At 52.9% G+C, this 41609-nt stretch carries 40 protein-coding genes and 1 tRNA gene (1 of these 41 cut by a window edge); 12 read left to right on the forward strand and 29 right to left on the reverse strand.

Annotated features, from left to right (window positions below):
• A protein-coding gene (locus OGX81_RS21830; protein WP_080750339.1) for a methyl-accepting chemotaxis protein crosses the window boundary here: on the forward strand, positions 1-748 show its final stretch. Its footprint begins 1151 nt before the window's first position; only the last 748 of its 1899 coding nucleotides appear in the window; its start codon lies off the left edge, out of view; the stop codon is at positions 746-748.
• 128 nt (positions 749-876) lie between these two features.
• Here the strand turns inward: OGX81_RS21830 and OGX81_RS21835 are convergent, their stop codons facing one another.
• From OGX81_RS21835 to aspA, 17 genes are all read right to left on the reverse strand, one after another.
• On the reverse strand, positions 877-2259 hold the full coding sequence (locus OGX81_RS21835; RefSeq protein WP_232103855.1) for an EAL domain-containing protein: 1383 nt from the start codon (positions 2257-2259) through the stop codon (positions 877-879).
• Between the two features lie 79 nt (positions 2260-2338).
• Complete coding sequence (locus OGX81_RS21840; RefSeq protein ID WP_058668445.1) at positions 2339-3241, reverse strand: fimbrial protein; 903 nt, start codon at positions 3239-3241, stop codon at positions 2339-2341.
• Between the two features lie 16 nt (positions 3242-3257).
• Positions 3258-3761 carry a type 1 fimbrial minor subunit FimG gene (fimG, locus tag OGX81_RS21845; RefSeq protein WP_058668446.1) on the reverse strand — a complete coding sequence of 168 codons (504 nt, stop codon included), beginning with the start codon at positions 3759-3761 and terminating at the stop codon, positions 3258-3260.
• 12 nt (positions 3762-3773) lie between these two features.
• On the reverse strand, positions 3774-4304 hold the full coding sequence (gene fimF, locus OGX81_RS21850; protein ID WP_049008429.1) for a type 1 fimbrial adaptor subunit FimF: 531 nt from the start codon (positions 4302-4304) through the stop codon (positions 3774-3776).
• 10 nt (positions 4305-4314) lie between these two features.
• A complete protein-coding gene (locus tag OGX81_RS21855) occupies positions 4315-6939 on the reverse strand; it encodes a fimbrial biogenesis usher protein (protein WP_104867869.1) in 2625 nt (874 codons plus the stop codon).
• Between the two features lie 82 nt (positions 6940-7021).
• Positions 7022-7726 (reverse strand): fimbria/pilus periplasmic chaperone, encoded by a 705-nt coding sequence (locus OGX81_RS21860; RefSeq protein WP_161799976.1) that lies wholly within the window; start codon positions 7724-7726, stop codon positions 7022-7024.
• A gap of 56 nt (positions 7727-7782) precedes the next feature.
• Positions 7783-8322 carry a type 1 fimbrial minor subunit FimI gene (gene fimI, locus OGX81_RS21865; protein ID WP_058668448.1) on the reverse strand — a complete coding sequence of 180 codons (540 nt, stop codon included), beginning with the start codon at positions 8320-8322 and terminating at the stop codon, positions 7783-7785.
• Positions 8323-8394: 72 nt separating this feature from the next.
• Positions 8395-8943 (reverse strand): type 1 fimbrial major subunit FimA, encoded by a 549-nt coding sequence (fimA, locus tag OGX81_RS21870; RefSeq protein ID WP_012134480.1) that lies wholly within the window; start codon positions 8941-8943, stop codon positions 8395-8397.
• 473 nt (positions 8944-9416) lie between these two features.
• A complete protein-coding gene (locus OGX81_RS21875) occupies positions 9417-10055 on the reverse strand; it encodes a tyrosine-type DNA invertase (protein WP_012134479.1) in 639 nt (212 codons plus the stop codon).
• A gap of 404 nt (positions 10056-10459) precedes the next feature.
• Positions 10460-11062 carry a tyrosine-type DNA invertase gene (locus OGX81_RS21880; RefSeq protein ID WP_012134478.1) on the reverse strand — a complete coding sequence of 201 codons (603 nt, stop codon included), beginning with the start codon at positions 11060-11062 and terminating at the stop codon, positions 10460-10462.
• 673 nt (positions 11063-11735) lie between these two features.
• A complete protein-coding gene (locus tag OGX81_RS21885; RefSeq protein ID WP_071257308.1) occupies positions 11736-12110 on the reverse strand; it encodes a CDI toxin immunity protein in 375 nt (124 codons plus the stop codon).
• Between the two features lie 519 nt (positions 12111-12629).
• Positions 12630-12705 (reverse strand) — tRNA-Phe (locus OGX81_RS21890).
• Between the two features lie 115 nt (positions 12706-12820).
• Entirely contained in the window at positions 12821-13396 is a 576-nt protein-coding gene (locus OGX81_RS21895) for a transcriptional regulator (protein ID WP_024130805.1), read from the reverse strand.
• 36 nt (positions 13397-13432) lie between these two features.
• Entirely contained in the window at positions 13433-15142 is a 1710-nt protein-coding gene (locus OGX81_RS21900) for a protein-disulfide reductase DsbD (RefSeq protein WP_104867868.1), read from the reverse strand.
• Positions 15118-15465 carry a divalent cation tolerance protein CutA gene (gene cutA, locus OGX81_RS21905; RefSeq protein WP_012134473.1) on the reverse strand — a complete coding sequence of 116 codons (348 nt, stop codon included), beginning with the start codon at positions 15463-15465 and terminating at the stop codon, positions 15118-15120. The genes OGX81_RS21900 and cutA overlap by 25 nt, the downstream gene beginning before the upstream one ends.
• 121 nt (positions 15466-15586) lie before the next feature.
• Positions 15587-16888, reverse strand: coding sequence for an anaerobic C4-dicarboxylate transporter DcuA (gene dcuA, locus OGX81_RS21910; protein ID WP_012134471.1), 1302 nt, complete (start codon positions 16886-16888; stop codon positions 15587-15589).
• 114 nt (positions 16889-17002) lie between these two features.
• On the reverse strand, positions 17003-18439 hold the full coding sequence (gene aspA / locus OGX81_RS21915; RefSeq protein WP_024130804.1) for an aspartate ammonia-lyase: 1437 nt from the start codon (positions 18437-18439) through the stop codon (positions 17003-17005).
• A 338-nt stretch (positions 18440-18777) separates the two neighbouring features.
• Between aspA and OGX81_RS21920 the strand changes: the two genes are divergently transcribed.
• Positions 18778-19254: an FxsA family protein gene (locus OGX81_RS21920; RefSeq protein ID WP_012134469.1), complete on the forward strand. Its 477-nt coding sequence runs from the start codon at positions 18778-18780 to the stop codon at positions 19252-19254.
• Between the two features lie 84 nt (positions 19255-19338).
• Here the strand turns inward: OGX81_RS21920 and yjeH are convergent, their stop codons facing one another.
• Positions 19339-20589, reverse strand: a complete 1251-nt coding sequence (gene yjeH / locus OGX81_RS21925) for an L-methionine/branched-chain amino acid transporter (protein ID WP_104867867.1) — start codon at positions 20587-20589, stop codon at positions 19339-19341.
• Positions 20590-20864: 275 nt separating this feature from the next.
• Between yjeH and OGX81_RS21930 the strand changes: the two genes are divergently transcribed.
• From OGX81_RS21930 to OGX81_RS21940, 3 genes are all read left to right on the forward strand, one after another.
• Complete coding sequence (locus tag OGX81_RS21930) at positions 20865-21158, forward strand: co-chaperone GroES (protein ID WP_000027827.1); 294 nt, start codon at positions 20865-20867, stop codon at positions 21156-21158.
• Between the two features lie 43 nt (positions 21159-21201).
• Positions 21202-22848 carry a chaperonin GroEL gene (gene groL / locus OGX81_RS21935; RefSeq protein WP_012134466.1) on the forward strand — a complete coding sequence of 549 codons (1647 nt, stop codon included), beginning with the start codon at positions 21202-21204 and terminating at the stop codon, positions 22846-22848.
• A 259-nt stretch (positions 22849-23107) separates the two neighbouring features.
• Positions 23108-23461, forward strand: a complete 354-nt coding sequence (locus OGX81_RS21940; protein WP_024130803.1) for a DUF4156 domain-containing protein — start codon at positions 23108-23110, stop codon at positions 23459-23461.
• Between the two features lie 179 nt (positions 23462-23640).
• On the opposite strand, the gene OGX81_RS21945 is transcribed toward OGX81_RS21940, so the two are convergent.
• Positions 23641-24504: a YjeJ family protein gene (locus OGX81_RS21945; protein WP_071257322.1), complete on the reverse strand. Its 864-nt coding sequence runs from the start codon at positions 24502-24504 to the stop codon at positions 23641-23643.
• Between the two features lie 183 nt (positions 24505-24687).
• Positions 24688-25716 (reverse strand): EF-P beta-lysylation protein EpmB, encoded by a 1029-nt coding sequence (epmB, locus tag OGX81_RS21950; protein ID WP_104867866.1) that lies wholly within the window; start codon positions 25714-25716, stop codon positions 24688-24690.
• A 41-nt stretch (positions 25717-25757) separates the two neighbouring features.
• On the opposite strand from epmB, the gene efp reads away from it, so the two are divergent.
• From efp to ecnB, 3 genes are all read left to right on the forward strand, one after another.
• Positions 25758-26324, forward strand: a complete 567-nt coding sequence (gene efp / locus OGX81_RS21955) for an elongation factor P (protein ID WP_012134461.1) — start codon at positions 25758-25760, stop codon at positions 26322-26324.
• A gap of 189 nt (positions 26325-26513) precedes the next feature.
• Positions 26514-26648 (forward strand): lipoprotein antitoxin entericidin A, encoded by a 135-nt coding sequence (gene ecnA, locus OGX81_RS21960; RefSeq protein ID WP_024130802.1) that lies wholly within the window; start codon positions 26514-26516, stop codon positions 26646-26648.
• 108 nt (positions 26649-26756) lie between these two features.
• Positions 26757-26903, forward strand: a complete 147-nt coding sequence (gene ecnB, locus OGX81_RS21965; protein WP_024130801.1) for a lipoprotein toxin entericidin B — start codon at positions 26757-26759, stop codon at positions 26901-26903.
• 30 nt (positions 26904-26933) lie between these two features.
• On the opposite strand, the gene OGX81_RS21970 is transcribed toward ecnB, so the two are convergent.
• A complete protein-coding gene (locus OGX81_RS21970) occupies positions 26934-27521 on the reverse strand; it encodes a LuxR C-terminal-related transcriptional regulator (RefSeq protein ID WP_286487644.1) in 588 nt (195 codons plus the stop codon).
• 255 nt (positions 27522-27776) lie between these two features.
• On the opposite strand from OGX81_RS21970, the gene sugE reads away from it, so the two are divergent.
• Positions 27777-28094 (forward strand): quaternary ammonium compound efflux SMR transporter SugE, encoded by a 318-nt coding sequence (gene sugE / locus OGX81_RS21975; protein ID WP_012134457.1) that lies wholly within the window; start codon positions 27777-27779, stop codon positions 28092-28094.
• A 16-nt stretch (positions 28095-28110) separates the two neighbouring features.
• Here sugE and OGX81_RS21980 read toward each other — a convergent pair whose 3' ends face one another.
• The 5 genes from OGX81_RS21980 to frdA form a co-directional block, all read right to left on the reverse strand.
• Complete coding sequence (locus OGX81_RS21980) at positions 28111-28644, reverse strand: lipocalin family protein (protein ID WP_012134456.1); 534 nt, start codon at positions 28642-28644, stop codon at positions 28111-28113.
• A gap of 109 nt (positions 28645-28753) precedes the next feature.
• A complete protein-coding gene (gene frdD, locus OGX81_RS21985; RefSeq protein WP_012134455.1) occupies positions 28754-29113 on the reverse strand; it encodes a fumarate reductase subunit FrdD in 360 nt (119 codons plus the stop codon).
• Between the two features lie 10 nt (positions 29114-29123).
• Positions 29124-29519 carry a fumarate reductase subunit FrdC gene (frdC, locus tag OGX81_RS21990; protein WP_012134454.1) on the reverse strand — a complete coding sequence of 132 codons (396 nt, stop codon included), beginning with the start codon at positions 29517-29519 and terminating at the stop codon, positions 29124-29126.
• Positions 29520-29529: 10 nt separating this feature from the next.
• The gene (gene frdB, locus OGX81_RS21995; protein ID WP_104867865.1) at positions 29530-30264 is read right to left on the reverse strand and encodes a fumarate reductase iron-sulfur protein; all 735 of its coding nucleotides are present in this window, start codon (positions 30262-30264) and stop codon (positions 29530-29532) included.
• The gene (frdA, locus tag OGX81_RS22000; RefSeq protein WP_047459485.1) at positions 30264-32048 is read right to left on the reverse strand and encodes a fumarate reductase (quinol) flavoprotein subunit; all 1785 of its coding nucleotides are present in this window, start codon (positions 32046-32048) and stop codon (positions 30264-30266) included. Before frdA ends, frdB begins: the two co-directional genes overlap by 1 nt.
• Positions 32049-32372: 324 nt before the next feature.
• On the opposite strand from frdA, the gene epmA reads away from it, so the two are divergent.
• Together epmA and yjeM are read left to right on the forward strand one after the other, a co-directional pair.
• The gene (epmA, locus tag OGX81_RS22005; protein WP_012134451.1) at positions 32373-33350 is read left to right on the forward strand and encodes an elongation factor P--(R)-beta-lysine ligase; all 978 of its coding nucleotides are present in this window, start codon (positions 32373-32375) and stop codon (positions 33348-33350) included.
• 218 nt (positions 33351-33568) lie between these two features.
• Complete coding sequence (gene yjeM, locus OGX81_RS22010) at positions 33569-35071, forward strand: glutamate/gamma-aminobutyrate family transporter YjeM (RefSeq protein ID WP_049011512.1); 1503 nt, start codon at positions 33569-33571, stop codon at positions 35069-35071.
• An 84-nt stretch (positions 35072-35155) separates the two neighbouring features.
• Here the strand turns inward: yjeM and mscM are convergent, their stop codons facing one another.
• From mscM to rsgA, 3 genes are all read right to left on the reverse strand, one after another.
• Positions 35156-38482, reverse strand: a complete 3327-nt coding sequence (gene mscM, locus OGX81_RS22015; protein ID WP_024130797.1) for a miniconductance mechanosensitive channel MscM — start codon at positions 38480-38482, stop codon at positions 35156-35158.
• A 16-nt stretch (positions 38483-38498) separates the two neighbouring features.
• Positions 38499-39467 carry an archaetidylserine decarboxylase gene (gene asd / locus OGX81_RS22020; RefSeq protein ID WP_012134448.1) on the reverse strand — a complete coding sequence of 323 codons (969 nt, stop codon included), beginning with the start codon at positions 39465-39467 and terminating at the stop codon, positions 38499-38501.
• A gap of 91 nt (positions 39468-39558) precedes the next feature.
• Complete coding sequence (rsgA, locus tag OGX81_RS22025; protein ID WP_104867864.1) at positions 39559-40611, reverse strand: small ribosomal subunit biogenesis GTPase RsgA; 1053 nt, start codon at positions 40609-40611, stop codon at positions 39559-39561.
• 106 nt (positions 40612-40717) lie between these two features.
• Here rsgA and orn point away from each other — a divergent pair, with 106 nt between their 5' ends.
• Complete coding sequence (gene orn, locus OGX81_RS22030) at positions 40718-41263, forward strand: oligoribonuclease (protein WP_049011514.1); 546 nt, start codon at positions 40718-40720, stop codon at positions 41261-41263.
• Positions 41264-41609 lie beyond the last annotated feature (346 nt).

The following is a 41609-nucleotide window of genomic DNA, read 5'->3' on the forward strand; positions in this document are numbered from 1 at the left end:
GGTTGGGCACAGCTCCTCGGCAATTTCTTCCGCTTCGCGGCAGATCGCCGGAGGCAACCTGGATCTCTCCTCCCGTACGGAAGAACAGTCCGCTTCCATTGTTGAAACGGCGGCGTCGATGGAGCAGCTCACCAGCACCGTACGGCAAAATGCAGAGAATGCGTTGCAGGCGAACAGGCTGGCGACACAGGCTTCCGACGCGGCGAAAGCGGGGGCTTCAGTGGTCAATGACGTGGTTGCCACAATGAGCAACATCAATGATTCATCCTCAAAAGTGGTGGAAATCATCAGCGTAATTGATGGCATCGCGTTCCAGACCAATATTCTGGCGCTGAACGCGGCGGTTGAAGCGGCGCGGGCCGGTGAGAATGGCCGTGGTTTTGCCGTCGTTGCCGGTGAGGTGCGTTCTCTTGCGCAGCGAAGCGCCCAGTCCGCGCAGGAAATTAAGAAGCTCATTGAAGAATCGGTCAGCAGTATTGAGCAAGGTAGCGGTCTGGTTCGCCAGGCGGGTACGACAATGGACGGCTTAATGGAGAAGGTTGAAGACGTGAGCGTTTTAATCTCTGAGATCAGCTCCTCAAGCGATGAGCAAAGTCGCGGAATTGAGCAGATTAATATCGCCATTACTCAGCTTGATAGCGCGACCCAGCAGAATGCGGCGCTGGTAGAAGAGGTTGCCGCAGCGGCCCAGTCAATGGAATCGCAAACCGAGATGCTTGAAAAAGTGGTCGGCAGCTTCAAACTCTGAAAAGCGGTATAGCAAAACGCGCAGCATGATGGGGTTAGCCCTTCGCCGGACCGTGGAACACGTCGGTCTCAGAAAAGTTATCCCCTGTCATGCGGCGCTCTATGAAACCAGTAAGGCGCAGCGTGCGTTCAGCGAGGTGCGGGATGTTTCGGTAAAAATTGCTGGATTATCTCCGGCAGACGATCGTGAGTGATGGGCGGCGAGAAAAGATAGCCCTGAAAGCGGTCAACTCCCAGCGCTTTCAACTGATTGAATTTCTCCAGACTATCGACGCCTTCGGCAATACAGCGGCTCTGCGTCAGCTGGCAGTAATAGAGCAGGCTCTTTATCAGCGCCAGTGCATGTGGATCGCGTTGAAAATCATTCACGATACTCATATCCAGCTTGTAGCCGCTAAAGCGGATTGTCCTGACGGGAAACATTACGCTGCTGTGTGAAAAGCAGTCATCGAGGAAGATACGAAAGCCTTGCCGTTGGATTTTGTCCATATTTTCTGCTGTTCTTCCTTGCTGATGCAGATCGACCGTTTCTGCAAATTCCAGCACTAATCTACCCGACCATTGCGGCTGCTGTAGCTGCTGGCGCGCCGTTTCCATCATCCGCAGCAGGTTTTCGTGGTTGGCGATGCAGGGTGGAATATTTATTGAGAACCAGAACTTACCCTGGTGTTGGTTAATGTTCTGGATTGCTATTTGTAGCACAAAGGCCGTGAGCAGAAGCCAGGCGTATTCGGCGTGGATCTGCGGCAGAAATTCGCCGGGAAGCAATACGTTGTCGCCTCTTCTCCAGCGGGAAAGGATTTCAACCCCCTGCAACCGCAGGTGGCCGTCGGTTATGGGTTGAAATACCGGGAATACCTGTTGACTATGAATGGCATGGATAAATTCGCGCTCAAAGGGAGATAGCGCGGCGATGAGCTGCTTGTTGTGAGTCTTGCTCTGGCTTCCAGGAAAGCGGGTAATCAGATGCGGGTGAGACGCCACCATCTTTTTTAGTCCTGACGTTCTTTGATTATAAAGTGTTTTCTGGCTCACACCGCGGATCTTCGCCTGTGTGTTGATGCTGTACCCGTACAGAAGAGAGAGGGTGGCGCTCAATTCCGTTTTACTTAACCCCGCTGCCGGTTTGCCCTGTATCTGCGCGTCTAAAAAGGACAATTGCTGTAGTTTCGGGTATTGCAGGAAGTCACCCTGTAGCAGCGCTGCCAGTTGTTTCCCAGGAAGGTCGGAAGCGACCGCCCGGACGGCGGTAAGTTGCCGTTTATCAGGAACATGGTAGAGCAGCGTTTGCCATAGCCAGGCGGATGGACTACGGCTAAGGATCAGCATGGGCAGCGGTGTTTCTGCCTCAGCAAGCAGGAAGGCGGCTTCCCTAAGAATAAACAGCAGCCAGTAAGGATCGTCAGGGAGAAAAACGACAATCCTTCCGACCTCGGATGTTAGCTGTAGCGAAAGGCGCTCCTGCGTCTGGTGTTGCAGCAGCACCGGTCGCCGTTGACTACTGGTCATCATTCTGGCGAGTCCTTCCGCTGCCATTGAACAGGGAGACAGGATATAGTCCACCCTTGTTTTCTCCAGCGGGGAGGGAGGGTTACTGGTAAACAAATGTCACCCCGATGATCGACTGGACGTTGCCCGCCGTGACCTGGCCGCTGGTGCGCGCGTAGGTTGCGGTTAAGCCAAGATTTACCGGCGATGTGCCGACCGTGCCCAGTGCTACGGTGTTGTTAGCGGGAACAACACTACCGTATCGGGTCATCTGAACGCCGATACCCTGCGCCGCTGAGGAGGACGCGGTGTTGCTGAAGATAGAGTTGGCGGCATCGACGGTCGTACCTGAAAGGTAATAGCCGAGGTTCTGGTTTTGCGCACAGTGGACAGTGACCGGCACGGCCATTGAGCCGGGATAGTCTGGAAGCGTCACGGTGACATCACGCGCTGATACGTCGCATCCCCCAGTAGGGACAACAACATTATTGTTGGCGTAAATATTCCAGATGAAATTATTCGGGTTTCCGTCGCTGGCCACTTTATGCATATTCAATTGCGCGATGAGTTCGCCAGAGTTGATGACGACGCCTCCCGCTGCTCCGGTCGCGGTCAGATACATGCGCAGCGGCAATCCACGATAATCCGTATGAGTGATGGTATAGACGGATGAATTACCGTTCATCGGCAAAGGATACGTATTCCCCGCCCAGTAAACGCTCCCCGTAAACGCCGCAAGCGCGCCACCGAAGGCGGAACCGCTGGTTAAATTGATGTAGTCAATGATAGAGCCGCCGGAGGAGTCGTTTTTACAGGAAACTGAAGAGGATAAATCTACGACCAGGTTTTGACCCACTCCAACAGATGGCGTCAGGTTTACATAGACATTCGCTGACCCTGAGGTCATGGTCTGCCCGGTATCATTGACTTTACAGGTGAATGCCGCAGCATCCAGCGACCAACCCATCAGCAGCAGTGTGGTGAATAGCGCGATGATTTTTTTCATGACAAACTCTCCTGACTCAGGCGTAGGTATAGGTGACGCTAATCACCGCCTGAATAGTTCCCTGGGTGGCGCCGCCGTTGACCGTTAACGCTCTGACCTGTAACGGAAAGCGGGTGGACTGCGTTGAGTCATCCACCTGAACGGATTTCGTGGCGCCATTGTTTAACGTGGTGCCTGCGTCATCCTGCAATTCGAGCTGAATATTGCCGGCGGTCCCCTGGTTTTTGTAATAACCGGTGCTGTCTGCGGTTCCGCTAAAGGTTGCGATGACCCGGGAGGTGCCGATCGGACAGTTAGTGAGTTCCAGCGCGGTACTGTGCCAGGCGGAAGCCGAACCTGCGGTTACCAGGCTGAAGGTATACAGGTCTCCGAGGTCAACGGCGGCATTGGTGGTAGACACCGTGCACGGTTTCGCCACCACCTTCCCGTTGACGGTAATCGTGATATCAGCGGCCTGAAGCCCTGAAGAGGCCGCTGTCAGTACGCTTGCCAGAAGCCACCCTACATAGTTGCATTTCATCTCAGCCTCCGGTTACTGAAATTCAAGCGTGAATGTTGCTGTGGCATTGACGTGCCCGGCGGTGACCGGAATCTGCGTAGCCATCAGGCGTGCATAAAAGTTGAGGATGTTGGTCTGCCCAGGCGTGAGCGTGGTCCACGCGATGGATGATGACGCGGCGTTGAGCGGCAGCATCGTCTGTTGGTTATTGAGGATCTGCACGCCCATGCCTGCGGCTGCCGAGGCACCGCTATCGATCTTCAATAGACTGGTGTTGCTGCCATCCTCCGTGCCGGTAAAGCCGACTTTGACTGCCGTAACCGAGTTACCGCAGGGAGAGAGGACAATACGGAATGGGACGAGCGGGGTTGTCGCCCCCACCGCATTAAACTGTTTGGCAGCGTTATTCATCAGGTCAACGGTAAAATCCTTTGACTCTCCCGCGACAGCGCAGGCATTGTCGCGGACGTAGCCGCTAATCGTAATCGTGCTGTCGGCGGCGAAGACATTGACGCAGGCCAGCGTCAGCACAGCGCCGAGGAAATACAGTGGTTTTTTCATCATCATTCCTTCCTTAACGGCACTCTGCAAAGAGCTGGCTCAGCACATGTTTCTGGCTCTCTTCCGGCAGGCGATACCGGGCCATGCAGTTGGCCCCCGGGCCTTCACCCCATTTCACCTGAACGCTTCCCGCCAGCGGCATGCCACTCAGGTAGACCTGGCCGTTATCTGCCACGATGCTGCCGCTCTGGTTATCGCCGGAAGTGACCATAGCGCCGAATGGCACGGGTTTGCCGTTGTGCGTCAGCGTCATCAGGATTTTTACCCCGACGTGGGCTTTAAATTCGGCGCGGACGATGGCGCCGTGGGTCGGCACGACGCTGACCACCGCATCATCGAGATCGACGTTATCCGCCAGGGTGTTGGTATCCAGCGCGACGCGGTTTTCCCTGTACTCAGTGGCGTACGGCATGACGGCATAACCGCGCCAGTCGGTACGTACGCCGGTCTGGTTCTCGACTTTCACGTCTCCGGCGCCAGGCGCTTTAATCAGCACTACCGTGTCATTTAATGGCTGGCTTAAGGTGATGCCGTTGGCATGGGCGAGTACACCGCCGCTCATCCCGTAGTACAGCTGTTTAAATCCATCGCTGTGGCTGTAGCCCACGTTAGCGTTGCCGTAGCCGCCGCGATAGTTCATCGCCGCGTAGCCAGTTCCGCCATTGTTGCCTTCGCCACCGCTGGCATAACCGGTTTGCATGCTGTAGCTCAGGTTATTGTCTTCCAGCAGCGTGCCGTAAAGACCGGCCAGGTTAGTCATCCGGCCATCCAGGTCGTGCGACATGCTGTAGCTGGCGCTTGCGTGCCGCCAGACGGATTTGCTGTCGGAACGCAGCCAGTGGCTGAACGGAATATTGACGTTGAACGCTAACATCTGGTCGCGGCCCTGTTGCCAGGCGTTTTTGGTCAGGCTGTAGCTCAGCGTCCAGTTGATATCGTCAACGGCGGCATTTAACCCCAGCTGTAGCTGTTCGTCGGCCTTGTTGGTTGACCAGTAAGTTTGACGGCTGCCATTCACGTACAGTGTGGCAGTGCGCCCCAACTGCTGCGTTACGCTCATCTGAACCTTGCCCCGCTTGTTATAAGCAAGGTTGTAGTAGTCGGTGAATTTGGGTTTGACCTGAATCACGCCATCCTGGGTTTCAACGTCATAGCCACTCATCCTGCGGTAAGTGGTGTCGGCAAAGCTGTAATAGCCCTGGGTGGAATAACGGTATCCCACCAGTTGGACGTTGGTGCCGGTCTCATAGAGCGACTTGTTATAAAGGAAGCGTATCGATTGCCCTTGGTGAGAGCTGTCGTCAGGCAGGGTGGCGTTGGCCTGAGTTGCATCCAGCGAAACCGCGCCGAACTCGCCCATGTTCTTACCGACCCCTAAATTGAAGGCGCGATAGTTGTCGGCCAGTTGGGTGCCGCCATACAGCGTCCAGCCTGCCGGGAGCCCGTGCAGGAGGGTGCTCTGGAAGAACTTTGGTTTTTCCTGCTGGTCGTTGCCGCTGCGGTATTCACCAGCGGTCACTGCATAACGGGTGTGCCCTTCACGCTGTAACATTGGCACCGTAGACCACGGCACGCTGAAGACCTGGCTGGTGCCATCGGCCTCTTTGATGGTGACCTGGAGATCGCCGCCGTTGCCTGCGGCGTAGAGATCGTTAATTGTGAAGGGGCCCGGCGGCACCGTGCTCTGGTAGATTTCATAGCCGTTTTGTTTGATCGAGACCTGCGCCGTGCCGCGCGCAATGCCGTGGATGACCGGCGCAAAGCCTTTCTGGCTATCCGGCAGCATATTGTCATCAGAGGCTAACTGGGCGCCACGGAAGTTAATCCCGTCGAAGATATCGCCGTTGGTGTAGCTGTCGCCAAGCGTCAGGCGGGCGCGCAGGGGGGTAATATCGCGCTCCAGCCAGCTGTTCACATGCTGCCACTTATTCTCATTACTGGACGCGCTACCGCCACTGCTGTAGCTCCAGATGGTGTTATCACGCAGACGCCAGGCGCCAAGGTTGAGGCCGCTTTGCAGGTTTAAATACGCGTAATTGCTGCTGTCGCTGGCATCGTTATGTACGTTGTTGCCGGTAAAGTTATAGTTCAGCAAACCGGCGTTAATCCCGTCATCCCAGAGTTCCGGTGGAATATAACCGCGCGCGCGATTGCCCATGAAAGCTTGCGGGACACTCAGGTACAGGCGCTGTTGGCTGACATCGAAGCGGGTGGTGGCATCTTTGACCATTTCCGTCAACGGTACGCAGGCGTCGGACGCCAGCGTATCCATACCGGTGATGGCCGACGTGCTGACCCCCATGCCAGCGAGCTGGCTGCGGGTCAGGCACGGTTCCAGTCGATGACCGTTTGCGCCAGCGTTAAACGTGACGTCGCGGGTAGTTATAAAGCCATCGTTCAGATAGATATCCACGCGATAGGCGCCAGGCGGCACCTCTTGCCCGTTTTCAAATCCAGAGAGATCCGCAACGGCCGAGGGATCGTCGGCCAGGAAACGGGGGTTAAAATAGAGATCTGCCCGCGCGAAACCCGCGAGGCAAAGCGCCAATGGTATTTGCGCAAGGACAAAAATAGAGAATGCTTTGCGCCGGGCGCGTTGGGAACCCAAACGGTCCAGTCCGTATTTGAGATGTGACATAGTCCCTCCGGTCCGAAGTCGCCCGGCTGTCAGTTCTTAATTGTAATGTGCGGGGGAGTCCTGTTGGTGGACGGCCCCTGTGTTAACGCAGAACGCCCTTCATTTGCGGGGTCAGTGCGCCATAGTCATTAATCGTCCGGTAGGTAATGTTGCTACCGGCATCAGGTGGCAACTTGACCGAGGTTTTACCCATTGGCGGCACCAGCGCATTTTCCAGCACGCGCGTGCCGGCATTGAGTTCGGTCACCGTCAGGTAATACGGCGTCGGGTTGTTGAGCGTCAGCGATGAACCGTCACGGTTAAAGGTCAGTTTTTCCGCCGCCTGATCCGGTGGCAGAGCCAGTTTCGTTGGGCGGTAGTAGAGTTTGATGCGGCTGATAATCGCCAGTTGTAAGGTGTTATCGCTGAGCTTTGATTTATCCATCGAAGGAATGGCTTTTACGTTTACCCAGAACAGGCTTTCCCGGTCTTGCGGTAACTGGTTGTTGGTGGCATCAATAATGCGCAAGGTATTCTCTTTCTTACCTTGCATCGCAAACAGCGGAGGGGTGATGACAAAACGACCATCTTTGCCGCCATCGGCGTTTTCAACCCATGACTGAATCAGATAGGTACTGTTATTATCGTTATTGGTCACCGCCAGCTGAACCTGTTTTTGTCCAGCCGGATAGATAACCCGGGTTGCGCCCAGCGCCACGCCTGCTTCAGCGCTGGTGGAAAAACCGCTTGCGGCGAGCATCAAAAAGCCCGCCAGTAAGCCGCGTGTCATCTCCAGTGTTTTTTTCACATTTTCCCCTTTCGTACTCACCGTTGTTTCCTGTTTCCGGCATACCTGCTGGCTAATTACTGATAGGTCAGAGAGAACCAGATTTGAGCATTGGCGGCTCCCCCGGTGACCTGCTTCCCGGTCGCCCGATACTTCGCCACGAAATGAAGCGTGGTGGGGCCGCTATACAACTGCGTCCAGGCGCCCGGCGGGCTGTTGAGTGGAATCAATTGATTGTCTTTATCAAATAAAGCGATGCCTACGCCGGTTGCTATTCCCGGCCCTTCGCCAACTGAAAGCACCTCCGGGTTTTTGCCGTCGGCAACTCCGCGAAATGACACGCCTACGCGCTGACTCACGGCAGTGCTGCAATCCTGTAGATGAATATCGAATGGCACGGGGTTGGCATCTTCCCCTGACGAATGAAACCGATTACTGCTGATCTGCCCCATATTGACCGTCATCTGTTGATCTCCTGCTTCAACGCGGCAGGATTCGGCAATAATGACCCCCTGGAAACGCATGTTTCCCCCGGGCAACGTCACGTTCCAGTGATTGCCAGCCAGTGCCAGCGACGGAAACAGAAATATCAGCAGACCTGATCTCACTCCTTGCATCGTTATCACCCCTGTCCTGTTATGGATAACGGGCCATCCTGGCCCGGAATGCTTCCCTGTCAGACGTTTGAATTACTGGTATTGCACTTTGAAGGTTGCGTCTGCGTTCGCAGTACCGGCAGTTGCTGCGCCAGTTGCGTAGTAACGAGCCTGGAAAGGAATGATGTTAGTACCGTCATTCAGCGTGGTAGCGCTGCTGAAGGTCGCGCCATCCAGCCCCAGAGCGGTGCCAGTTTTGTCGAGGATCTGTACGCCGACGTTAGTCGCGCCGCCTGATGCGGAACTCTGTAGCGCCAGAACGGTAGGGTTGGCGCCATTAACAGCAGTACCTGTGAACGCAACGGAAGCTTGGGTCGCAACGGTCGTGTCGCAATCATCCAGTTGAATGTTGAAACCCACAGCGGAGCTGGTGTTGCCTTCAGCAGCGAGTTTGGCGGAACGAACCTGGCCTAACTGAACTGTCTGATCGATAGAACCGGCATCAACTGCACAAGCGGCGTTAACGATTTCCCCTTTAAAATGCACGGTGCCGCCGTTTACCGTGGTGGTGTCGGCCAGGGCTGCTGTGGAGCTCAGGGACAGTGCTGACAGAACAACGATTGCCAGTGTTTTGATTTTCATGCGGTTTTCCTTTAAACAATGTCGATATTACGAACCGAAACTGGCAGTCGTTGTACCTTCCTGGCATTTCAGGTTTAAGCCGAATAGTTCGACTGCCGATCTTGCGCAGTTTTTACCCAACTGATGAGTCAATTGGGACCATTTTGACTCGTCGCAATAAATTTCTTAATTTCGTTTTTTTATGCGTTGTTCTGGAATTTAATTCTTATTTTTTGGTTTTCTATAGATGAATATATCTGAGGTGATCGTGAGTTATATCAACAAGACAAGTGGAAAGCAGAACTCGACGTGCGGAGAAAAGGTGCGGAAAAAAGGTGAGGATGTATGAAACGTAAAAAAATGTGAGTAAAAAAACAATTTTAAATCAGTTGGATATTTTTTTTTCGCAAAAAAAATGGACTTACAGGTTGCAGAAAATTACAAAATTCCTCTACGATATAGACAGTTTGGTCCCAATTGACTTGTTCAATGTCTTATTTTTCCTTAGTTATCAATGAACTATATAGTTCATCATTTTTGATCTTCTGTTTTAGTAGCTTTTCCTCTAGCGGATTTACCCTTTCCCATAATCCTGCAAACCGGGCGGCATTACTGGCTGTATAACGTACGGTGTGGCGAATATTTCGGTGACCAAGGTAATCCTGGATTAGACGTGTATCTGTACCTCTTTCAGCAAGTTCATAACCACATGCATGTCGCAGCATATGCGGATGTGTGGTGGTGCTGGTTCCGGCCTTTTGGCCAGCAGAACGTATTATACGGTATGCCTGCTGGCGGGAAAGTTGTGAGCCTTTACGGGAAATAAACACCGCGTTTATTTTCTGCGCTCCTTTCCAGCTCGCACGAACCCGGCTCCAGCATTCAATGGCTTCACACTCGTCCGGCATGAGGGGATGAATAGTAGAAAAACCATTTTTCAGTCGGCGGATATTGATCCGACCTTCATAAAGATCAAAATCCCGGTAATGCAGGTTCAGTAGTTCACTTATACGCATTCCATGACGAAAGGCCAGCAGGATAAGACAATAATCTCGCTCTCCTGTCTGGCCATGACGTACGGCTTTCATCATGGCCTGAACTTCTCTGGCAGTAAGAAAACGGCGTCGGTTCATAATATTTCTCCTGGTATCAGAATGATAAAGAGTCAGCTCCAGTGATACGAATAACTGATAGCTAAAGCTAGGGATGTATTATTAATTGCACATATTGACCACTATCCCATTTTATTCTATGAAGCTCACAAAGCCCCATGTCAGTGGGCGACTTCATTCTAAAGATTTCATCAGACATCACAAGAAGACTATTCCGTATATTCTCAGAGGGGAAAAACGTATTCAGCGGGGGAATAACTATTCAGACCATGTCAGAGGTGTCAATTATACTGGCCAGAAAAAATAACACAGGATATAGTGTAGAAACATAAAATAGATAACCATACAGCTAATGCGACTATTACAGTGCCATCCATGGCACATAGCTTTATTCAGACTTATTTACTGTCTATATTTTTCTTTCCTTACAGTCTGCTACAGACATCTCTGTTTTTTGTTTTATTCCAGATGCCATAAAAACGCCCAGCGTTACTGGCAGTATACCAGACAGTATGACGAATATTGCGATGGCCAAGGTAATCCTGAATCAAGCGGGTATCTATCCCCATATTTGCCAGAGCAAATCCACAGGAATGGCGAAGCATATGCGGGTGGGCACAAATTGCAAGTTTTGCTTTCTTCCCGGCCCTGGCGATTATCTGATAAAATTGCTGTCTGGAAAGGGGATTGCCTTTACGTGATAAAAACAACCATTCAGTTTCTGAATGTTGGCTTGTAAGGCGAATTTTCAGCCAGGACTTTATCGAACGAATTTCCTCTTCCAGTAAGGGATGGGTAGTTGAGAATCCTTTTTTTAATCGGTAAATATGTATACATTTATCCTTAAGGTCAATATCTGAGATACGCAGACGACATATTTCGCTTGCCCTTAACCCATGAATAAAACACAGCAAAACCAGACAGCGATTACGCACTGCATAGGTTCCTGTACTAACAGCATTAAGAATTAAATTGATTTCATTTTGTGTCATAAACCTGCGTTTCTCTAGTCCATTATTATTTTTCATATCACCTGTTATCCTTTATTTTGCCGACATTCCGCTTATACCTGACTCTCTTCTAATGGATTAAAATCTGCCGAATAATAGCTTTTTCTTCAGGAAATAACCAGGTGTAGTTAAAAATAATGATATGTTCTTAAATTTATGTAGAGTCACAAATGAATAATTAGTCATATGCAGAACTAATTTGTTTTTTGATCTCGTAGATGAATTACATATCAGTAATGACGGGACTATCGCTGTAGTTATCATATGGTAATATGATTAATTTAACTTAAGGGTAATTGAATGGCGAAAAGATAAGGTGAATGAACCACATAAGATTCTACATAAATATATTATTCTTAATGGACTTATTTTTTTCGGCGTGTGCGGTGTATTGTTATTTCAAGAGGCTATTTCACTCTTTCACACAGTTCATTTTTACCGGGGTTGCAGGTTTTCTTCAGTTTGTATATGTTTTTCAATCTTTCTCGCTTTGATATCTACCATTAAGTCAGAACGGTTTGCTGCGGTGCGAAGCCTGTATACACTCTTCATATGTATTAGCTCAGACTTGATCTGGCTTTGTCACAATACAGAGTTTAATCTAATCTGACAGGCAGCTCTGTGCCAGGAGGAGACGTTGCTAACAACAGTCTGAGTTGATCAACGGGGAGCAGGTCAGTATTTCTGCTCATCACTTTCGCAGACCCAACCGTATAAAATTATGAGGGAATAAAGGCGTAATCATTATCTTATCGTTAAAAATAAATAGGTTAGGTGATATGGCGATGACATCGTAGATATTATCGACAATGAGTTGTAGATGGGTTCTGAACACGGGCACATCGGCATCATCCGCTATGACAAATACAGTTTCATTGCCTAAGCCGCTCCCATTAAACATATCATGAGTGAGTTCATAATCGCTGAAATCCATTTCTGACCATATGAGATTACCGCTATGCCATGGATATTGATGAAAAATATCCATTACCATACTCAAATCATCCCCTTCCACAACATCAAAATCTGCCTTGAGCAACTCCTTACATTCCTCAAACAATGTCATGTCCACTCCCTTTGTGGCTGTATATTTTTATCATAACCTCCCGGGAGGATTGTCTAAAGGAATTATGAACTTCCGCTCCTCGCTCAGAGCGGACACTCAGGTTTAATAATGCAATACGTTCAGCTCAAGTAGTATTACTACTGATAAATCATTTTATGGTGGGGGATTCTGGTAATGGTAAGAAGTGAAAGGGAAAGAAGTGTATGTTGCGGGTGGACGGACTTGTGAAGATCCCCATATGACTAGTGGAGGGCGTATGTTGTCAGATTCCCCCGTTTTCCTCGTGCTTTTGCATCATTATGAACAGTTAGAAATGAAAATAACCGTAGCTGACCGTAGAAAGACCGTATCTGGAAGTAAGAGATAGGCTTGTCAGAGGGTATATATGTCTTTAAATGCAACGAGCATCTAAGAAAATGGCGAGAAATCCAGCAAGCAAATAACGTCCTGTAATGACCAGAAATCTACCGGAACGCCAGAAAGCAAAAAACCAGCCCGTAGGCTGGTTTCTTTAAATTTTGGTGCCCGGACTCGGAATCGAACCAAGGACACGGGGATTTTCAATCCCCTGCTCTACCGACTGAGCTATCCGGGCAACGGGGCGCATTAAACCGTAAAGGGGCGCAGGCGTCAACGGCTTTCCATGAAAAAAATGACAAAAGACAGCTGACTGCCTGCTTTTCACGCAAAAAGCGCAAAATTGGCTCTAATTACGTCAACGCGCCGCCCTGACGGCAGCGGGCAAAGCGCAGTATATCCTCCGCCAGACGGTGAGCGGTATCCACATCAGCCTGGCTGCGATTGACCAGCATTCGGCTGAGGCAACCTTCCAGCACCAGTTCCATCTGTTTCGCCACCATCGCCGGGTCGTCAATTTCGAGCGTTGTCAGCAATTCGTGGGTGAAGTCATGCGCCGCCCGTTTTTGCTGATCGGCCAGTTGGTGAATAGGGTGGGCAGGATCGGGATAAAATGTACAGGCGGCAATAAACAGACAACCGGGGTAGCGGTTGTTGCTCACGCACTCCGAAAGCGCGTTATAGCGCGCCAGCAGTTTTTGTTCTGCGGTAAGGGTTTCATCAAGCAAAAGCTGGCGACGCCAGATGTCTACCTGTTGACTCAGATAACGCAGGGCGTCGTACAGAATAGCCTCTTTATCGGGCCAGAAGCGCTGTAACTCATCAAGCGGATAATCAATGCGTTCTGCCACCATCTCAAGCGTGGTGTTTGCTATCCCTTGAACCTCAAGTAATTTCAGTGCTTCTCCCAGGACATCTTCACGTTGCACGGTATTCTCCTCCGTCTTTCCCACAGAAAGTGTCGCTCACGGTTGGCGATCGCGCAAATGTGCGCTAAAGGTCGTCGCATCCATAAAGCCCGTCACTCGCGCATTCGGGTGCTCATGGCCTTGCACATCAAAAAACAGGATTGTCGGTAAACCCAGTACATTCAGGTGTCTGAGTAAGGCGACATCCTGCGCATTGTTGGCGGTGACATTAGCCTGTAGCAGCACGGTGTCGCCCAGCGTCTGCTGAACCTGCGGATCGCTGAAGGTGTACTTCTCAAACTCTTTACAGGCGACGCACCAGTCGGCGTAGAGATCCAGCATTACCGGCTTTCCTTTTGCTTCTGCCAGCGCCTGATTTAACGCATCGACTGTCGTAATCGGCTTGAAGTTCAGGTGCGCCTGCGTCTGGGCGGTTGTTGCGCCAAACGCCCAGTCCTGTAACGGGCGTACGCTGACCAGCGCCGCCGCCAGCAGGATGATTTGCACAATGCGCATCCCGCCGCGTCTGGCGTGCAGGCTGGTAATAAACGCCCAGCCGAAGAAGGCGACGCCCAGCAGCGACCACAGACGCAGCCCCCACTCGTCGCCGATTACCCGCTCCAGCAAAAAGACCGGTAGCGCGAGGATCACAAAGCCAAAAGCGGTTTTGACGTGCTCCATCCACGGGCCGCTTTTCGGTAGCAGACGGTTGCCAAACACGGTGACCAGAATCAGCGGCAGCCCCATGCCCAGCGCGTAGAGATACAGCGTTCCACCGCCAAGCCACATGTTCCCGCTCTGGGCGATGTACAGCAAAATGGCGCTCAGCGGCGCGGTGGTGCATGGCGAGCAGATAAGCCCGGCAATCGCGCCCATGACAAATACGCCGCCAGGAGAGCCGCCCTGCTGCCGGTTACTCATCAACGTGAGGCGCGTTTGCAATGAAGAAGGCAGTTGTAGCGTGAACAGTCCGAACATTGACAGCGCCAGCAGCGTGAAGACCAGCGCAAGGCCGATTAGCACATAAGGGTGCTGAAGCGCCGCCTGGAACTGTAGCCCGGCAGCGGCCACAACCAGCCCCAGCGCGGTGTAGGTGAGCGCCATACCCTGTACGTAGATAAAGGTCAGCAGCAGCGCGCGTCCGGTTGAGAGGCGTTGTTTACCGCCGAGTACAATGCCGGAAATCAGCGGATACATCGGCAGGACGCAGGGCGTGAAGGCGATCCCGATGCCAATCAGCAATGCCCACAGCGCGGAGAAAGGCAGCCGGGCGGCAGGTTGCGGCGTCTCTTCCGTTTGCGCCGCGACCGGCGACGGCGTGGATTTAGCCACCGTGCTGGCGCTCACTTCGCTTAACGGCACGGTTTTGGTTTCCGGTGGATAGCAGAAGCCTGCGTCAGCACAGCCCTGATACGTCACGGTTAACGTCGCGCCGGATGCGGCCTGGTTAACGATGAGCGGAATGTTTAAGCGCTTGCGGTAGATTTCGCTTTTGCCATAAAACTCATCTTCATGCCAGACGCCCGCAGGGAGCCGGACTTCGGCAATTTCGGCCTGAGATGGGGTGATGCTTATCTGTTTGCGGTAAAGATAGTAGCCGTCTTTCACCTGCCAGGAGAGGTTCAGGTCATGTTGATTCTGCTGAAAATCAAAGGAAAAAGCCTGGTCGGCAGGGACAAACTGCGAGCGGCCTGGTGCGTCAAATAATCCGGCGAAGGCGGATGTGCTACACAGCAGCAGGATCAGCGTAAGGATGCGTTGAGCCATGAGAGGTAATCAGTGTCTCCGTGAGTGACGGGTAAAACCAGAAGTTCAGGCGTTTGATACGGGTGATGAGACTTCAGGCATTCAAGAAGCGCTTGCTGGTGCGAAACGGTGGTTTTTAAAATCATCTGCACTTCGTATTCCTGCTCCAGTTTGCCCTCCCAGTAATACAAGGATGTCGCGCCCGGCAGTAACGTGGCGCAGGCGGCCAGTTTTTCTGCCAGCACCTTAGCGGCCAGATCCTGGGCTGTTGCTTCATCCGGCGCGGTACAGAGCACCACGACGGCCTCGGGGATGGAGATATCCTGACTATTATCATCAAGCATAAACACCTCGAAAGAACAGAAAGAGCAGCAAGAGTGTGGTCACTATACAACGGAAGGCGGCGGGATGTTAGTCAAAGCGGAGGTAAGAAAGCGGGGCGCGTATACGCCCCGCGAGGAGAACTTACAGCATGACGCTGCCCAGCAGGAAGCCGAAGCAAACGGCAAGGGCAACACCCAGCGTACCTGGGATAAAGAACGGGTGGTTAAAGACGAATTTACCGATACGGGTTGTACCGGTGTCATCCATCTGAACCGCAGCAACCAGCGTTGGGTAGGTCGGCAGAATGAACAGGCCGGAAACCGCAGCGAAAGACGCGACAGCGGTCAGCGGAGAGACGTTCAGCGCCAGCGCCATTGGCATCAACGCTTTCGCTGTGGCTGCCTGAGAGTACAGCAGAGCGGAAGCAAAGAAGAAGATGACGGCCAGCAGCCACGGATGACCCTGAATCACGCTACCCGCAGTGTCTTTGATCCAGTCGATGTTGTGAGAAACGAAAGTATCGCCCAACCATGCTACGCCCAGAATACAGATACAGGCGCTCATACCCGCTTTAAAGGTACTGGAGTTCAGGATGGAGTCCGTTTCGACGCGGCAGACGATGGTCGTCAGCGTCGCGACGCTCAGCATGATGATCAGAATCGCGTTGGTGGTGTTCATCAGCGGTGTTGCGACCAGGCCGAGGCTTGGACTGTTGACGATGGCATAAACCACGACGCAGACAACGCCCAGCAGGAACAGCCAGACCGAGGTTTTTGCCATCGGTTTGATTTCAATTTGCTTTTCGCCGCGCAGCTCGATCAGCCCTTCTTCCAGACGTTTGCGGTAAACCGGGTCGTCAGAAAGTTTAGAGTTAAACAGCATTGTGACCAGGAAGGACATCACCAGTACCGCCAGCAGAGTGGACGGAATCACCACGGACAACAGGTGAATATAGCTGATGCCATGACCTTCCATGACGGAAGACATGTACACAACCGCCGCAGAGATAGGCGATGCGGTGATCGCAATCTGTGCGGAAACCACCGCGGTGGAGAGCGGACGGCAAGGTTTGATGCCTTGCTCCTTCGCCACTTCAGCGATAACCGGCAGGGTTGCCAGAGAGATGTTGCCAGTACCGGCAAAGATAGTCAGGAAATAAGTGACGATCGGTGCAAGGATCGTGATGTATTTCGGGTTCTTGCGCAGCAGTTTTTCCGTCTGGTTAACCAGATAGTCCAGACCGCCCGCAACCTGCATTGCGGAGATGGCAGCGATAACCGCCATGATGATGGAAATAACATCGAACGGGATATTCCCTGGTTTAACGCCGATGGCTGCAAGAACCAGAACGCCAAGCCCACCTGCAAATCCAATACCGATGCCCCCAAGTCTGGCACCCAAAAAGATTGCCAGCAAAACGATGATAAGTTCTAAAACTATCATATTAGCCTTCCTTGTTGTTTAACAAGTTGATATTAAATTGTTGTTATTTGGTAACTTATGACAAGAAAAAAGGCACGTCATCTGACGTGCCTCCTGTGTTACTACCCTGTACGATTACTGTTCGCTTTCATCAGTATAACGTTTTGCTTTGTAAGCCGGGTGCATCAGGTTCTGCGCGGAGAAAATATCGTCCAGCTCTGCTTCAGTCAACAGGCCGCGCTCCAGCACCACTTCACGGACGCTCTTACCGGTCTCGGCGCAAATCTTACCAACGATGTCGCCGTTGTGGTGGCCGATGAACGGGTTGAGGTAGGTGACGATGCCGATGGAGTTATAAACGTATCCTTCGCACACTTCTTTGTTTGCGGTAATGCCGTTAATGCATTTTTCCAGCAGGTTGTAGCAGGCATTGCTCAGAATATGGATAGATTCGAACATCGCCTGGCCGATAACCGGCTCCATTACGTTCAGCTGCAACTGGCCTGCTTCGGCTGCCATCGTTACGGTGGTGTCGTTACCGATGACTTTGAAGCATACCTGGTTAACAACTTCTGGTACTACCGGGTTTACTTTCGCTGGCATGATAGAAGAACCCGCCTGTAGTTCCGGCAGGTTGATCTCGTTCAGACCCGCGCGTGGGCCTGAGGAGAGCAAACGCAGGTCGTTACAGATTTTAGACATCTTCACAGCCAGACGTTTCAGCGCGCTGTGTACCATGACATAAGCGCCGCAGTCGGACGTTGCTTCAATCAGGTCTTCTGCCGGTACGCAGGCAAAGCCAGTGACTTCAGCCAGTTTCTGCACCGCCAGCGGAGAGTATTCTTTCGGGGTGTTCAGGCCAGTACCGATTGCCGTCGCGCCGAGGTTAACTTCCAGCAGCAGCTCAGCAGTACGTTCAATGCTTTTCACTTCTTCTTTCAGCAGTACGCTGAAAGCGCGGAATTCCTGGCCGAGGGTCATCGGTACAGCATCCTGCAACTGGGTACGACCCATTTTCAGGATGTCCTGGAACTCAACGGCTTTACGCTCGAAGCCTTCACGCAACTGATTGATTGCATCAATGAGTTTGACGATAGACGCGTAAACGGCAACACGGAAACCGGTCGGATAGGCGTCGTTGGTGGACTGACATTTATTCACATGGTCGTTCGGGTTCAGGTACTGATATTCACCTTTCTGATGACCCATCAGCTCCAGCCCGATATTGGCCAGCACTTCGTTGGTGTTCATGTTGACGGAAGTACCTGCACCGCCCTGGTAAACGTCTACCGGGAACTGGTCCATGCATTTGCCGTTATTCAGGACTTCATCACATGCGGCAATGATGGCGTTGGCCACACTTTTAGGGATGGTTTGCAGCTCTTTGTTGGCCAGGGCCGCTGCCTTTTTCACCATTACCATACCGCGTACAAATTCAGGGATATCGCTGATTTTGTTATTGCTAATGTAGAAGTTTTCAATCGCTCTCAGAGTGTGAACACCATAGTAGGCATCCGCTGGAACTTCCCTGGTACCCAACAAATCTTCTTCGATACGAATGTTGTTTAACATGTGAACCTTCTTTTTCAAGCTGCCAATAATTACATAAACACACAGGATATATGTGGTTTCGAATGTTTCCTGACCGACGATTATCCCCTGCATCGGTCTGATACTCGAGATCATATTCTGCTTCAGGATTTCTACCGTAACCTGGATCACTTAAAGTGTGGGAAGTTACCCCTTATTTATTATTTTGTGAAATAGGTCACCGCTTTGGGATTACCACTAAAAATAAGTGTACAAACAGCTTGAAATTTTGCTAACCGTCTCAACATCTGACGCATGTGAATCGCGCACCCATATCAGACAGACGTGATGAAAACGGCTGTCATTTACAGGAGAGTCCTTTGCGCTGGATACCGTTTATTGCCATCTTTCTCTATGTTTACATTGAGATTTCTATTTTTATCCAGGTCGCCCATGTGCTGGGCGTCCTGATGACGCTGATCCTGGTGATTTTCACCTCGGTCATTGGTATGTCGCTGGTGCGAAACCAGGGTTTCAAGAACTTTTTGTTGATGCAGCAGAAAATGGCGGCTGGCGAAAGTCCGGCGGCGGAGATGATCAAGAGCGTGTCGCTGATCATCGCGGGCCTGCTGCTGGTGCTGCCCGGCTTCTTCACCGACTTCCTGGGGCTGCTTCTTTTATTGCCGCCCGTGCAGAAACACCTGACCATGAAGTTGCTGCCGCATTTGCGTTTTTCCCGTATGCCCGGCGGTGGTTTTAGCGCCGGAACGGGCGGCGGCGAGACGTTTGACGGTGAGTTTCAGCGTAAAGATGACGAGCGTGACCGTTTAGATCATAAAGACGACCGCAAGGATTAAATCAAACGTTGAATCGTAGGCCGGATAAACCGCTTCAGCGGCGCCATCCGGCATAAATGCCCGGTGGCGCTATGCTTACCGGGCCTACGAATGCTGACGCTTAGCCAACCTGCGGGGTAAAAACAGCCACAGCGCCGTCAGCATAATCAGCGCGTACAGACACTTCCATCCCACCATTGCCAGCAATAACAGACACAGCAGAGCGCCAGTCACCGCCAGCGCGCGATAGCGTCCTGCCAGCAACCGACACCCGGCCAGCATACACAGCAAGTAGATCATAATGAAAATGCCGTTGGCATAGACGATCAGCGCGTCGAGATTGATCTCAAGGATGTAAATGCACAATGTGCTGAGTACGCAACAGCCCAGTACGGCGTTCAGCGCATTGCGGGGAACGCGGCGGGCAGAAAGGCGAGCCAGGTAATGGTCTGGCCTGTCCTGCGCCTGTGACCAGACAAGGCGGGCGAAACTCTGGATATAGATATTCAGGCTGGCGAAGCAGGCCAGATAACCAATAATGCAGGCGACCCACAGCGCCTGTACGCCAAACAATCGCACGACGATGTCAGGGAGCGACGCTGCCGCCGCCATTTGCGCGCCGTAGGCGTCAAAATGCAGAACCGCCACCGTACACGCCCAATAAACGGAGCCGGCCAGCAGCAGACCGATCATCAGTGCGCGCGGGAAATCGCGTTCAGGGTTTTTAAATTCCGATGCCAGATGGGCGAACGCTTCAAGGCCGACAAAGCACCAGAACATAACCGACAGCGCGGCGAACAGGGCGGGCAGCTCAATATCCGCAGGGGCAGGGAATGGAATTTTGTTCGGCTTGAGATCGCCCGCCCACCAGATAGCGACAATCAGCGCCACAATCAGCCCGGCAATGATCGTTTGCAGGTTGGCGCTGGAACTGGCGCCGCGAGAGCCAATGAACCACACCAGCGCCAGCGTGCCGAATTCCGCCAGTAAAAGCTGCCAGCCGTGCCAGCCAAACATCGCCTGACCGAACCCGGCGGCGATATGCAGCGCCGCTGGCAGGCCGACGGGGATGACCGACAGGAACAGCCATCCGGTGACGCGCGCCATTCGCGAACCAAACGCCATCCCGACAAAATGTGCCACGCCGCCCGCACTGGGGAAATGACGCCCCAGGATGGCAAAAACAATCGCCACAGGAAAGACTAAAACGATGAGCGCAGGCCAGGCCCACAGGCTGTTATTGCCCGCCACCAGCGCGGCCAGCGCCGGGACGGCAAAGACGCCGGTTCCTAACAGTGATGTCGACAACAGGCCCACGCCCTGAGCCAGTCCCAGCTCTTGTTTTAGTCCACTCATGAGTCACTATCCGGTTACGCCCAATTTTTGGGCAACTGCGCAGATTTTCGATGGTAACACAATCGGATTTACTTATGACGGGCCGCCTTAAATCGTTATGAAATGTGAGGTGACCTACCGTTTTCGCGCGATTTTCTGCTGATAAGAATTTTTTTTCATCTGCCCCCTTGAAGGGGCAAAAACCCATCCCCATCTCTCTGGTCACTAGCCGGGAAACCGTTCACGGGCCGGCGTCACCCATAACTGATAAAGACTTTCTCAAAGGAGAGCTATCAATGAGTATTCGTCCGTTACATGATCGTGTGATCGTCAAACGTAAAGAAGTTGAATCCAAATCTGCTGGCGGCATTGTTCTGACCGGTTCCGCAGCGGGTAAATCAACGCGTGGCGAAATCATCGCTGTCGGTAAGGGTCGCATCCTGGATAACGGTACTGTGCAGCCGCTGGACGTTAAGGTTGGCGACATCGTTATTTTCAACGATGGCTATGGTGTGAAATCTGAGAAGATCGACAATGAAGAAGTGTTGATCATGTCTGAAAGCGACATTCTGGCAATTGTTGAAGCGTAATCCGCGAACGACACTGAACATACGAATTTAAGGGAAAGAGAAAATGGCAGCTAAAGACGTAAAATTCGGTAACGACGCTCGTGTGAAAATGCTGCGCGGCGTAAACGTACTGGCAGACGCAGTGAAAGTGACCCTCGGTCCGAAAGGCCGTAACGTGGTTCTGGATAAATCTTTCGGTGCGCCGACCATCACGAAAGATGGTGTTTCCGTAGCGCGTGAAATCGAGCTGGAAGACAAGTTCGAAAACATGGGCGCGCAGATGGTGAAAGAAGTTGCCTCTAAAGCGAACGACGCGGCAGGCGACGGCACCACCACCGCGACCGTACTGGCTCAGTCCATCATCACTGAAGGTCTGAAAGCCGTTGCTGCGGGCATGAACCCGATGGATCTGAAACGTGGTATCGACAAAGCGGTTGCTGCTGCGGTTGAAGAACTGAAAACCCTGTCCGTACCGTGCTCTGATTCTAAAGCCATTGCTCAGGTTGGTACTATCTCCGCTAACTCCGACGAAACCGTAGGTAAACTGATCGCTGAAGCGATGGACAAAGTCGGTAAAGAAGGCGTGATCACCGTTGAAGACGGTACTGGTTTGCAGGATGAGCTGGACGTGGTTGAAGGTATGCAGTTCGACCGTGGCTACCTGTCTCCTTACTTCATCAACAAGCCGGAAACTGGCGCAGTAGAACTGGAAAGCCCGTTCATCCTGCTGGCTGATAAGAAAATCTCTAACATCCGCGAAATGCTGCCGGTTCTGGAAGCCGTTGCGAAAGCAGGCAAACCGCTGCTGATCATCGCTGAAGATGTGGAAGGTGAAGCGCTGGCTACGCTGGTGGTTAACACCATGCGCGGCATCGTGAAAGTGGCGGCGGTTAAAGCGCCGGGCTTCGGTGACCGTCGTAAAGCAATGCTGCAAGATATCGCAACCCTGACCGGTGGTACCGTCATCTCTGAAGAGATCGGTATGGAGCTGGAAAAATCTACCCTGGAAGACCTGGGTCAGGCAAAACGCGTTGTGATCAACAAAGACACCACCACCATCATTGATGGCGTGGGTGAAGAGTCTGCGATCCAGGGCCGTGTCACTCAGATCCGTCAGCAGATCGAAGAAGCCACTTCCGATTACGACCGTGAAAAACTGCAAGAGCGCGTAGCGAAACTGGCAGGCGGTGTTGCGGTTATCAAAGTTGGCGCTGCGACCGAAGTTGAAATGAAAGAGAAAAAAGCACGCGTTGAAGATGCCCTGCACGCGACCCGTGCTGCGGTTGAAGAAGGCGTGGTTGCCGGTGGTGGCGTTGCGCTGATTCGCGTCGCGTCTAAAATTGCGGAACTCAAAGGCCAGAACGAAGACCAGAACGTGGGTATCAAAGTTGCGCTGCGCGCAATGGAATCCCCGCTGCGTCAGATCGTGCTGAACTGCGGCGAAGAACCGTCTGTTGTGGCTAACACCGTTAAAAGCGGCGACGGCAACTACGGTTACAACGCAGCAACCGAAGAATACGGCAATATGATCGATATGGGTATCCTGGACCCGACCAAAGTAACCCGTTCTGCTTTGCAGTACGCGGCATCTGTGGCTGGTCTGATGATCACTACCGAGTGCATGGTAACTGACCTGCCGAAAGGCGATGCTCCTGACTTAGGCGCAGCCGGCGGCATGGGCGGTATGGGTGGAATGGGCGGCATGATGTAATTGCCCACACCCTGCATCCTTCAGGCCGCAGGTGCGTTGGTTGCGTTTGCTAACCCCAGTCACTTACTTGAGTAAGCTTCTGGGGATTAACAAACTGGCCGCCTCCCTGCAACCAGAATGATTTGGGTGCTCATCTCCCAGAATTTAGAAACCCCCGGGCAGAAATGTTCGGGGGTTTTTCTTTTGGTCATCTTTTTAGTATAAGATTCAGACATGGACGACGTGAGTGGCGTCCAGCTCATTGATTATGGGGAATAACATGCACGTAAAATATTTAGCAGGGATCGTCGGTGCTGCGCTGCTGATGGCGGGTTGTAGCTCCAGCAACCAACTGACCGCTGCCGGGCAAAGTGTGCGTTTTGTGGAAGACAAGCCTGGCGCAGAATGCCAGTTGATCGGCACTGCGACCGGTAAGCAAAGCAACTGGCTTTCTGGTCAGCACGGTGAAGAGGGCGGCTCCATGCGTGGTGCAGCGAACGACCTGCGTAACCAGGCTGCGGCAATGGGCGGAAATGTGATTTATGGCGTCAGCAGCCCAACGCAGGGAATGTTGTCCAGCTTTGTCCCGACTGCCAGTGAAATGAACGGTCAGGTTTATAAGTGCCCTAACTGATTACACTTCATTCTTCAACCTGCCTCTTTGTTGGCTGCGCTGTGAAACCCCAGTCACATAGTTATCTGTGCTGCTGGGGATTTCTTCGCTTGCCGCTGCGATGCAGGTTGAATGATTTTGTGTAATACAGTGGGTCTATACAGGCGTATGTGATCGTAGGCCGGATAAGCGCAGCGCCATCAGGCGTTTTTCGCTTTCTCGACCGACTGCACGCGTAAATGATGCAACGCGCGCAGGCACTGCTCCTGAGTGAGTTTGTGCGTCTTATCAGCGGTTAGCGTTCTGACAAACACCTGGCACGGTTTCCCGGCCAGCTTCTTCAGCCGTGGGCTGAAATCAAGCAGTCGGCGTGAAATGGCCTCTGCCTCTTTGCTGCCAGAAGGGGTGCGGTTTTTCACCACGGCGCCGCTAAAATGTGTTTTACCTGTCTCATCGGTATAACGATAGAGCACCGCCAGATAATGGCTGAAGAGATTGTGCTTCCATTCAGGTTGCGCGTAGGCGTCATATTCCAGATTACCGTTATCCAGACAGTCGGCATCATATAATGGCAGAAAATCCAGTAGTGATGTAATACGCAGCACCAGCTCACGCATACCGGCATTATCTATAGCGCGAATAATTGCGCGCACCAGAACGTCAATCTGTAATTCATTAATCATCAGCTCGCATGTTTTACCGTCATGCAGCGTAAAAGAAAGCATGACATTTTCGCTCTGGTCGTCTACCAGCGTTAATGTATTCACCCGGCGATTAATATCTGCGTTTTTGAGTTCCTCTTCCTGAATGGCCGGAATACTCTCAAGCATTTTTTTACTGACTCTATCCCGTGCTTTTTCATATTGTTGGCGAGCGTTGGGGGACAGGTGATGCTTCTGGTGCAGCCTGCTTTCCAGAGCGATCAGCAGATCTCTTAATTCCAGCGCCGTCAGAAAAAACAACGACTCTTTATTCCTCGGTTCTTTTATTTTTAATGCCAGCGCAATAAACTCATTCGCTTTGCGAATAACGCCCGTATTAACGCCTTTGATACTCATCGCCATAAAGGTTCTCCCTAACCAATTATTAATCAGGTAACTTAATTTGAATCAATATATAATTTTTAAATATATTTGCTGTGTTATGTTATTAAAATAACATAATATGGAAAGCGTCGCGCTATATGAACGGATTCAAATAAGCGATTTTAAGGGCGAGTGTCCGAAACCGGACACTCGTTTGAACAATTATTGCTGGCGTAACTGCAAATCTAATGGTGTTTTGCTCGGCTCCCCGCCAATTTCACGCGCCAGTCTGGGCACCATATAACCGGATACCCGCGTCAGCAGTTCACGCATAATTTGCCGCGCTTCATCGTCGCTCACCATGAAATGCGCCGCGCCCTGAACTTTATCCAGTACATGCAGGTAGTAGGGCATGACGCCGGCGTCAAACAGCGCATTGCTGAGGTTTGCCAGCGTTTGCGCGTTATCGTTCACCCCGCGTAGCAGTACGCTCTGGTTGAGCAGGGTAACGCCCGCGTTGCGCAGCGTCGTCATGGCCTGACGGAACGTGTCGTCAATTTCGTTGGCGTGGTTGATGTGATTCACCAGCAGAATTTGCAGAGAAGAGCGCGCAAAGCGGGCTGCCAGCCCATCCGTAATGCGCGCGGGGATCACGATCGGCAAACGACTGTGGATACGCAGCCGTTTGATGTGCGGGATCGCTTCCAGTTGCGTAAGCAACCAGTCCAGTTCGTGATCTTTCGCCATCAAAGGATCGCCGCCGGAGAAGATGATCTCATCCAGTTCAGGGTGTGCGGCGATGTAGTCCAGCGCGACCTGCCAGTTGCGTTTGTTGCCCTGATTATCCGCATACGGGAAGTGGCGACGGAAGCAGTAGCGGCAATTTACCGCGCATCCGCCTTTTACCAGCAGCAACGCACGGTTGCGGTATTTGTGCAGTAATCCGGGCACGACGCTGTGCTGCTCTTCCAGCGGGTCGGTGGAAAAACCGGGGGCGGTTACGAATTCGTCCTGTGAGGTAAGTACCTGACGCAGAAGCGGATCGTTGGGATTGCCTTTCTCCATACGCGCGATGAAAGATCGCGGTACGCGCAGGGCGAACAGGCGTTTGGCGTCGCGTCCGGCCAACAGTTTTTCATCTGCGTCTATATTCAAAAGATGCAGTAGTTCATCGGGATTGGTCACAACATCGGCAAGTTGCGCTAACCAATCTTCTCTGGATGGGGTATTTAGGGTTACAATATGCGCCATTTTGTGGCTTAGCTACCAGTTAACAATTTTCAGAGGGCCTTATGGCAACGTACTATAGCAACGATTTTCGTGCTGGTCTTAAAATCATGTTGGACGGCGAACCTTATGCGGTTGAAGCCAGTGAATTCGTTAAACCGGGTAAAGGCCAGGCATTCGCACGCGTTAAACTGCGCCGCCTGCTGACCGGCACTCGTGTAGAGAAAACCTTCAAATCCACCGACTCTGCTGAAGGTGCTGATGTTGTCGATATGAACCTGACTTACCTGTACAACGACGGTGAGTTCTGGCACTTCATGAACAACGAAACGTTCGAACAACTGTCTGCTGACGCCAAAGCGATCGGCGACAGCGCGAAATGGCTGCTGGATCAGGCTGAGTGCATCGTGACCCTGTGGAACGGCCAGCCGATCACCGTGACCCCGCCGAACTTTGTTGAACTGGAAATCGTAGATACCGATCCAGGCCTGAAAGGCGATACCGCAGGTACTGGCGGCAAACCGGCTACGCTGTCTACTGGCGCAGTGGTTAAAGTTCCGCTGTTCGTCCAGATTGGCGAAGTGATCAAAGTGGATACGCGCTCTGGCGAATACGTATCCCGCGTTAAATAAGACGCTGATATTAAGATTGATGACAACGTCTGAAATGCCCGATGGCGCAAGTTTATCGGGCCTACGGCGACTGCGTGACGCATGGGTATTACCGCCATCCGGTAAAACAGACGTGGAGTTTGTCAGCAATTTGCTAAGTTGAATTTATGGTGCGGCATTGAGCTGCGCCATACCTTTTCCAGGGCAGGAATGATGAAACGTCTTATCAGTCTTGTAGCACTCATCCTTTTCACCGGCGCGTTGCTGACGGGGTGTAATACCGCGCGTGGCTTTGGTGAAGACATCAAACATCTCGGCAATTCTATCTCTCACGCTGCCAGCTAATTACTTCCAGGTGTCTTAAAAAATCGTCGAACGCCCGTCACATTGCGGGATCTTGTCTATGCTTAAGTGGCTATACACAAACAACATTGGCTAGAAAAGGAAGACGTTATGGTTAAGAAAACAATTGCAGCGATCTTTTCTGTTTTGGTGCTTTCTTCCGTGCTAACTGCGTGTAATACAACACGCGGCGTTGGGCAGGATATCTCTGAAGGCGGCAGCGCCATTTCAGGCGCCGCGACCAGAGCCCAGCAATAAATGTGAACGGTACGGCGTGGCGTCGTACCGTTAATTGATTTGCTCCGGTAAGGATAAAAACGGCGAGTAGCGATTATCCATATGTAATTTCATACGGATATTGCGTTTGTAGGTGTAGACCGTTTTGCCGTGAATACCGAGCGCAGCCGCGATTGCGTTGTTTCCCGCACCTTCCATCCACATTGTCAGCACCTTTTCCTCCTGCGGCGTAAGCAACGGCGTGGCGGTTTTTGGCGTGTCAGTAACGGACTGGGCAAGCAGCACGTCCTGAATATTCCGCGATAGCTCATGCAGCGTGGCCTGTTTCGACACTACGGCATGAACCTGATACAGCGGGTCGCTATCGGCCTGGTACGATTGCAGCAAAATTAAAGGCGTGGCTCCGCAGGCCATCAGGAGCGGCTCTGCTGGCTTAAAAGAGTGGCTGTAGTTGAAAAAACTATATAAGTCAGCGATAACCAGATGAGGTTTCCACTGGGAAATATGCTCTTTTGCCAGTAGCAGGTTATTCAACCCTGATACCAGGAACGAAGAATCAAATAAGCCAGAATGATTAAGCCAGGCCTCTATCCCCGTGCGGGTGAAATGGCAGCGGTCAATCACTAAAATTTTTAACATAAACTTTCCGCATCCAGAAGTAGGCGATGGCTTCCTGACCTCAGAAAGCGTCTCATCATAGAGAAGTCCGATGAGCGTCGAATGCGTGAACTGCGCTGCGAATTGCGCCCAATTCATGCTTTTGCAACGGCGGAAAATAAAAGGGTTGAATTTGATTTTTTCGCAGGCAAAAATGCTTTCTCACACCTCTGCTTTGCAGGACGACCTGCAAATGTATCTTTCACCGGGGACGGCCCCATTTTTCTGGAGCCAGATATGTCCTGGATAATTTTGTTCATTGCGGGTCTGCTTGAAGTCGTTTGGGCGGTCGGCCTGAAATATACCCACGGATTCAGTCGCCTGACGCCCAGCGTCATTACCATTGCGGCGATGATTGTCAGTATGGCGCTGTTGTCATGGGCGATGAAAACCCTGCCTGTCGGTACTGCCTATGCGGTCTGGACGGGCATCGGCGCGGTAGGGGCTGCCATCACCGGTATTTTGCTGCTTGGCGAATCCGCCAGTCCTGCGCGTCTGGCGAGCCTTGCACTGATCGTAGCGGGGATTATTGGGCTGAAGCTCAGTGCTCACTAATCCTCCGGGAAAAGCGTTAAGCGCCGGGTTGTTTTACCCAGATTAATTTACTGACATCAAACCCTTCCCGGGTCGCGACGGCCAGCATCTGCTGCTTCATCTCTTCGGAGAGCGTCGGCGTGCGTGAGAGTATCCACAGGTAGTCGCGATCCGGGCCGCACACCAGCGCATGGCGGTACTCTCTGTCGATCGCAATGACGTTATACCCGCCGTAGAAAGGGCCGAAGAACGATACTTTCAGCGCGGCGCGGCTGGGGTCGCCCGTAAACCAGGCTTTCCCTTCTGTTTTCTGCCACATGCCCCTGTCCGGGTTGTAGCCTTTGTTGAGGACGTTCAGACCACCGTCGTCCCGCAGACTGTAGGTTGTCGTCACTTTTTCAAGACCGCTTTCAAAGCGGTGATCGAAACGCGCGATTTCATACCAGGTGCCAGTGTAGCGTCTGGCATCAAAGTCAGTGACAACGGTAACGCCCCTGGGCGGGACAGGCGTGCTACACGCGACGACCAGAAACGCAGCGGTAACGGCGGCAACGACAGGCAGCAGGCGCATGGGATTTTCCTTAGCGGTTTTTTCTAAGTGTAGAACCTGGCGGGAAAAATAAGGGGGAAGGGGAAATAAAAAAGCGCCCTCTTATCGCGCAGATAAGAGGGCGTATGGCTTAGATTGTGAGGATGCCGATTGCCGTGACAACGGTCAGAATCGCCGCCAGACCGTAGAATACCCATTTGCCGCTTGGCACATGGATTTTCAGGTCATGCATCGCATGGTGCATACGGTGTAAACCGCACCACAGCGGCAGGACGATCATCAGGAACAGGAACGCGCGGCCAATGAAGCTCTGGGCGAACGCCAGTACGCGTTCATAGCTCAGCGCATCGCCCGGGAAAAGTCCCAGCGGCAGCAGAATACCCACCAACAGAACCATTACCGGCGCAATAATCGCGCCCCACATACCACCTGCACCGAACAGGCCCCAGAATACGGGTTCGTCAGAGCGTTTTGGATTTGGATTAATCATCCCGGACTCCTTACCAGTACAGGGCAACATACAGTATGACTACGGTGACAACCGCAGTAACAACCCAGAGACCTTTAATGATCGGCTCTGGCCCCATTTTTTCGTCTTTAACAATGATGTTGGCGGCTTTTGGCGCCAGCTCAAACCAGGTTTTGGTGTGCAGCAAGGCTGCCGCCAGGGCGATCAGGTTTAAGATCACCACTACCGGGTTTTGCAGGAAGCCAACGAAGCCCATCCAGGATTCCGCGCCATGTTTGAGGGCAAACAGGCCGAAGATCAGTTCAATGCTGAACCAGACTGCCGGAACCGCCGTGCCTTCGCGCAGCATGTAAAAGCGATAAAACGGCAGTTTTTTCCACCAGGTGGACGTCATTGGCCGCACATAGGCTTTGCGTTTAGTCGTCATGTTGCACTCCTTAGCGTGGTTTCAGGGTGGCGATAAGAAAGTCTTTCGAACTTTCCACTTTACCCTGCTGAATGGCCGCAGCCGGATCGACGTGTTTCGGACAGACTTCGGAGCAGTAGCCCACGAAGGTACAGGTCCATACGCCGTTCTGACCGTTTAACTGCGCCATACGCTCCTTCTTACCGTGGTCGCGGCTGTCTTCGTTATAACGATGCGCCAGCGTGATCGCAGCCGGGCCGATGAACTCAGGGTTCAGGCCGAATTGCGGGCACGCGGCGTAGCACAGACCACAGTTGATGCAACCGGAGAACTGGTGATACTTCGCCATCTGCGCCGGGGTCTGGGTATTTGGCCCCTGATCCGGCGTACGCGGGTTGCCGATGATGTACGGTTTGATCGCTTCCAGGCTCTCGATAAAGTGCGTCATATCGACGACCAGATCGCGTTCGATCGGGAAGTTCCCCAGGGCTTCAACCTTCATACCCTTGGTGTAATCACGCAGGAAGGTTTTGCACGCCAGTTTTGGCACGTTGTTGACCATCATGCCGCAAGAACCGCAGATCGCCATACGGCAGGACCAGCGGTAGCTCAGGTCTGGCGCCAGGTTATCTTTGATGTAGCCTAACGCATCCAGCAACGACGTCGCTTCATCGTAAGGCACTTCGTAGAAAGCACTGTGCGGCGCGGTGTCGGTTTCCGGGTTATAGCGCACCACCTCAATTTTCAGGTTTTTCATCTCAGCCATTACGCCTTCTCCTTCTTATCGGCGGCTTCCGCTTCAGCGCCATACACACGTTTTGCCGGTGGCAGAGTGGTGATTTTCACGTCGCTGTATTCCAGGCGAGTTGTGCCATCAGCATCGCGGAAGGCGAGGGTATGTTTGAGGAAGTTGACGTCGTCACGCTCGGTGCAGCCTTCGTCCAGACGCTGGTGAGCGCCGCGTGATTCTTTACGTGCCAGCGCGGAGTGCGCCATACATTCCGCTACGTTCAGACCATGACCCAGCTCGATGGTGTACAGCAGGTCGGTGTTGAATACGCTGGAGGTATCGGTGATACGAACACGCTTGAAGCGTTCCTGCAACTCCGCCAGCTTATCCACGGTTTTCTGCATGAGTTCCGGCGTACGGTAGATACCGCAACCTTCTTCCATCGACAGGCCCATTTCATCGCGGATTTTCGCCCAGTTCTCGTTGCCTTCCTGGTTAACGAGGTCTTTCAGACGTTGTTCAACGCCCGCAACCTGCGCATCAAGCGCGGCGTCGTTAGCCGTGCCTGCGGTTGAGGCGCGTTCCATTGCTTGTTCGCCCGCCAGACGGCCAAAGACCACCAGTTCCGCCAGAGAGTTAGAACCCAGACGGTTAGCGCCGTGCAGACCCACAGAGGAGCACTCGCCAACGGCAAACAGACCTTTAATGCGGGTTTCGCAATTCTGATCGGTTTCGATGCCGCCCATGGTGTAGTGCGCGGTCGGACGAACCGGAATCGGCTCTTTAACCGGATCGACACCCACGTAGGCTTTCGCCAGTTCGCAGATGAACGGTAAACGTTCGAGCAGTTTTTTCTCGCCCAGATGGCGCAGGTCGAGGTAAACCACATCGCCACGCGGCGTGGAAATGGTGTTGCCTTTGCGCCATTCGTGCCAGAACGCCTGAGACACTTTGTCGCGCGGCCCCAGTTCCATGTATTTGTTTTTCGGCTCGCCAAGCGGCGTTTCCGGGCCCATGCCGTAATCCTGCAAATAGCGGTAGCCATTTTTGTTGACCAGAATACCGCCTTCACCACGGCAGCCTTCGGTCATCAGGATACCGGAACCCGGCAGACCGGTCGGGTGATACTGAACGAATTCCATATCACGCAGCGGTACGCCGTGGCCCAGCGCCATGCCCATACCGTCGCCGGTCACGATGCCGCCGTTGGTGTTGTAGCGATACACGCGGCCTGCGCCGCCGGTAGCCATCACCACCGCGTTGGCGCGGATCTGCACAAGCGTGCCTTCCATCATGTTCATGGCCACGAGGCCACGGGCATGACCGTCATCGACCAGGATATCCAGGACGAAGTGTTCATCAAAGCGTTGGATTTGTGGGAACTGCAAAGAGGTCTGGAACAGGGTATGCAGCATATGGAAGCCGGTTTTATCCGCGGCAAACCAGGTACGCTCAATTTTCATACCGCCGAAACGACGTACGTTGACGCTGCCGTCCGGGCGACGGCTCCACGGGCAACCCCATTGCTCAAGTTGCGTCATTTCAGTTGGACAATGGTGGACAAAGTAATCCACGACATCCTGTTCACACAGCCAGTCTCCGCCCGCTACCGTATCGTGAAAATGGTAGTCAAAGCTGTCATGATCCTGGGCGACAGCGGCTGAACCCCCTTCGGCAGCAACGGTGTGGCTGCGCATCGGGTACACTTTTGAGATCAGTGCGATTTTAGCGTTAGGATTCGCCTGCGCGGCAGCTATTGCAGCACGTAATCCCGCGCCACCGGCGCCTATAATGGCAAGATCGGCTTGAAAGGTTTGCACGACATTCCTCCAGATTGTTGTTATTTCGTCCCCGTACACCATCAGATTGAACTCCTGATTGATGCGGGTTGCGAACGCGTTTCCACTGCTCCTTTATAGGTACAACAGTATAGTCTTACGGATGTGAGGGAAATTTGACGTGTTCGATTTTTTTAGCGCATCAACGGGTCGATTTATCATTGATTCTGATTAATTTAATTACTAAACCACCTGGCTTCACTTTTTTTACTTTTCCGGCGGAGCGCATTATTCCCGCACAAAATTTGTTTCACTGGCGTGTTACGAGTAGACTTCGTGCCCTTGTCTTAAATCGGAGAAAGTACCATGAGCGAAACGGCAACCTGGCAGCCGAGCGCGTCCATTCCTAACCTGTTAAAACGTGCAGCAATTATGACGGAGATCCGTCGTTTCTTTGCCGATCGTGGAGTGCTGGAGGTTGAGACGCCCTGCATGAGCCAGGCGACGGTAACGGACATTCATCTGTTCCCGTTCGAAACGCGTTTCGTCGGCCCAGGCCACTCTCAGGGCATGAACCTTTATCTGATGACCAGCCCGGAATACCACATGAAACGCCTGTTGGTGGCGGGATGTGGCCCGGTTTTCCAGCTGTGCCGTAGCTTTCGCAACGAAGAGATGGGGCGTCATCACAACCCGGAATTCACCATGCTGGAGTGGTATCGTCCCCACTACGACATGTACCGTTTGATGAACGAAGTGGACGACCTGCTGCAACAGGTGCTGGAATGTCAACCTGCGGAGAGCCTCTCTTACCAGCAGGTGTTTCAGCGCCATCTGGAGATTGATCCGCTGTCTGCGGATAAAACTCAACTGCGTGAAGCGGCGGCGAAGCTGGATTTAAGCAATATCGCGGATACCGAAGAAGATCGCGATACGCTGCTGCAACTGCTGTTTACTATGGGCGTGGAACCGCACATTGGCAAAGAGAAGCCGACGTTTGTGTACCATTTTCCGGCAAGCCAGGCATCGCTGGCGCAAATCAGCACTGAAGACCATCGGGTGGCTGAACGCTTCGAGGTTTACTTCAAAGGTATTGAGCTGGCGAATGGTTTCCACGAACTGACGGATGCGCGCGAGCAGCAACAACGCTTCGAGCAGGATAACCGTAAGCGCGCCGCGCGAGGCTTACCGCAGCAGCCTATCGATAACAACCTGCTGGAGGCGCTGAAGGTGGGGATGCCTGACTGTTCCGGCGTGGCGCTGGGCGTGGATCGTCTGGTGATGCTGGCGCTGGGGGCGGAAAGCCTCGCTGAGGTTATCGCTTTTACCGTTGATCGGGCATAAATCCGAAAACCCCTCTTTTGCGAAACAAAATGGCGCAATGAGCGCCATTTTGTAGCACATTTTTTCAATTCCCCTCTTATAGCCACAATATAAGTCTGGATGTTTGATACCATTCAGGTATCAATTCTGTGTTGATTTTTATTGCTGACCTCTGCAAAGGGGCAGTGCAAACCGGTGAGCGCCGTTTAGCCAACGTGCCCAGAGTAAGGGATGGTTTCATGAACCAGACAATAAAGAAGATGAGCCTGGCTGGCCTCATCCTGATGATATTTACGTCCGTTTTTGGTTTTGCCAATAGCCCGTCGGCGTTTTATTTAATGGGGTATAGCGCGATCCCGTGGTATATCTTTTCTGCATTATTATTCTTTATTCCATTTGCCTTAATGATGGCTGAAATGGGTTCTGCTTATCGAAAAGAAGAAGGCGGAATCTATTCGTGGATGAATAATAGCGTTGGCCCGCGTTATGCGTTTATCGGCACTTTTATGTGGTTCTCCTCCTATGTTATCTGGATGGTGAGCACTGCGGCGAAAGTCTGGGTGCCTTTCTCTACGTTCTTGTTTGGTGCAGATATGACGCAGCACTGGCGGATCGCCGGGCTTGAACCGACGCAGGTTGTTGGTCTGCTCGCCGTCGGCTGGATGATTCTGGTGACCTGTATCGCATCAAAGGGAATTAATAAAATTGCGCGTATTACGGCAGTAGGGGGGATTGCCGTGATGTGTCTTAATTTAGTTTTGTTGTTAGTGAGTGTCGCTATTTTGTTATTAAATGGTGGGCATTTTGCGGAAAATATTAATTTTGTCTCCTCACCCAATCCCGGATATCAATCCGGCCTGGCCATGCTCTCATTTGTTGTTTTCGCTATTTTTGCCTACGGCGGAATTGAAGCGGTAGGCGGCCTGGTGGATAAAACAGAAAAGCCGGAAAAGAATTTTGCGAAAGGAATTGTTTTTGCGGCAATTGTTATTTCCGTTGGTTATTCGCTGGCGATATTTTTATGGGGTGTTAGCACCAACTGGCAACAGGTATTAAGTAATGGCTCCGTTAACCTCGGAAATATCACCTATATTCTGATGAAAAGCCTGGGGATGACGTTGGGTAACGCGCTGCATCTGTCGCCGGAAGCGGCAATGGCGACCGGCGTCTGGTTTGCGCGTATCACTGGCCTCTCCATGTTCCTTGCCTATACCGGCGCGTTCTTTACGCTGAGCTACTCGCCATTGAAGGCCATTATCCAGGGGACGCCAAAAGCGCTGTGGCCTGCGCCGATGACGACGCTGAACGCGGCAGGTATGCCAGCTACCGCAATGTGGATGCAGTGTCTGCTGGTGAGTCTGTTTATTCTGCTGGTCTCTTTTGGCGGTGATACCGCGTCGGCGTTCTACAACAAACTGACGCTGATGGCGAACGTGTCGATGACGTTGCCGTACCTGTTCCTCGCGCTGGCCTTCCCGTTCTTTAAGTCTCGCGAAGGCCTGGAACGGCCATTTGTGATCTTCAAAACCCATGTTTCTACGATGCTGGCAACGGGCGTGGTCGTGCTGGTGGTGACGTTTGCGAATGTGTTTACCATCATTCAGCCGGTGATTGAAGCCGGGGACTGGAATAGCGCGCTGTGGATGACCGGCGGCCCGATATTCTTCTCGCTGTTAGCGATGGCGATTTATCAGAACTACAGCCGCCGGATGGCAAACCAGCCCCAGTGGGCGGTGGAGTAATCTTTTTGCCGTTACCCGGCCTACGCGTTCATTGCTGTTCTGTAGGCCGGATAAGGCGAAGCCGCCATCCGGCATTATTACGGCTTACAAACTTCCCGCCGGGCGACTTTTCCTGGCGGCGGATGTCAGCGTTCTTCCTGTCTGCCTGCCATTCAGGCTTTCCAGGCGCATCTGGAACGGCGGGAATGGCATATCGATACCGTGCTCATGGAAGCCCGCCAGAATCAACTGGTGGATTTCATGGCGCAACGGCATACGGTGCCCCATCTCTGCGGCATAGATACGCAGTTCGAAGATCTGAATCCCCTGTTGCAGGTCAACCAGGAATACTTCCGGCGCCGGGTTGTCGATCACCAGTGAACAGCGGTGCGCCGCAGTCAGCAGAATTTGCGTCACCTCTTCGCTGTTAGCGTCTGACGGCGCCGGGATGGTCAGCACCACACGCGTTACCGAATCCGACAGCGACCAGTTGATAAACTGCTCGGTGATGAACGCTTTGTTCGGCACGATAATCTCTTTACGGTCCCAGTCGCTGATGGTGGTGGCGCGGGTGTTGATTTTGGTCACGCTGCCGGTAAGGTCGCGAATGGTCACCGTATCGCCAATACGAATCGGCTTTTCGAACAGGATGATTAAGCCGGAAATAAAGTTGGCGAAGATCTCCTGTAAACCAAAGCCCAGACCGACACCGAGCGCGGCGACCAGCCATTGTAACTTCGACCATTCAATGCCAATCATCGAGAAACCGACCAGCCCGCCAATCAGCATCAACAGATACTTGGTGATGGTGGTGATGGCGTAGCCGGTGCCGGGCGTCAGATCCAGATGCTGCAAGAGCGCCAGCTCCAGCAGGGCGGGCAGGTTACGCACCAGTTGCGTGGTGATGATAAACACCAGGATCGCAATCAACACCGCGCCCAGCGTAATCGGCTCCAGACTTTCAACCCCTTGCACCGTGGAGGTGACATCCCACAGCGAGATATTCTCCAGGAAGCCAAAGGCGGAATGGATTTCCGACCACAGCACAATGACCGACAGCAGGGCGATAAGCATCAGAATAGAACGTACCAGGCGCAGCGACTGGGCGCTGATGGCGTCGAGATCCACTTCGCTTTCATCCACTTCGACGGCCCCTTCTAGGCTGGTGGAGTGGGCGGGTTCTTCTTCACCGCGCGCACGTTGCGCCAGCATTTCGGCCCGGCGATGCTTAGCGCGATCGAACGCCAGACGGCGACGCTGAATCAGCATCCAGCGGCGAATGACGTGATAGATAACCAGCAGCAGGAACCAGATGGCAACGGAGGTCTCCAGTCGCGCCAGCAGCGCCTGCGCGGTGGCCAGATAGCCGACAGCGGCCGCAAGGATCGCAATGAGCGGCGCGCCCATCAGCAGGTTCCAGAGCATACTGTTGACCATATTGTCGCCGCTGCCCTCTTTATCGAGGTACAGCGGGATACCGGCGCGCTTCAGGCTCAGCGTGACAATCGCGAGCGCGCCGCAGATCAGGATGAAACAGAGACGCCCCAGCGAAGCGGAGAACTCCCGATCGTTAAGATTATCAAACATAATCAGCGCCATAATGAGCGGGACAATCAGCCCGATGCTCATCAGGTAATAGCGCATGGCGCGCGCGACACGGTTTCGGGGCCAGCCAAAATGCGCCACGAACAGACCGTTAGGGCGGGCAAAGGTGGCGCAAATCATGACGACCCACAGCAGCGGAACCGTTGCTGTCACTCCGTCGCCGATGGCGACGGCCAGAGGATAAGGCCATGCCTCCTGCAACCCATAGCCCAGCGTGGCCCACAGTACGGGCAGCGGGGAGGCGACCAGAATCGACCAGAACACGGTGCGCAGCGTCAGCCAGAAGTGATCCTGTGTGACTTTCCCGACGCGGGAGGATGAACGCTCCAGAAAACGAGTGAAATGTTTGCGCGAATAGAGACTAAAACCAACCAGCACCAGCGCGCCAAACAGCGGCAGCAACGTCTCCTTGCTGGTAAGCATCATGATGCTGGCTTTGCCGAGCTGATTGAACGTATCCAGTGAGATCAGTCGACGCAGATCCTGAACGAGGCTGATAGGCCACGAGAGCGACATCGGACTCACGTCAGACGTCCAGAACAGGTAACGGTGAGTGGCTTCGTTGACCTCTTTCAGCGCGTCTTCCAGTTGACTATTGGACACTTTCAGCTTGGTGAGTTCGAGGATCAGCGTATCACCGCCCTGCAACAGTGAATTCAGCAGCTCGCGTTGGGTACGCAGTTGGGCGTCAAGAATGCGGCTCTGCTCAGAGGTCAGCGTTTGACCGTCGGCCTGGCGAATCTGACGCAGTTGCGGTTGTTTGTTGAGCAGATCTTCGTAGCGCATACGGTGTACGCGCAGCTGCGCCATTTCGGTATCTAACTGCTGCGGCTTGGGCATTTCCGGGAGACGCGATACCTGCGCGCGCAGGGCTTCCCCCAGCATATTCGATACGCCTAACCACTGCGACTGTTCCCGCAGGGTGTTCAGGGCCTGACGAACCTGTAGCGTCTGGCTGGTGGCCTGGCGTTGCTGTGAGGCCACCAGATCCATACGTTGCGCCTGCTGGTTAAGCGCCTGTGACAGCTCGCGGTTCACCTTGAACTGTTCGATAATGCCCGGCGGCAGGTCAGCGCTGTTTTCTGCCAGCAGTTCGGTGCTTTCCAGCGCTCGCTCTGCTTCTCGTTGGCGCTGGCTGTTTAATTGATTGCGTAATGCCTGTAACCAGGCATCCAGCTGTTGGCTCTGTTTTTCCGCCAGTTCGGAGCGCATTCGCGCCAGTTCCTGACGGTTATTCGCCGAAAGCTGCGCCAGTTCCAGCTCATCAACCTGCGCTTTGAGCCTGGCGGATTCGGCCTGCATACTCAGATTTTGCGCCTGGTTGAGCGGGGAGTTGCCGCTGGCGGTGCCAATGCGCCGCTCAATCTCATTTAACTGGCGACGGGCATCCGTTTGCTGTTGTGGAAGCTGGCTTAACGAATCGGCGATTTCACGGGCGCGCTCTCGCTCCTGCTGGGCCTGACGGCTTTTATCCAGCAACTGGCTGCTGACCTGGAGGATCTCCTGGCTTAGCGCATCGGTGGACATGCCTGGCGGCACGCTGCGCGGTTCGTCGCGCAAGTTATTGAGCTGTGCGCGTAGCGTCGCGGACAGCTTAGGGAAATTGTCGATAACTTGCTGATATTGTTCGGCGCGCTCAAGAGAACCTTTTCGTTCCTCAAGCGCGTTCAGCGCAGACTGGAGGGCCTCTACGGCCTCTGGCTGAGCGGGTTTTGCCGCTTTAGCCTGCTCCAGTTCCTGGGCAATCAGTTTGGCGTCGGGGGCCGTCGCAGCGTACGCCCCCAGGCTGAGGCACCAGGCCATCAGAAAAGTGATAATCAGGCGCACAGCAGCGATCCTTTATTTAACTTTCGTCTTTCTTGTCGTCAACCAGCGGGCTGGCGTCGTGTTCGGCGTTGATCTCTTCTTCCGGCAGCGGCGCGGGTTCCGCTTCAGGGGTCACGAAAAGTTCAGTAGAAACGGCCAGCGGCTGACCGATTTTGGTCACTGACAGGCTTTGTAGCTGTTCAGCCAGCGTGACTTTACCCGGCGCAAACAGGTTGATCACGGTTGAACCCAGTTTGAAACGGCCCATCTCCTGACCTTTCAACAGCGCCACAGACCCTTCGCTTTCCCCTTCCGGCCATGTCCAGCGTTTGATCACGCCTTCACGCGGCGGCGTAATGGTTCCCGCCCAGACGGTTTCGATGCTGCCGACAATGGTCGCCCCGACCAGAATTTGCGCCATTGGACCAAATTCCGTGTCAAACAGGCAGATCACGCGTTCGTTACGGGCAAACAAGTTTGGCACGTTTTGCGCGGTCAGGTGATTCACCGAGAACAGATCGCCCGGTACGTAGATCATCTCGCGCAGGATGCCGTTGCACGGCATGTGTACGCGGTGGTAGTCGCGCGGAGAGAGGTAGGTGGTGACAAACGAACCGTTGCGGAACAGGTCCGCCATCAGGTAGTTACCTGCCAGCAGCGCTTCCAGGCTGTAGTTGTGACCTTTCGCTTGCAGGATTTTATCTTCTTCGATTTTACCTGACTGGCTGATCACGCCGTCAGCCGGCATCACCAGTACGTTTGGATCGGTATTCACCGGACGGACGTCGTCACGCAGCGGACGAACAAAGAAATCGTTAAAGGTGCGATAGCTGGCGGTATCCGGCTTCTGCGCCTCTTTCATATCGACCTTGTAGTATTTCACGAACAGATCGATAACCAGTTTGGTCAGCCAGCCCGCTCGTTTTCTTGCGCCCCAGCCCGCCAGGCGAGTGAGCCATAGTTTCGGCAGAATGTATTGTAGCGAAAGTTTAAATGAGTTTAACAAGGTAGCCTCCAGGCCATTGTTGTTCCTGAACCGGCATTGACGCCGGCATCCTGAAAAAAGGGGACGATTCTAGCGATGCTTAGCGTAGTTGTCAGTCGTCCATATCAGAAAAGTTTTTACGTGTTTTTACCTGTGCCATGCTTTCCAGAATGCGGTGATAATTTTCGAAACGGGTTTCTGCAATTTTACCGTCTTCTACCGCTTCACGGATGGCGCAACCTGGGTCGGTATCATGCTTGCAGTCGCGATATTTGCAATGGCCCAGGTAGTCATGAAATTCGACAAATCCGTGGGTGATTTGTTCCGGTTCGAGATGCCAGAGGCCAAATTCGCGTACCCCAGGGGAGTCAATCACATCGCCGCCGTGCGGGAAGTGATACAGGCGCGCGGCGGTCGTGGTGTGCTGCCCCAGACCGGAGTTATCCGACACATCATTGGTGAGGATCGCTTCCTGTAGGCCCAGAAGGGCGTTCAACAGGCTAGATTTTCCAACGCCAGACTGCCCGGCAAAGATGCTGATGCGGCCGGTTAGCGCCTCTTCTAATGGTTTGAGGCCATCTTGCGTATGGCTGGATACCATCAACACGCGATAGCCGATGTCGCGATAGATATCCATCTGCTCGTTAACGAAGTCCATCCCTTCGTCATCCAGCAGATCGATTTTATTGAGCACGATAATCGGTTCAACCTGCAACGTTTCGCAGGCCACCAGGTAGCGGTCGATAATATTGAGCGACAGCTCCGGCAAAATGGCGGAGACAATGACGATTTGGTTGATATTGGCGGCAATAGGCTTCACGCCGTCGTAGAAATCCGGGCGCGTTAGCACGGAGGTGCGTTCGTGTACGGCTTCGACGATCCCTTTGACGTTAACGCCTTCAGCCGCCGCTTTACCCGGACGCCAGACGACGCGATCGCCGGTGACCAGCGAACGGATCGTGCGACGGATGTTGCAGCGGTGAATCTCGCCATCGGCGGATTCTACGTCGGCATGCATGCCAAAGCGGCTAATGACGATACCTTCAGCGGTCTCGCCGAACAGGTTGTCATCGAAGTCTGCCTTCTCCGTGGACGTTTTTAGACGACGCTGGTGATTGGCTTTCACGCGGCGCTGTTGGCCTTTGGAGAGTTTATTTTTACTCAATCGTACTGGCTCCTGGTCGCCCGCAATGGGCAAAACATCTATGATACACGCTATTTTAGATGAATATAGTCACACTGACTGTGACCTCTGAAGGGTGGAAAATAGCATGAGTGCCAATGAAAACAACCTCATTTGGATAGATCTTGAGATGACCGGCCTGGATCCCGAGCGCGATCGCATTATTGAGATCGCGACGCTGGTGACCGATGCCAACCTGAATATCCTGGCGGAAGGGCCGACGATTGCGGTGCATCAGTCTGCTGAACAGCTGGCGTTAATGGATGACTGGAACGTGCGTACCCATACCGGAAGTGGTCTGGTGGATCGGGTAAAAGCCAGCACGTTTGACGATCGCGCCGCAGAACTGGCGACCATTGAATTTTTAAAAGAGTGGGTTCCGGCAGGTAAATCACCGATTTGTGGCAACAGCATCGGCCAGGATCGCCGTTTTCTGTTTAAGTACATGCCTGAACTGGAAGCCTATTTCCATTATCGCTATCTGGATGTGAGTACGCTGAAAGAGCTGGCGCGTCGCTGGAAGCCGGAAATCCTTGCTGGTTTTACCAAGCAGGGGACGCACCAGGCGATGGATGATATTCGCGAGTCGGTGGCGGAGCTGGCTTATTACCGCGAGAATTTTATTAAGCTGTAAACGGCGTGTTTGCCGGATGGCGAAGCGAAGCGTCTTATCCGGCTTACGATTTGCCTGCCGGGTGTGCTTGCGGCGGGGTGAATTTGGCGCTAAATTGTACGCTTTGCTGATAAATTCAACACTCAGAACGAAAACGGAAAAAATTGCGTTTTAGGGGGTTGCAGCAGAAAGGATTTCTCGTATAATGCGCCTCCCGTAACGACGCAGAAATGCGAATTACGACAGCAACAAATTTAATCACAGAATTTCAGATAACAGTCTGAAAAACGAAGATTAAGCGGGAATAGCTCAGTTGGTAGAGCACGACCTTGCCAAGGTCGGGGTCGCGAGTTCGAGTCTCGTTTCC

It is taken from the genome of Citrobacter sp. CK206, from assembly GCF_030333125.1.
GTDB classification, from domain to species: domain Bacteria; phylum Pseudomonadota; class Gammaproteobacteria; order Enterobacterales; family Enterobacteriaceae; genus Citrobacter_B; species Citrobacter_B koseri.

What these genes read in the sequence shown, in the direction of transcription:
- OGX81_RS21880 (WP_012134478.1), bottom strand. Translation starts at nt 11,062, where the DNA reads ATGAAAAATAATAATGGACTAGAGAAACGCAGGTTTATGACACAAAAT.
- orn (WP_049011514.1), top strand. Translation starts at nt 40,718, where the DNA reads ATGAGTGCCAATGAAAACAACCTCATTTGGATAGATCTTGAGATGACC.
- frdC (WP_012134454.1), bottom strand. Translation starts at nt 29,519, where the DNA reads ATGACGACTAAACGCAAAGCCTATGTGCGGCCAATGACGTCCACCTGG.
- ecnB (WP_024130801.1), top strand. Translation starts at nt 26,757, where the DNA reads ATGGTTAAGAAAACAATTGCAGCGATCTTTTCTGTTTTGGTGCTTTCT.
- OGX81_RS21855 (WP_104867869.1), bottom strand. Translation starts at nt 6,939, where the DNA reads ATGTCACATCTCAAATACGGACTGGACCGTTTGGGTTCCCAACGCGCC.
- groL (WP_012134466.1), top strand. Translation starts at nt 21,202, where the DNA reads ATGGCAGCTAAAGACGTAAAATTCGGTAACGACGCTCGTGTGAAAATG.
- OGX81_RS21835 (WP_232103855.1), bottom strand. Translation starts at nt 2,259, where the DNA reads ATGATGACCAGTAGTCAACGGCGACCGGTGCTGCTGCAACACCAGACG.
- OGX81_RS21945 (WP_071257322.1), bottom strand. Translation starts at nt 24,504, where the DNA reads ATGGCGATGAGTATCAAAGGCGTTAATACGGGCGTTATTCGCAAAGCG.
- yjeH (WP_104867867.1), bottom strand. Translation starts at nt 20,589, where the DNA reads ATGAGTGGACTAAAACAAGAGCTGGGACTGGCTCAGGGCGTGGGCCTG.
- OGX81_RS21900 (WP_104867868.1), bottom strand. Translation starts at nt 15,142, where the DNA reads ATGGCTCAACGCATCCTTACGCTGATCCTGCTGCTGTGTAGCACATCC.
- frdD (WP_012134455.1), bottom strand. Translation starts at nt 29,113, where the DNA reads ATGATTAATCCAAATCCAAAACGCTCTGACGAACCCGTATTCTGGGGC.
- OGX81_RS21885 (WP_071257308.1), bottom strand. Translation starts at nt 12,110, where the DNA reads ATGACATTGTTTGAGGAATGTAAGGAGTTGCTCAAGGCAGATTTTGAT.
- fimI (WP_058668448.1), bottom strand. Translation starts at nt 8,322, where the DNA reads ATGCAAGGAGTGAGATCAGGTCTGCTGATATTTCTGTTTCCGTCGCTG.
- cutA (WP_012134473.1), bottom strand. Translation starts at nt 15,465, where the DNA reads ATGCTTGATGATAATAGTCAGGATATCTCCATCCCCGAGGCCGTCGTG.
- fimA (WP_012134480.1), bottom strand. Translation starts at nt 8,943, where the DNA reads ATGAAAATCAAAACACTGGCAATCGTTGTTCTGTCAGCACTGTCCCTG.
- OGX81_RS21980 (WP_012134456.1), bottom strand. Translation starts at nt 28,644, where the DNA reads ATGCGCCTGCTGCCTGTCGTTGCCGCCGTTACCGCTGCGTTTCTGGTC.
- fimG (WP_058668446.1), bottom strand. Translation starts at nt 3,761, where the DNA reads ATGAAATGCAACTATGTAGGGTGGCTTCTGGCAAGCGTACTGACAGCG.
- frdB (WP_104867865.1), bottom strand. Translation starts at nt 30,264, where the DNA reads ATGGCTGAGATGAAAAACCTGAAAATTGAGGTGGTGCGCTATAACCCG.
- OGX81_RS21970 (WP_286487644.1), bottom strand. Translation starts at nt 27,521, where the DNA reads ATGTTAAAAATTTTAGTGATTGACCGCTGCCATTTCACCCGCACGGGG.
- sugE (WP_012134457.1), top strand. Translation starts at nt 27,777, where the DNA reads ATGTCCTGGATAATTTTGTTCATTGCGGGTCTGCTTGAAGTCGTTTGG.
- efp (WP_012134461.1), top strand. Translation starts at nt 25,758, where the DNA reads ATGGCAACGTACTATAGCAACGATTTTCGTGCTGGTCTTAAAATCATG.
- yjeM (WP_049011512.1), top strand. Translation starts at nt 33,569, where the DNA reads ATGAACCAGACAATAAAGAAGATGAGCCTGGCTGGCCTCATCCTGATG.
- dcuA (WP_012134471.1), bottom strand. Translation starts at nt 16,888, where the DNA reads ATGATAGTTTTAGAACTTATCATCGTTTTGCTGGCAATCTTTTTGGGT.
- aspA (WP_024130804.1), bottom strand. Translation starts at nt 18,439, where the DNA reads ATGTTAAACAACATTCGTATCGAAGAAGATTTGTTGGGTACCAGGGAA.
- OGX81_RS21930 (WP_000027827.1), top strand. Translation starts at nt 20,865, where the DNA reads ATGAGTATTCGTCCGTTACATGATCGTGTGATCGTCAAACGTAAAGAA.
- OGX81_RS21940 (WP_024130803.1), top strand. Translation starts at nt 23,108, where the DNA reads ATGCACGTAAAATATTTAGCAGGGATCGTCGGTGCTGCGCTGCTGATG.
- epmA (WP_012134451.1), top strand. Translation starts at nt 32,373, where the DNA reads ATGAGCGAAACGGCAACCTGGCAGCCGAGCGCGTCCATTCCTAACCTG.
- OGX81_RS21875 (WP_012134479.1), bottom strand. Translation starts at nt 10,055, where the DNA reads ATGAACCGACGCCGTTTTCTTACTGCCAGAGAAGTTCAGGCCATGATG.
- OGX81_RS21840 (WP_058668445.1), bottom strand. Translation starts at nt 3,241, where the DNA reads ATGAAAAAAATCATCGCGCTATTCACCACACTGCTGCTGATGGGTTGG.
- ecnA (WP_024130802.1), top strand. Translation starts at nt 26,514, where the DNA reads ATGATGAAACGTCTTATCAGTCTTGTAGCACTCATCCTTTTCACCGGC.
- epmB (WP_104867866.1), bottom strand. Translation starts at nt 25,716, where the DNA reads ATGGCGCATATTGTAACCCTAAATACCCCATCCAGAGAAGATTGGTTA.
- fimF (WP_049008429.1), bottom strand. Translation starts at nt 4,304, where the DNA reads ATGATGAAAAAACCACTGTATTTCCTCGGCGCTGTGCTGACGCTGGCC.